Consider the following 51789-nt stretch of genomic DNA (forward strand, 5'->3'; position numbering starts at 1 on the left):
GCAAGACGCTCGGCGGGGATACCCCAGCCGAGCGTCTACGTGATCTACTCACCGTCTGAAACCAAGCGGTGTTGCGACGACCCCTTGAACCTAAGAGTTCGCTCTCCGGGGCCTTTCGCGTTCTCCGGGGACGGCAGCGGGCGCGCGACCGGCTCGGGTGAGCCGGTCGCGCGGGTGGCCGGGGCCGGACGGGAGCGGCGGTGGCTCAGGCGCGGCGGCGCAGGCGGCGGGCGAGAAGGACCGCGGCGGCGCCGAGGGTGGAGAGGACCGCGGCGGCGACGACCTGGGCCAGGTCGGTTCCGGCTCCGGTGGCGGCGAGTTCGCCGACGACCGGCGCGGCCGGGTCGGCGGCCGGGACCGTGGCGGGAGCGGGGGCGGGGGCGGCCGCGGTGGGCTGGGCCGCGGCCACCGGCTCGGCCGGCACCTTCGCCACCGGCTCGGCGGCCGCCGGCTTGGCGGGCACCTTGGCCGGCACCTTGGCAGCCGGGGCGGCGGTCGGCCGGACGGGCGCCCCGGTCGGTGCGACGACCTTCACAGTGCTGCCGCTGCCGCAGAGGGTCGTCCCCTGGAACGGCACGGAGCCCTCGTTGACGAAGAGGCACGGGCTGATCCTGCTCGCGCCCAGCGGCGTGTTCGCGTCGTACGACACACGGACCCGGGTCACCAGGGTCTTTCCGGCACCGATGGTGGAGTCGCGGCCCCGCAGGTAGACACCGGTCAGGTCGCCGGCGGTGCCGCCGGTCACCTTCCTCGGCGTGGTCCAGGTCCCGTCCGCCTCGCGGACCTGCACCGTGGCGTGGGCGTCACTGAACAGCACGTTGCCGAGGTTGACGTAGCCGGACGGCGTGGGGTTCGCGAGGACGGCGTCGAACTCGACCGGCGCGCCGCCGGCGACCGCCGTGGCGGGCACCGAGGCGAGTGAGGTCCGGATCGACTCGACCTTGATCGTCTTGACCTGCTCGGCCAGCGCCACGTCCGATCCCGGCAGGGTCACGGCGGAACGCAGGGCCATGGCGCGGAATCCGCCGTTGGTGGCCCCCCGGTGCGGCAGGCCCATGGGCGCGCCGATCCGCATGCTCAGCTTGACCGTCCGGCCGGCCGGGACGGTGATGCCGCGTACCGTGCCGTCGTAGGTGGCCGTGTCGGTCCCGGTGCGGAACTCCAGCGGCACCGACTTCCACGCGCCGTTCGCCGGGTCCTTGTAGCCGATCGTGACCGCGTCCGACGGCGTCCCCTGCTCACTGGTGGTCGTCAGGGAGAGCGCGTAGGTGGCGGCCTCGGCGCCGGTGTTGGTGATCGTCTCGGTGAAGGCGACCGGCTGACCGGCGAACCCGACCGAGGCCGGCGCCTGGACCGCGAGCTTCACGCCCGGCGCGGTCCCGGCGAAGGCGCTCTGCGACGGGAGTGCGAGCGAGCCGCTGAGCGCGACGACCCCGAGGGCGGCGGCAGCGGTGACGGTGCGGCGCGAACGGCGGACACGGGTGGTGCCGGACATGGTTCCCCCTGGAACTTCTGGTTGCGGGCACGCCGAACGTCGGATCGGCGGCGCCGTCGGTGACTGGGTGGGTGGATCGGGTGAGCGGCTGAGGCGGCCCGTGACCCACCGGGTCACGGGCGGCGGATCCCCCCGCCTTCGGAAAGTGCTCGCTTCCGTGCCTCTCACTTGACCAGACGCGCATCCCTCGCCGGGGTTGCGGGTGGGTTCGAAGAAATTCCGGACCGCCTTCGCGCACCGGCCCCCGCCCGTCCGCGGCCCTCCCCGGTGCCGGTCGGGCCGCCACCCGCCCCGGGGACCGGCCCGACCGGCACCGGGGAGGCAAACAACCGGCAACTCCGGGCGGACCGGAAGCTTCCGGTCAGCGCGGCCGGTGGCGCGCCGCCGCAGTCCAGGCCCCTCCGTGCCGCCCGCGGGACCGGCAATATTGCCGACCTCGCTTCCTGGCCGCCCCCCTCCGCCCCTGCCTTCACTTGCACCGCACGAGGCCCGGGGCTCCTTCCCGGGCCCGGAGTCGCGGAGGAGGCAGAGCGGCATGGCACAGCAGAGGCTGTTGTCGAAGGTCGGGTTCTCGGGGCTTTCCGCCCGCAGCGGTCCACTGGCCTTCGGGCTCACCAACCTGCTGCGCGCGGTCATCGTGGACGACGACCCGTCCCATCTGAACCTGACCTCGGTGCTGCCCGTCCCGGACGGCACCGGGCTCGGCGAGGTCGAGGCGGCGGTCGGCGTGTTGCTGGAGCGGCACGAGTCGCTGCGCACGACCTACCGGATCGCGCCGGGCATCGGCCCGGACACCGTCCAGGTGGTGGCCGGCGAGGGATCGCTGGACCTCCTGCTGGTGGAGGCCGACGGCGATCCGGCCGAGACCGGGATCGTCCTGGGCCGCGAGCTGCGGACCGGCGGTTTCGACCTGGAGGCCGACCTGCCGGTGCGGCTGGCGGTGGTGCTCTCCGGCGGAGCCCCCGCGCTGCTGGTCTGCGTGGTCTGCCACACCGCCATGGACGCCACCAGCTGGGAGATCCTGGTCGAGGAGTGGGCCGCCCTGATGGACGGCCGCGAGCTGCCGGCCGCGGCCGCGCTGCAGCCGATCGACGTGGTGGCCCTGGAGGAGCGGCCCAGCGTGCGCCGGCTGACCGAGTCCTCGCTGTCCTACTGGGACGCCCGGATGCGCGCCGTGCCGCAGGCCGCCTTCGCCCTCCCCGGTCTGACCGACCCGGCGGAGAAGGACTGGCACCACACCGGGCTGCGGATCGTCTCGGAGCGGGCCGCCGAGCACCTCGGCCGGATCGCCGAACGCACCGGGGTCTCCCGCTCGGTCATCACCCTCGCGGCCTTCGGCGCGCTGGTCGCGCGACGGGTGGCCGAACCGGACTGCGCGATCACCTCGCTCTCCGCCAACCGGGTGGTCAAGGAGCTGCGCGGCTACTTCGGGACCCTCGCCCAGGACGCGATGCTACTGCTCGACACCGCCGCGCCCGAGACCTTCGACCAGCTGGCCCGGGAGTGCCGGGCCGAGGCGATGCGGGCCTACCGGGCCAGCTGGTTCGACCCGATCCGGGCCTGGGAGGTGATCAACGGGGTCGGGGCGCAGCGCGGCATCTCCTTCGCCCGTGACCTGGTCTTCAACGACATGAGCGCGCTCGGAAAGGGAGCCGCCGCCTCGGCCGGGCGACGGTTCCCCTCGGTGCGCACGCCCGGCGAGGGGAAGGACCGGGGCGAGTACGACGAGACGCTCGACCTGCGGCTCGACCCGCTGCCGGCCGAGCTGGTGCCGAGCCGGCTGGTGCTGATCGCCCACCGCCTGGAGGACCGGCTGGACCTCGGGCTCTGGGCCGACCCGCAGGTGCTCACGGCCGGACAGGCGGCCGAGTTCGGGCGCTCGTTCGTCCGGCTGCTGGCCGCGGCGGCCGATGGTGACCTGGCACTGGACCGGCTGCCCGGGCTGACCGCGCTGACGCCGGTGCGGCGCGGCGCGGACTGGGTGCGCAGCGACCGTTGCTGGGTGGACCTGGTGGCCGTGCGCAGGCTGGCCGCCGACGTGCTGGGCGACCGGCCGCACCTCGTGCTCGCCGAGCCGGACGAGCGGCTCGGCCACCGGCTCGTCTGCCACCTGGCCGCGCCGGTGGCCCGCCCCGCGACCGGCGACGCGGCCGACGACAGGACCGACGACGCGACCGACGACGCCGACCTGGCCGGGGTGCACCGGCGGATGCTCGACCTGCTGCCGGGCCGGCCGAGCGCCATCACCCCGCAGTGGTACATCGCGCACACCGGGCCGGCGCCGGACGCCCCCGGAGCCGACGCGGCCGACGCCTGGCGGGCGCTGCCCGTGCTGACCGAGGGGCCGGGCCGGTGAGCAGCGTCGAGGAGGCCCCCGCCGCCACCCCCACCGAGCGACGTGCGGACCGTAGTGCGGACCGGAGCAAGGACCTCCCGCCCGGCACGTCCCCGGTCCCGCCCTCGCGGGGGCCGTCCCCGAGCCGGCTCTGGAGCCGCGACTTCCGGCTGTTCTTCACCGCCCGCACGGTGGCCATGCTGGGCGACGCGATGCTGCCGGTGGCCCTCTCGGTGGGCATCCTGGACGCGGGGTACGGCCCGAGCGGGGTCGGTTACGCACTCGGTTCCTGGACCGCCGCGCTGGCCCTGTGCATGCTCTTCGGCGGCGCGCTCGCCGACCGGCTGACCCCGCGCCGCCTGATGGTCTGGGCCGACGGCGTGCGCCTGGTGGTGCAGAGCGTGGTCGCGCTCGGCTTCCTGCTGGGCACGCCCTCGCTCTGGCAGATCATCGCGGCGCAGGTGGTGAGCGGCGTGGCGACGGCGATGTTCCAGCCGGGCGTGGCGTCGATGGTGCCGGCGGTGTCGACGGACGTCCAGCGGGCCAACGGTTCGCTGCGGGTCGCCGAGGCACTGGCCGCGCTGTTCGGCCCGGCCCTGGCCGGTGCCATGGTCGCCGCGCTCTCGCCCGGGGCGGTCTTCGCGGTGTACGCGGCGACGTACGGCATCAGCGGCTGGTGCCTGCTCGCCCTGCGGGTGAAGCTCGTGCCGCAGGCTGCCGAAGGCGGCTCGCTGCTGCGTCAGCTGGCCGACGGATGGCGCGAGTTCCGGGCCCGTACCTGGCTCTGGGGCGTGATCTCGCTGTACACCGTCTACGGCTTCACGGTCGCCGGGGTGTCGCTGGCACTCGGCGGAGTGATGATCATCGAGGAGCACGGGGCGACCGCCTACGGCGCCGCGATGGCGGCCTTCGGCGGCGGCTGCGCGGTGGGCGGCGCGATCGCGATGAAGGCCCGCCCGCAACGGCCGCTGCTGGCGGGCGCCGCGGCGCTGACGCTCTTCACCGTCTACCCGTTGGCACCGGCCCTCGGCCTGCCGCCGTGGGCGGTCGCCGCCGGGTGGGCCGCGGCCGGCGTGGGCTGCGCGTTCTGGGGCGTGATCTGGGCGACGACCGTCCAGACCCAGGTCCCGACCGCGCTGCTGAACCGGATGTACGCCTACGACGTCACCGGCTCACTGGCCGCGATGGCGCTCGGCCGCACGTTCGCCGGACCGCTGGCCGAGCGGCTGGGCGGGCAGCACGTCCTGATCGGGGCCACCGTCCTGGCCCTGGGCTGCTGCGTCGCGCTGCCGGCGGTACCGGCGATCCGCGGGCTGCGGGCCGTCACGGCGGCCGCCGACCCGTCGCCCGCCGCGTGAGCGCGGGCCCGCCGAACGACCCCGTACGAGCACCGGGCCGCCCCTGCGGGCCCGCCGAACGACCCGCGTGAGCACCGGCCCGCCCCTGCGGGCGCGGGCCCGCACACCCACCCGACCGAACGAGTCACCGAACGAGTCTCCGAGGGGGACCAACCGATGAGTACAGGCGAGACGCGGTTCCAGGGAATCGCGATCACGGAGCTGGCCGAGCGGTTCGGCACTCCGCTCTTCGTCTACGACGGCGAGGTGCTCGAAAGCACCTTCCAGGGCCTCCGGGCCGTCCTGCCCGACGAGGTCGACGTCTTCTTCTCCCTGAAGGCGAACCCGAACATCAGCGTCTGCGCCCTGCTCCGGTCGCTGGGCGCGGGGGCGGAGGTCTCCTCGCACGTCGAGCTGGTCACCGCGCTGCGGGCGGGCGTCGCGCCGGAGGACGTGATCTTCCTCGGGCCCGGCAAGGACGCCGCCGAACTGGCCGCGTGCGTCGAGGCCGGCATCCACGCGGTGGTGTGCGAGTCGGTGGAGGAGCTGCTGCAGCTGGACGAGCTGGTGGCGGCGGCCGGCACCGGCCCGTGCCGCGCGATGCTGCGGATCAACCCGGACTTCGCCACCAAGGGCTCCGGCCTCGCGATGGGCGGCAAGCCGCGCCAGTTCGGCATCGACCTGGACGTCCTGCGGGCGGCCCACCCGGCCCTGGCGGGCCTTCGGCACGTCGAACTCGCGGGCCTGCACGCCTATATGGGCACCCGTTTCCTCGACCACGCGGACGTCGTGCACAACACCCGCGAGATCCTCGCCGAGGCCGAGCGGCTGTCGGAGGAACTCGGCGTCCCGCTGGGGACGGTGGACTTCGGCGGCGGCCTGGGTGTGCCGTACTTCGACAACGAGAAGGAGCTGGACCTGGCCGAGCTGGGTGCCGGCCTGCGCGAGGTGGTGGCCCCGTTCGCGGCGCGGCACCCGGACTGCCGGCTGATCATGGAACTCGGCCGCTACCTCACCGCCTGGGCCGGCACCTACGTCGTCCGGGCCCGCTACGTGAAGCAGTCGAAGGGCGAGTGGTTCGTGGTGGCCGACGGCGGCACCAACCACCACATGGCGGCGGTCGGCGTGGGCAGCTTCGTGAAGCGCAACTTCCCGATCCGCCACCTCGGGCGGCCCGCCGAGGCCGCGGTGCGCGCCTACTCCGTGACCGGACCGCTCTGCACGCCGAACGACGTCATCGCGAAGAAGGTCGAACTGCCCGAGGTGGCCCCCGGCGACCTGCTCGGGGTCGAACGCTCCGGCGCGTACGGACCGACGGCCTCACCGGGGCTGTTCCTCAGCCACGGCTACCCGGCCGAGGTCCTGGTGCACCGGGGGACGGCCCATCTGGTCCGGGAGCGGGACACCCTGGCCGATCTGCTGGCCAAGCAGCGGCTGGTGGACCCGGTCACCGGGGCGGAGGTCGGGCCGTGAGCGGCGCGCCCCTGATCGGCATCGACGTCCTGGAACTCGGCGAGCTCGACCGGCTCTGCGAGCGGCCGTGGTTCCTGCGGCACTGCTTCGCCGAGGAGGAGCTGGTCCGCGCGGGGCAGCTCGGGGCGGGCCGGCGCCGGGAGTTCCTGGCCGGCCGGTTCGCCGCCAAGGAGGCCGTCCTGAAGGTGCTCGGCACCGGGCTGCTGCGCGGCATCGCACCGCGCGAGATCGCCGTCGGCCAGGACCCGACGGGCCGGCCGGCACTGCGGCTGCACGGCCGGGCCGCCGCCCGGGCCGCCGAACTGGGCCTGGCCGGTGCCGCCGTGTCCATCGCCCACAAGCGCCGGGCGGTGACCGCCGTGGCGGTCGGGCGGCTCGACCCGCCCGCCCCGCCGGCCGCCGCCCCCGCGCCACCGGCCGCCGGCCCCGTCACCCCGGCCGGCCCGGCCACCCGCTCGGACCGCGCCGAACGCCCCGCCCGCTCCGCCCGCCCCGACCTCGCCGACCCTGAGGAACTCCGCATGGACCGACCACCCGCCACCCCACCGCACGCGGCGCAGCCCCACCCCGCGCCGGAGACCACCACCGAGGCGAACCCGGCCCGGCCGGACGAACCGCCGGTCGTCGCCCGGCTGCGGCTGCGGCTCGGCCAGGAGGACGCCCACTACGGCGGCGGCCTGGTGCCCGGCGCCCGCCTGCTGGGCCTGTTCGGCGACCTGATCACCGAGATCACCATCCGCACCGACGGCGACGAGGGGCTGCTCTCCGAGTACTCCGCCGTCCGGTTCACCGCGCCCTGCCGCCCGGGCGACTACCTGGAGCTGACCGCCCGGCTGGTCCGCCGGACCCGGCTGCGACGGGTGGTCGAGTTCGAGGCGTACAAGGTGATCGCCGCCCGGCCGGAGCGGTCGTCCTCGGCCGCCGAGGTGCTGGCCGAACCCCTGCTCGTCTGCACCGCCACGGCGACCGCCGTGGTGCCCCCGCCGGCCCGCGCCCGCCGGACCGCCCGCACCGGGCCCGCCGGGGCCGTCGCGAGCGCCGATCTCGCCACGTCCACCATCTCTGTCGGGAGTTCACGATGACCGGACCGGAGCCGTCGCCGCCGTCCCTGCTGCACGAGCTGCTCGACCGGGCGGCCGACCGCTGGCCCGACCGCCCCGCGCTGTCGCGGGACGACCTGACCCTGGACTACCGCGCGTTCGCGGCGGCCAGTGTGCGGGTGGCCCGGTGGCTGCGGGAGACCGGGGTCGGCCGGGGCGACCGCGTCGTGGTGGCGGCGCCGTCCGGGCCCGCCCTCGCGGTGCTCGTCTTCGCGGCCTCCCGGGTCGGCGCGGCCTACACCCTGCTGCACGAGCAGGTGCACGGCACGCCGCTGGCCCACGTCCTCGCCGACTGCGAGCCGCGGCTGCTGATCACCGAGGACGCGGTCGACCGGGCCGACGCCGACGCGCGCTCGATCGCCGCCCTGCCCCTGTCGGCCCTGACCGACGCCGCCTTCCCGGCCGTCCCGGCCGACCCCGCCGAGCCGCTGCCCGACCCCGGCGTGCTGGCGGTCGATCCGGTCAGCCTGATCTACACCTCCGGCACCACCGCCCTGCCGAAGGCCGTGGTCAGCACCCACCAGCAGGTGCTGTTCGCGGCCCGGGCCATCCAGTCCGTGCTCGGCTACCGCGCGAAGGACGTCGTCTACTGCCCGCTGCCGCTGTCCTTCGACTACGGCCTCTACCAGGTGCACCTGGCCGTGCTGAGCGGCGCCCACCTGTGGCTCGGCCGGCCGAACGAGGCGGGGCCGCTGCTGCTGCGCCGGCTGGCCGACACCGGCGCGACCGTCCTGCCCGGCGTCCCCTCGGCCGCCGAGGGCCTGGCCTGGCTGCTGCCCCGGTCGGCGCGGAAGCTGCCGGCCCTGCGGCTGCTCACCAACACCGGGGCCGCCCTGTCGACGGAGACCATCGCCGCCCTGCGCGCGGTCCTGCCGGGCCTCAAGGTCCAGGTCATGTACGGCCTGACCGAGTGCAAGCGGGCCACGATCATGCCACCGGACGGCGATCTGGACCGGCCCGGCTCGTGCGGCCTGCCGCTGCCCGGCACGGAGGTCCTCGCCGTCGACGACGACGGCACCGTCCTGCCCCCCGGCGAGATCGGTCAGCTGGTGGTCCGCGGCCCGCACGTGATGGCCGGCTACTGGCGCCGTCCGGAGTTGAACGCCGAGCGGTTCCGGCACCGGGACGGCCTCTTCCCCGAACTCTGGACCGGCGACTACGGCCGGATCGACGAGGACGGCTTCGTCTACTTCAGCGGCCGCCGGGACGACCTCTACAAGGAGAACGGGTTCCGCCTCAGCGCGACCGAGGTGGAGGCCGCCGCCCACCGGGTGCCGGGCGTGGTCTCGGCCGCCGTCCTCCCGCCCTCGGGCCGCCGGCCGTCGGTGCTCGCCGTGGTCGGGCGGATCGAGGGGCCCGAGGTGCTGGAGCTGATGCGCGAGCAGATCGAGGTGTACAAGATCCCGCGCAGGTGCGTGGTGCTGGACGAGCTGCCGCTCAGCGCCAACGGCAAGGTCGACCGCCGCCGGCTCGCGGAGACCCTGGCCGAAGCCACCGTCTGACCCACCCCCGCCCAGCCGAACACCCAACCAACAGGACAAGGAACCGTCATGACTGACCGTCAGTACATCGTGAACGCCCTGGAGACCGCCCTCAGCGACGTGCTGGAGCGCGAGATCGCGGGCCTGGCCGACGACGTCCGCCTCTTCGACGACCTGCACCTGGACTCGACGACCATGCTGGAGCTCCTGATGGCCCTGGAGGACTCGATCGAGCTGGTCGTCGACCCGGAGACACTGGACATCGAGGACTTCGCCTCCGTCGGAACGTTCACCGACTTCGTCCTGGCCACCCGTGGTGAGCTTTCGGCGACCGCCTGACCTGCGGCGTTCCAGGTTGGTCTAGACCTGACATCGCGTAGGTCGGTATCTTCACCCCCGGGGCAGATCACTGTGGGGGTGGCCGCGTGTATGCCGATGACGTGACATCGGCGGGTACCGGGGATTCCGGCCGTCTTCTGCGCACCTTCCGGGAGTCCCGGGGGTGGACGCAGGAACGGCTGGCCGACGCCTCGGGAGTCAGCGTCCGCACCATCGGCAACCTGGAGAACGAACGGATCGGCCGGCCCCGGCAGAGTTCGGTCCTCGCGCTCTGCCGGGCGCTGCAACTCTCCCGCACCGAGGCCGACCGGGTGCTGCGCGAGCTGCGCCGCACCCGGCGCCCCGCCGCCGCCCCGGACCAGGCGCCGCCCCGGCGCGGCGGGCAGCCCCCGCACGATCCGGGCTGTCTGGCACCACCCGTCCACGGGACCGAACTGCTCGGCCGGGCCGACGATCTGCGCCGGCTCGGACACGTCCTGCAGCAGCACCGGGCGGCCACCCTCACCGGGCCGCCGGGCATCGGCAAGTCCCGCGTGGCCGCCGAGCACGCGCTGCGGGCGGAGGGCCCGGTCTGGTTCGTCGACCTCGCCCAGGACGACACCCGCGAGGTCCTGGCCGTGCTCACCGCCGACCTGCGCGGCGGCCGCACCCGGCCGCCCGCCCTCCTGGTGCTCGACAACGCCGACGACGCCCTCGACGCGGTGTCCCGGCTCGCGGCCTTCCTGCTGCGCTCGGCCGACAACCGCACCAGACTGCTCACCACCAGCCGCGAGCCGCTCGGCCTCGCCCTGGAGTCCAGCTGGCAGCTCGGCCCGATCACCGCCCCCCGGGGCCCGACCCGGCAGGGCGTCCTCGGCTCCCCCGCCGGCCGGCTGTTCGTCCAACGGGCCACCGAAGCGGCGCCGTTCTGGTCGCTCACCGAGGCCAACTGCGCCGCCGTGGCCCACCTCTGCACCGCACTGGACGGCCACCCGCTGGCCCTGGAGCTGGCCGCCAGCCAGCTGAGCGCGATGACCCTGGAGGACATCCTCTCCCGGATGGCCCACCAGTTGGACCTGTTGGAGCGCCGCCGCGCCCCGCAGCAGGGCCACCACCAGTCGCTCCGGCAGGCCCTGCAACGCAGTTGGATCCGGCTGCGGCCGATCGAGCAGCGGGTCTTCGCCGCCGTCTCGGTCTTCCGCGGCGGCTTCTCCCTGGAGGCCGCCGAACACCTCGTCGCCGGCACCGGCCGCGGCGCGGCGGGCGGGAGCGCGCTGGACACCGCCCGGGCGCTGCGCGACCTGGTCACCCAGTCCCTGGTCACCGTCCACCGGTACGACGACCAGCTGCGGTACCGGCTGATCGGCCCGCTCCGGGCGTTCGCGGTCGAGCGCAGTGTCGAGGCGGGACACCACTCCGCCCTGCGGCACCGGCACGCCGAGTACTTCTGCACCCTCGCCGAGCACCACGCCCGGCTGGTGGAGTCCGGCGTCGCCGTCCGGCTGCTGCCCTGCGACGAGGAGAACGTCCGCGCGGCCGCCCACCACGCCCGGGTCCTGGGGGACCTGGTGCTCTGGACCCGGATCATGCGGACCAGGCTCTGCTTCTCGGAGGCACTCGGCCGCCCCGGCCCGGAGGCCTGACCGCGCCCCGGCCCGGAGGCCTGACCCGCGCCCCGCCCGACCCGCGCCGCGACCGGCCACCCCGACGGTCACCGCCGGTCCGCCGCCACGCAACGGCCGCACCCGGCCGCGCCGGACGGACCCCGGTCAGCGCATCCAGTTCCGGTCGGTGGCGAGCACGCCGCCGTCCTGCCCGAGGAGCGTGATGGACCTGGCGTTGCCGCCCGCCTTCTTCGCCACTCCGAACCACCGGACCGGGGAGTCGCCGACACCGACCGGTACCGGCTCGGTGGTGCTGCCGTCGTCCCAGGTGACGACCACCCGGGCGACGTCCGGGGCCACGGCGGCCAGCAGCACCGGCGAGGCGTGCATCTCGCCACCCTTGAAGCCGAGCAGCGTGCCCTCCAGACCGGCGTCGCGGCCGGTCGACAGCGGACCGGGCGCACTCGGCACGGCACTCTCGTGCACCGAGTCGTCGACCTGCCGCCGCCCGTCCACCGTGAGGTAGAGGTTCACCAGGTCCCGGCCGGCCCGCCAGGAGCGGAGCACGTCGGCCTCGACCGGCTTCGGCAGCTGCGGGATGGCGGCGTGCCGCTCCGCCCACATCCGCTCGGCCTGCTGGAGGGCTTGCTCCTTGGTCCCGGCGGGCCAGAGCGCGGCCCAGGCCTGCCACTCCTTGCCGTCCGCGGTGCCCTTCCCGACCGCCACCCGGACGGGGGTGAACGGGTCCCGTCCGGCGGCCGTGGGCGTCGCCGTCGTCGCGGCGGTCGCGCTCCCGGACGGGCTCACGGACGCGCTCCCGGGCACGGCGGCCGGCAGCGCCGCGGCGGCCGGGGCCCCCGCCGTGTCCCGGCCGATCCCGCCCAGGGCCGTGCCGCCGCCGACCACCACCGCCAGCAGGACCGCCGCCGCCCCGGCCGTCGAGAGCCGCCGCCGCCGCAGCAGCCGCCGCCGGCCGCCCGTGACCAGCAGCTCGTACGGCGCCGGCCGCAGCTCGGCCGCCTCGGCCAGGTCGGTCAGCCCCCGCACGGCCGCCGCCTCCTCCTCGCTCAGGTGCTGTCCGTCCCCCATGCTCATCCCCTGCCTCCGATCGTCGTCATCCCGCTGAGTGAGGTGGCCGCCCGCAGCTTGGCCAGGCCCTTGGCCGACTGGCTCTTCACCGTGCCGACCGAGCAGCCCATCGCGGCCGCGGTCCGGGTCTCGCTGAGGTCCTCCCAATAGCGGAGCACCACCGCCTGCCGCTGCCTCGGCGGCAGCGTGCCCAGGGCGGCCAGCAGCGCGGCGCGCTCGTCCAGCCGCTCGAAGCCGTCCGGACCCTCCGGCCCGGCCCGCTCGGGCACGGCGGTGACCAGCTGCTCCGGCGGCCTGCGCCGGAACCGCCGGGCGTGCTCGTTGATCAGGATCCGGCGGACGTAGGCGTGCGGATCGTCCGCGGCGCGGACCCGGCCCCAGGCGACGTAGGCCCGTTCCAGGGCCTGCTGGACCAGGTCCTCCGCCGCGTGGCTGTCCCCCGCCAGCAGGTACGCCGTCCTCAGCAACCGCGTCCAGGCCCCGGCGATGAACGCGCGGAACTCCTCGTCCCGCTCGGTCTTCTGCGCTCCCATGAGCACCCCCTCACCCTCCAGAGCCCGCGCCGGCCCCGGACCGTTGCCCCGGCCGTCGGGGTTCCCCGGGGACGCCGCCCCGGACGGGGTTCGCACATCCTCGGCAGCGGCTGTGACACTGGAGGAGCTCGAAAACCGAGGTGCGCGCCGACGCATCTCCTTGCGAACCTAGAGGGATGCCCGCAGTGAGTTCTCCCGCAGTCCAGTCCGCCGACGCGTCCACGGAGGGCGGTGGCCCCGGTATCGGCGAGCTGGCCGCCCGTCTGCCCGAACTGACCCTGCGCGACCAGGTACGGATCGGACGCCGGCTGGAGGGCGCCCGGCGGGTCCGCAAGCCCGAGGCCCGGCAGAAGGTCGCCGCCGAGATCGCCGGGGACATCGAGCGCGCCGAGCTGCTGGTCGCGCGGCGCCGGGCCGCCGTCCCCGTGATCGACTATCCCGCCGAGCTTCCGGTCAGCCAGAAGAAGGACGAGATCCTCGCCGCGATCCGCGACCACCAGGTGGTGATCGTGGCGGGGGAGACCGGCTCCGGCAAGACCACCCAGATCCCCAAGATCTGTCTGGAGCTGGGCCGCGGGGTCCGCGGCCTGGTCGGGCACACCCAGCCCCGCCGGATCGCCGCCCGTACGGTGGCCGAGCGCGTCGCCGAGGAGTTGCGCACGCCGCTCGGCGAGGCGGTCGGCTGGAAGGTCCGGTTCACCGACCAGGTCGGCCCGGACACCCTGGTCAAGCTGATGACGGACGGCATCCTGCTCGCCGAGATCCAGACCGACCGCGAGCTGCGCCAGTACGACACCCTGATCATCGACGAGGCGCACGAGCGCAGCCTCAACATCGACTTCATCCTCGGGTACGTCAAGCAGCTGCTGCCCCGCCGCCCGGACCTCAAGGTCGTCATCACCTCGGCGACCATCGACCCCGAGCGTTTCGCCCACCACTTCGGCGACGCCCCGATCGTCGAGGTGTCCGGCCGCACCTACCCGGTCGAGGTCCGGTACCGGCCGATCGTCGAGGACGCCGAGGACCAGGACGGCGACAACGGGCCCAGCGACGCCGACCGGGACCGCGACCAGATCCAGGCGATCTGCGAGGCCGCCGAGGAGCTCCAGGCCGAGGGCCCCGGCGACATCCTGGTCTTCCTCTCCGGCGAGCGCGAGATCCGCGACACCGCCGACGCCCTCAACAAGCTGAAGCTGAGGTTCACCGAGGTCCTCCCGCTCTACGCCCGGCTGAGTTCGGCCGAGCAGCACAAGGTGTTCCAGCGCTCCAGCTCCCGCCGGATCGTGCTGGCGACCAACGTCGCCGAGACCAGCCTCACCGTCCCGGGCATCAAGTACGTGATCGACCCGGGCACCGCCCGGATCTCCCGCTACAGCCACCGGACCAAGGTGCAGCGGCTGCCGATCGAGGCGATCAGCCAGGCCAGCGCCAACCAGCGCAAGGGCCGCTGCGGCCGTACCTCGGACGGCATCTGCATCCGGCTGTACTCGGAGGAGGACTTCCTCTCCCGCCCCGAGTTCACCGACGCCGAGATCCTGCGCACCAACCTGGCCTCGGTCATCCTCCAGATGACCGCCGCCGGCCTCGGCGACATCGCCGCCTTCCCGTTCCTGGACCCGCCGGACTCCCGCAACATCAAGGACGGCGTCAACCTCCTGCACGAGCTCGGCGCGCTGGACCCGGAGGAGAAGGACGTCCGCAAGCGCCTCACCCCGCTCGGCCGGCAACTGGCCCAGCTCCCGGTGGACCCGCGGATGGCCCGGATGGTCCTGGAGGCCGACAAGAACGGCTGCGTCCGCGACGTCATGGTGATCGCCGCCGCGCTCTCCATCCAGGACCCGCGCGAGCGCCCCACCGAGAAGCGCCAGGCCGCCGACGACCGGCACCGCCGCTTCCAGTCCGAGACCTCCGACTTCCTCTCCTACCTGGCCATGTGGCGCTACGTACGGGAGCAGCAGAAGGAGCTCTCCTCCTCGGCCTTCCGCCGGATGTGCAAGGCCGAGTTCCTCAACTACCTGCGGATACGGGAGTGGCAGGACATCTACTCCCAGCTCCGCACGGTCGCCAAGCAGCTCGGCGTCACGATCGAGGAGCCCCATCCGGACGCCGAGCCGGACGCCGACCGGATCCACCAGTCGCTGCTGGCCGGGCTGCTCTCGCACCTCGGCCTCTACGACGTCGAGAAGCGCGAGTACGGCGGCGCCCGCGGGGCCCGGTTCGCGGTCTTCCCCGGCTCCGGCCTGTTCAAGAAGCCGCCGCGCTGGGTGATGTCCGCCGAGCTGGTCGAGACGTCCCGGCTCTGGGCCCGGATCAACGCGAAGATCGAGCCCGAGTGGGTGGAGCCGCTGGCCGGCCACCTGATCAAGCGCAGCTACAGCGAGCCGCACTGGGAGAAGAAGGCCGGCGCGGTGCTGGCCTACGAGAAGGTGACCCTCTACGGGATGCCGATCATCGCCCAGCGCAAGGTGAACTACGGCCGGATCGACGCGGAGCTCTGCCGCGAGCTGTTCATCCGCAACGCGCTGGTGGAGGGCGACTGGGAGACCCACCACCAGTTCTTCGCCGAGAACCGCAAGCTGCTCAGCGAGGTCGAGGAGCTGGAGAACCGGGCCCGCCGCCGGGACATCATGGTGGACGACCAGACCCTGTTCGACTTCTACGACAGCCGGCTGCCCGACGACATCGTCTCCACCCGGCACTTCGACTCCTGGTGGAAGAAGGCCCGGCACGACCAGCCGGACCTGCTCAACTTCGAGAAGTCGATGCTGATCAACGACTCGGCGGACGGCATCACCGAGGCGGACTACCCGGACTACTGGCAGCAGGGCAAGCTCCGCTTCAAGCTCACCTACCAGTTCGAGCCGGGCAGCGACGCGGACGGCGTGACCGTCCACATCCCGCTGCCGGTGCTCAACCAGGTCACCGCCGAGGGCTTCGACTGGCAGATCCCCGGCCTGCGCGAGGAGCTGGTCACCGCCTACATCCGGGCGCTGCCCAAGGCGATCCGCCGCAACTTCGTCCCGGCCCCGGACTTCGCCAGGGCCGCCCTGCGCCAGGTGAGGGACCGCCAGGAGCCCCTGCTGCCCACCCTGGAGCACATCCTCAAGCGGCTGACGGCGATCACCGTCCCGCCGGAGGCCTGGGACGACGAGCGGGTACCGGACCACCTCCGGGTCACCTTCCGGGTGGTGGACGGCCGCAAGAAGCTCGCCGAGTCCAAGGACCTGGAGGACCTCCGGCTCCGGCTGAAGCCCAAGCTCAAGGAGACGCTCTCCTCGGCGGCCTCGGGCCAGGGCATCGAGCAGTCCGGACTGACCGCCTGGCCGGCCTCGCTGCCGGTGCTCCAGCGCACCTTCGAGCAGCGCTCGCGCGGCCACTCGCTGCGCGCCTACCCGGCGCTGGTGGACGAGCGGGACGCGGTCGGGATCAAGCTCTTCGACACCCCGCAGGCGCAGGCCCAGGCGATGTGGGAGGGCACCCGGCGACTGCTGATGCTGACCACCAACTCGCCCGCCAAGTCGATCCAGGGCCGGCTGGGCAACCAGGCGAAGCTCGCGCTCTCGTACAACCCGCACGGCTCGATCCCGGCCCTGTTCGAGGACGTGGTGGCCTGCGCCACCGACCGGCTGATGACCGCGGCCGGCGGGCCGGCCTGGGACGAGGCGGCCTTCGGCAAGCTGCACGAGAAGGTCCGGTCCGACCTCTACGACCTCTCGGCGGACACCACGCTGAAGACCGCCACCGCGCTGATCGCCTTCCACAAGGCCTCGACCCGGCTGAAGGCGGTGAGCAGCCCGGTGCTGCTGACCGCGGTGAACGACATCCGGCTGCACCTGGCCTCGCTGGTGCACCCGGGCTTCGTCACCGAGACGGGCTGGCGGCGGCTGCCGGACCTCAAGCGCTACCTGCTGGCGGTGGACCGCCGGCTGGAGGCGCTGCCCAACCACCCGCAACGGGACGCCCAGCAGCTGCTGAAGGTGCAGCAGGTGCAGCAGGAGTACGGGGAGCTGCTGGCGGCCGTGCCGGCCGGGCAGCTGCCCTCCCCGGAGGTGCTGGCGATCCGCTGGATGATCGAGGAGCTGCGGGTCAGTTTCTTCGCCCAGTCGCTGGGGACGCCGACCCCCGTCTCGGAGAAGCGGATCATGAAGGCGATGGAGGCCGCCAGGGCCACGCTCTGAGCTGGGCGGGGGCCCTCGGGGTCCAGTTCGACCTGGGGGCCCACCATGGGCTAGAGTCTGTCTTGTTCGCAGCGCGGCAAGCGGGTGAACAAGGCAGAACAGTCTGGTCCTGTGGAGCAGTTGGTTAGCTCGCCACCCTGTCAAGGTGGAGGTCGCGGGTTCAAGTCCCGTCAGGATCGCCGTAGTCGAGAGGCCCGGAACCGTCTGGTTCCGGGCCTCTCGCGTTTGCCGGGACGCCTTTACCCCGGACTAGGTCTAGACCACAAGCGGTGACGCGCGTGATCGTCGTCACTTATGTTTCCCTGAGACCGGGCACATGGCACCCCCTCCGAGGGCGCGCCAATTTAATATGTAAAATTGCACAGCTATGAACTGTATATCCCCCCCGCCCCAGGAGCCTCAAATCGTTATCCGGAGTTCAACATTCCGGACGACCGGCATGATCTCCGGGAGCGACGGAGGGGGTACGGACGGGAGTGCGGACGGACATCCGTGCGGGCATGCAAAAGGGCTGCTTACCGGACCCGGCGGAGTCCGGTAAGCAGCCCCTTTGAAAGAGCCTTCGGCCTATCAGGCCTCGGTTCGCTGGGCGGGAATACCGGCCAGCAGAGCGCGCACCTCCGCCTCGCGGTAACGACGGTGCCCGCCAAGCGTGCGAATGGATGTCAGCTTGCCTGCCTTGGCCCAGCGGGTAACCGTCTTCGGGTCCACGCGGAACATGGTGGCGACCTCTGCCGGCGTCAGCAGGGGTTCAGCATCAGGGGTACGAGCGGTCATGAGCGGCCTCCTCGGGAGAACCGAACCAGGGCGGTTCTATCCTTCAAATTCTGCACCTTGGCCCGCGATGCCCGAAATGGCATAGACGGGCCGAGTCGGTTATAGGACGAACGGCTTGTCCTGGTGTCTACAACTACACCATCCGTCCAGCCCTATCGACCAAACCGCCAAAATTGACCCCTCACGGGTTCAAGGCTGACGGATGGCGATGGACCACCCCATAACGGGCAGTCACCTTATAGTGACATCCGGTTACGCGCGGACCAGACCTGCCGTTTTCCCGCAAAGCACGCATCGACTCCAGAACCACCCAAAAGTGGGCACGCTCACGTGAAGTTGGGCTGGTTGTCCCATTTTTGCACATAGGGGTTAGTTCGCGTCAACGGTGAGTAGTGTCACGTTCGGCAGGTATTGACCCGAACCAGGACCTTGGTCATACAGCTCGGGCCGTAGGACTCTTACAGTCTTACAAGTACCACCGACACCCCGCCCCACCAGCACTGACGCCCCGTCGGGCAGGCCCGCGACGACCCCGCCCCGGCGCCCCCGACGCCTCCCCCCGCAGCTCCCCTGCTTCTCCCCCGACGCCTCCCCCCGCAGCTCCCCCGCTTCTCCCCCGACGACCGGCCGCGCCCCTCCCCCGGGCTCAGTTCGCGTACCGCAGCGCCAGCACCCGCCGCCAGCGCACCGTCAGCTCCTCGTACACCCGCAGCGCCTCCGCCGCCTCGCCGGCCCGCAACGCGCGCAGGCCGTCCTCCAGCTCCCCCGCCGAACGGTCCGCCAACAGCCGCTCGGGCCCCATCAGGTGCACCAGCCCCCCGTAGTCCAGCTCCACCAGCGACCTCGGGTGGAACTCCTCCAGCCACCGTCCCACCAGCTCCGCCCCGCGCACCAGATCCCCCTCCGGCACGGCCTCGCGCAGGGCCCGGTAGGCCCGGGCCACCCGGCGGCGCGCCTGCGCCATCGGCGTCAGGTAGAACAGCGCCGCCTGCTCCCCCTTCTCCCCCCGGTCCGGCTCCCCGACACCACCGACACCACCGACGCCACCGGCCGCGCCCGCACCCGTCGCCGCCGGCCCGTCGCCGGCCTCCCCGGCCGGCACGAAGCAGCGGTCCTCCTCACCGAACGGCAGGAACCAGCGCACCGGCACCTCCCACCGGCTGGTCACGATCCACGGCCGGGCGTCCGGGTGCTCGGTCCGCCAGCGCTCCCGGTCCGCCTCCGCGGCCGCCCGGGTGGCCGGCGGCAGCGCGGTGTCCAGCAGCGCCACCGGCGCCGCCGCCCGCAGCTCGTCCAGCGCCTGCCAGGTGCGCAACCTGGTCGCCCAGGGGCAGATGTAGAGCACCCCGTCCACCGAGCGCACGAAGGCCCGCTCGCTCTCCCGCTCCGGCAGTGCCCGGGGGGTGCGGCCGACCAGCTCCGCCAGCGCCGCCCGCTGCTCCTCCAGCGCCGCCGCGGCCACCGGCCGGCCCGCCTCGGCCGCGTCCGGCCCGTGCGCCGCCGCGTAGGCCTGCCAGCGGACCCGCTCGGCCTCCGGGTAGGCGGCCAGCGGCTCGTAGACCCGCAGGTGGGCGGCGTAGGGCGGCAGTACGGAGGTGCGCACGACGGTCACGTTCTGCATCGTCGCACGCACCGGCCCCCGCCCGGGAGGGCTTCGGCCGGGAGCCGTTCGCGAACGCACTCCGCACGCCCCCGTCTCAGTACGCGGACAACCCGCGCAAGCTCGTACAAGAGGGCAGATCGGGGACGCCCGCGCGACTACGCTTCGCCTTAGGCGCCCGCACCACAGCAGCGGGCCTCAGATACTGGAGTCACCACAGTGACCGACGTACAGACCACGTCCGCCGCGTACCCCGCACCCGGAGTGCTCAGCAGGATCTTCCGTACCGAGCAGGACGGCGCCGCCCCCGGCGACGGCCACGAGCAGGTCGTCCTCTGCCACGACCGCGGCTCCGGCCTCAAGGCGATCATCGCCATCCACTCCACCGCCCTGGGTCCGGCCCTCGGCGGCACCCGCTTCTTCCCGTACGCCTCCGAGGAGGCGGCCCTGGAGGACGCGCTGAACCTGTCGCGCGGCATGTCGTACAAGAACGCGCTGGCCGGGCTCGACCTCGGTGGCGGCAAGGCCGTCATCATCGGCGACCCGAACAAGGACAAGAACGAGGCGATGCTGCGGGCCTACGGCCGCTTCGTCGAGTCCCTGCGCGGGCGCTACATCACCGCCTGCGACGTCGGCACCTACGTCCAGGACATGGACGTGATCGCCCGTGAGACCGAGTTCGTGACCGGGCGTTCGCCCGAGAACGGCGGCGCCGGCGACTCCTCCATCCTCACCGCCTTCGGCGTGTTCCAGGGCATGCGCGCCAGCGCCCAGGCCCGCTGGGGCCAGCCCACCCTGCGCGGCAAGCGGGTCGGCGTGGCCGGCGTCGGCAAGGTCGGCCACTACCTGGTCGGCCACCTGGTCGCGGACGGCGCCACCGTCGTCGTCACCGACGTCTCCGAGGCCGCCGTGAACCGCGTGCGCGCCGCCCACCCGGAGGTCGAGGTGGTGGCCGACAGCGCCGCCCTGCTCCAGAGCAAGCTGGACGTCTACGCCCCCTGCGCCCTCGGCGGCGCCCTCACCGACGCCACCGTGGGCACCCTCGGCGAGTTCGGCACCTCCGTCGTGTGCGGTGCGGCCAACAACCAGCTCGCCCACCCCGGCGTCGAGAAGGACCTCGCCGACCGCGGCATCCTCTACGCACCGGACTACCTGGTGAACTCCGGCGGCGTGATCCAGGTCGCCGACGAGATCGAGGGCTTCAACTTCGAGCGGGCCAAGAACAAGGCCACCCGGATCTTCGACACCACCCTGGAGATCTTCACCCGGGCGGCCTCCGACGGCGTCCCGCCCGCCGTCGCCGCCGACCGGCTCGCCGAGAAGCGGATGCGCGAGATCAGCGCGCTCCGCTCGGTGCTGCTGCCGGCCGCCCGCCGGGGCTGACCTCCGCGCGGCCAGGGGCCGCTCCCCGGTGCGTCGCGGACTCCGTGGCGCACCGGGGGGCGGCCCCTCCCCCGTCCGGCCCGTCGGCGGGCCGGGGTCCGCCTCCCGGCCCGTCGGCGGGGCAGCGGCCGGCTCGCCCCCCACGCATCACGATGTGGAACCGGATTCTCACTTCTGCGCCCGATCGGGTGATCCATCACCCCCCTTGGGGGGATAATCGATCCCGGAACAACGGACCTCACCTACCTCCGGACAGCGTGCAAACTGCCGCAAAACCTCCCGTGACCTGGGAAGACCTGGTCTTGGGTGCGGCCGGTGCGCGCCACGTCACACCGACGACGTACCGTCCAGCGGCAGAAACAGGTACCGTTAATGCTCCAAGGGACGGTTCTCCCCATTCGGGCAGGCCGCTCTTGATCATGAACACGTGTCAGACTCGGGGCCGTGAGCCCCATCGTTGAGGGGGTCGACCCATGGGGCGCGGCCGGGCCAAGGCCAAGCAGACGAAGGTCGCCCGCGAGCTGAAGTACAACAGCGGCGGGTTCGACGCCAATCGTCTGTCCAACGAGCTGGGCGTATCGCCCTCTACCGCCTCGATCGAGCCTGAGCCGATCGAGGAAGAAGAGGACGACGACCCCTACGCGGAATACGCGGCTCGGTACGCCGACGACGACGAGGACGATGACAGCACGTCGGGTACCGGGCCTTCGCAGGCCCGCCGCCGCGCGTAGTCACAGTCTGGCCTGACCGGCCCGAGCGCCCAGAGCGCCCGGGCCGGTTTTCGGCGTTCCCGGGGCGGGGTGGCGACAGCCGCCGGCCGGGTGCACCCGGTCACCCACCTCCCGGTCTCCGGTGCGCTCCCCCGGTACCGCCTCCGCCGACGTGGAACGGCCCCCTCCGGCGGTCTGCGCCGGAGGGGGCCGTTCACGTGGGCCGGTGACCTGCTCAGCCGGCCGTGAAGCCCTCGTAGGCGTTGTAGAGCGCCGCGCCGCCCTCGTGCTCGCCGGAGCGCTCGACGATGTCGCCGAGCACCCAGGACTCGACGCCGCGGTCCTCCAGGATCGACAGCACGACGTCCACCGAGTGCGGCGGGACGACCGCGACCATGCCGACGCCCATGTTCAGCGTCTTCTCGATCTCCAGGGTCGCCACCTTGCCGACCTCGGCGACGGTCTGGAAGACCGGCAGCGGGGTCCAGGTGCCGCGGTCCAGGCGGGCGTGCAGGCCCTCCGGGATGACCCGGGCCAGGTTGGCCGCCAGGCCGCCACCGGTGACGTGCGAGAAGGCGTGCACCTCGGTGGCCCGGGTGAGCGCCAGGCAGTCCAGCGAGTAGATCCGGGTCGGCTCCAGCAGCTCCTCGCCGAGCGTGCGGCCGAACTCCTCGACCTTGCGGTCCAGCTTCCAGCCGGCCTCGTTCAGCAGCACGTGGCGGACCAGCGAGTAGCCGTTGGAGTGCAGGCCGGAGGCGGCCATCGCGATCACCACGTCGCCCGCGCGGACGCGGTCGGCGCCCAGCAGGGCGTCCGCCTCGACCACGCCGGTGCCGGCGCCCGCGACGTCGTACTCGTCGGGGCCGAGCAGGCCCGGGTGCTCGGCCGTCTCGCCGCCGACGAGGGCGCAGCCGGCGAGCGCGCAACCCTCGGCGATGCCCTTGACGATCGCGGCGACCCGCTCCGGCACGACCTTGCCGACGCAGATGTAGTCGGTCATGAACAGCGGCTCGGCGCCGCAGACCACCAGGTCGTCCACGACCATGCCGACCAGGTCGTGGCCGATCGTGTCGTGCTTGTCCATGGCGGCGGCGATGGCGACCTTCGTCCCCACGCCGTCGGTGGCCGAGGCCAGCAGCGGCCGCTCGTAGCGCTTGAAGGCGGACGCGTCGAAGAGCCCGGCGAAACCGCCGATGCCGCCCACCACCTCGGGGCGGCTCGCCTTCCTCACCCACTGCTTCATGAGCTCGACGGCGCGGTCGCCCGCCTCGATGTCGACGCCGGCGGCGGCGTAGGTGGCGCCGTTCTGGTTCGTGGTCACTGCGGTGCGGCCCTTTCGGGTCAGTGGGGGTTGGAACAGCGGTGGGGTCCCGGGGTTCCGGGACCCCACCGTCGGGTCGTTACGGGCGGCGCAGGGCGTCGGCCGCGCCCGCTCCGCCGAGCAGGGACTGGACGCCGTCCAGGTCACTGCCGCTGGTCGGCTTGCCGCGGACCGCCGGCGGCTGCTGGCCGCCCTTGATCTCGGCCTCCAGCAGGAGCTTTCCGAGCAGCGCCGGGTCGGGCAGCTCCATCGGGTACTCACCGTCGAAGCAGGCCCGGCAGAGCCGGTCCTTCGGCTGCTTGGTGGCCTCGATCATGCCGTCGATCGAGATGTAGGAGAGCGAGTCGGCACCGAGCGTGCGGCCGATCTCCTCGATGGTCATGCCGTTGGCGATCAGCTCCGCGCGGGTCGCGAAGTCGATGCCGAAGAAGCACGGCCACTTCACCGGAGGCGACGAGATCCGGATGTGGACCTCGGCGGCGCCGGCCTCCCGGAGCATCTTCACCAGGGCGCGCTGGGTGTTGCCGCGGACGATCGAGTCGTCCACGACCACCAGGCGCTTGCCCTGGATGACCTCGCGCAGCGGGTTGAGCTTCAGCCGGATGCCGAGCTGGCGGATGGTCTGGCTGGGCTGGATGAAGGTGCGGCCCACGTAGGCGTTCTTCACCAGGCCCGAGCCGTACGGGATGCCGCTGGCCTCGGCGTAGCCGATCGCGGCCGGGGTGCCGGACTCCGGAGTCGCTATCACCAGGTCCGCGTCGACGGGTGCCTCGGCGGCCAGTCGGCGGCCCATCTCCACGCGGGAGAGGTGCACGTTGCGACCGGCGATGGAGGTGTCGGGGCGGGCCAGGTAGACGTACTCGAAGACGCAGCCCTTGGGCTTGGCCTCGGCGAAGCGGGAGGTCCGCATGCCGTTCTCGTCGATGGCGATGAGCTCGCCCGGCTCGACCTCACGGATGAAGGACGCGCCGCAGATGTCCAGGGCCGCCGTCTCGGAGGCGACGACCCAGCCGCGCTCCAGCCGGCCGAGCACCAGCGGGCGGATGCCCTGCGGGTCACGGGCGGCGTAGAGCGTGTGCTCGTCCATGAAGACCAGCGAGAACGCGCCCTTGACCTTGGGCAGGACCAGCTTGGCCGTCTCCTCGATGGAGAGGTCCGGGTGGCCTGCGAGCAGGGCGGTCACCAGGTCGGTGTCGTTGGTCGCGGCCGAGCGGCCCGAGCGGGAGACGTGCTCCTCCCCGGGCAGTTGGGCGACCATCTCCGCCAGTTCGGCGGTGTTCACCAGGTTTCCGTTGTGCCCGAGGGCCAGCGAACCGTGAACGGTCGCGCGGAAGGTCGGCTGGGCGTTCTCCCAGACCGAGGAACCGGTGGTCGAGTAGCGGGCGTGTCCGACGGCGATATGCCCGTGCAACGACCCCAGGGAGGCCTCGTCGAAGACCTGGGAGACGAGTCCCATGTCCTTGAAGACGAGAATCTGGGAGCCGTTGCTCACTGCGATGCCCGCGGATTCCTGACCGCGGTGCTGCAGGGCGTAAAGGCCGAAGAACGTGAGCTTGGCGACCTCCTCGCCGGGAGCCCAGACACCGAAGACGCCGCAAGCGTCCTGGGGGCCTTTCTCACCGGGAAGAAGATCGTGGTTGAGTCTTCCGTCACCACGTGGCACGCCTTCGAGTCTAGGGCAGTTGGCACAGGCTTCCGGAACCGGGGAGGCCGGGATTGTTGGGCGATCACTCGGCAACGCGCGTAGACAAAACCCCTTACCGGTGGCGCATTTCGGCGTGTCGAAATTCGACGGAGGGGCGCTTGGCCTTGTGGTTCGCGCCTGTTGACGCATTCCGCATGCAGACGACCCCGGGGTGAACGGCGGGCAACGTGAGCCTGCTCACCCGAGGGGTCGACGGGGCCGCGGACGGGGTCCTGACGGCGCGCGAGGGACTCGGCGGGGCGTGGGCCGGTCCCGGATCCGATGTGGACCCGCGTCCGGACCCGCGTCCAGACCCGCGTTCGGCGCCGCGTTCGGCGCCGGGGGGCGCGCTCCCGCTCGCTCAGCCGGCCGGGAGCAAGAGCGCCCAGGCCCCCGGGTGAACCGTCCAGGTCCGGACCCGGACCGGACCCACCGGGTGACCGTCCGCCTCGTAGCCGAACCCGCGCCCGGTCACCGAGACGCTCGCCGCCCGGGCGCGCACCAGTGCGCCGGGCGCGCGGACCACGATCTCCATCACTCCCGCGCCGACCGCGTCCCCGCCCGGCAGGGTCACCTCGACCACCCGGACCGGCTCGTGGACGTCCGCGAGCAGCCGGCCGTCCGCCTCGACCCGGAGCCGGGCGCCGTGCTCACCCTTGGCGGGTTCGATCGTGAGTGAGGTCGCCTGCTCGGCCGCAGCCAGTTTCGCCCATAGCGAACGCCAGCCACCCGTTCGGCTCACCGTCCGACGGGCTCCGCCGCCGGAGATCCGGACCCCGCCGAGCGCCACTCCACCACCGTCGTCCACCAGCAGGTCCAGCTTGCGCGGCACACCCGCGAGCACCGCCCGCGCGGCCGGCACCGGCTCGCCCGGCACGCCGAGCGCGCGGGCCGCCACCAGCTCGTCCGACCGGCCCACCGGAACCATGCCCACCGGGTCCGCTCCCAGCTCACGCTGGCGGTGGAGGGCTTGGAGGACCCGCTGCATCGCCACGTCGGAACCGATCACCACCGGTCGCCGCCGCCCCCGGTGCGAAAGCACCCGGTCGAGTTCGGAAGGACTCTCCGGATAGGCCACCTTGGCGTCCGCCCCTCCGCACAGGACGTCCCTCGCGATCCGCACCGACTCGCCGTCGGTCTGCCGGGCCGCCGGGTCGAGGAGCAGGAGGAGCGGTTCGGGACCGCCGGTTGCGGGCGTGGACAGGGACGACACGACCGGTCCTTCCTCAGGTAATCTCTCGGTGCAAGAGCCCCTTGCGCTATTGCGCCAGGGGCTTCGTCTATCTCGGGGCAGACTGCGGCTTTCGCAGGATGCCCCAACCGGAAGGGGTGTACGCCTGTGCCGGCACTCGTGCTCGTTGGCGCTCAGTGGGGGGACGAGGGCAAGGGGAAGGCGACCGACCTCCTCGGTGGCTCCGTCGACTACGTCGTTCGCTACCAGGGCGGCAACAACGCCGGTCACACGGTGGTCATCGGCGACCAGAAGTATGCCCTGCACCTGCTCCCTTCCGGCATCCTCAGCCCGAATGTGACGCCGGTGATCGGCAACGGCGTCGTGATCGACCCGGGCGTGCTGCTCTCCGAGCTCAGCGGGCTGAACGAGCGCGGCATCGACACCTCCAAGCTGCTGATCTCGGGCAACGCCCACCTGATCACGCCGTACCACCGCACCCTGGACAAGGTCACCGAGCGCTTCCTCGGCAAGCGCCGGATCGGCACCACCGGCCGCGGCATCGGCCCGACCTACGCGGACAAGATCAACCGTGTCGGCATCCGGGTCCAGGACCTCTTCGACGAGTCGATCCTGCAGCAGAAGATCGAAGCGGCGCTGCACGACAAGAACCAGCTGCTGGTCAAGCTGTACAACCGCCGCGCCATCCCCGCCGAGCTGGTCCTGGAGGAGTACCTCGGCTACGCGGACAAGATCAAGCCGTTCCTGGCCGACACCACCCTGGTGCTCGACGAGGCGCTGAAGGCCAACAAGGTCGTCCTGCTGGAGGGCGGCCAGGGCACCCTGCTGGACGTCGACCACGGCACGTACCCCTTCGTGACCTCGTCGAACCCGACCGCCGGCGGTGCCTGCACCGGCGCCGGCATCGGCCCGACCAAGATCGACCGGGTCATCGGCATCCTGAAGGCGTACACCACCCGCGTCGGCTCGGGCCCGTTCCCGACCGAGCTGCTGGACGCCGACGGCGAGGCGCTGCGGCGGATCGGCGGCGAGCGCGGTGTGACCACCGGCCGCGACCGGCGCTGCGGCTGGTTCGACGCCGTGATCGCGCGCTACGCGACCCGGGTCAACGGCCTGACGGACTTCTTCCTCACCAAGCTGGACGTGCTGACCGGCTGGGAGCAGATCCCGGTCTGCGTCGCGTACGAGATCGACGGCAAGCGCGTCGAGGAGCTCCCGTACAACCAGTCCGACTTCCACCACGCCAAGCCGATCTACGAGACGCTGCCGGGCTGGACCGAGGACCTCAGCAAGGCCCAGACCTTCGCCGACCTGCCGAAGAACGCGCAGGCCTACGTGAAGGCGCTGGAGGAGATGTCGGGCGCGCCGATCTCCGCGATCGGCGTCGGCCCCGGCCGGTACGAGACGATCCAGATCAACTCGTTCGTCTGAGCCTGACCGGGTGAGACCGAGAGGCCCTGTGGGACGTCGCGTCCCGCAGGGCCTTCTCCTTGCCCTTGGGCTTCTGCACTAGTTCAATCAGATCTTGCATCTAGTACAGAGTCGGGCTACTTTTCGGATCATGACTGCGAAGCTGCCCGCCCCCGTCACCCTGACCGGCCGCCACGTCCGCCTGGAGCCGCTGCGCCGGGACCACCTGGCCGACCTCTGGGCCGCCGTCGGCCCCGACCCTGAGGTCTGGCGCTGGATCCCGTTCACCGCCCCGGCGACGGAGGAGGAACTGGGCGAGATCCTCGACATCCGGCTGGCCGAGGTCGAGGCCGGGAACGCCGTGAAGTTCGCCGTGATCGACCTCGCGAGCGGGCGGGCCGTCGGGATCACCGGGTTCTACGCCTTCGACGCCGCCGACGAACTCGTCGAGATCGGTGGCACCTGGTACGCCCGGTCGGCCTGGCGGACGGCCGTCAACACCGAGGCCAAGCTGCTGCTGCTCGTCCACGCCTTCGAGGAACTGGGCATGGGCCGGGTGTTCTGGAAGACCGACGCCCTCAACGACCGCTCCCGCAACGCGATCCTGCGCCTCGGCGCGTCCTTCGAGGGCATCCACCGGCGCGAGAAGCTCCGCGCCACCGGGGTCTGGCGCGACAGCGCCTACTTCTCGATGCTGGCGGACGAGTGGCCGGCGGCCAAGTCCCGCCTGGCGGAGCGCCTTTCGCGCGGCTGACGACCCGCGACGAGCTGGGCGACGACGCCGACGAAGAGCGCCGAGAGCAGCAGGACGGCGAGCAGGACGGCGCCCATCAGCCGCCGACCGCGATCGTGGCCCACACCGCTTTGCCGTACGGCCCGATGCGTTCCACCCCCCACTCGTCGGCGAGCACGTCGACCAGGTCGAGCCCGCGGCCGCTCGTCCGGGAGTGGTTCGGCACCGGGCGGACGAGGGGCGCGAGCGAGGCGTCCGCGACCGCGATGTGGAGCCTGCCGCGGCGGAGTTCGAGCACCACGGTGGGCGGGCCGTCGCCGTGGAGCAGGGCATTGGTGACCAGCTCGGAGAGGATCAGGCAGGGGGGCGTCGGGGTCGAGATCGAGGGCCTGGAGGGTGTCCCGCAGGAGGCGGCGGAGCGCCCCGACGATCCCGGGAAGGGCCGGCGGGAAGAGGTCGAGCCTGAAGTCGGACGCCGGATCGGCGTCCAGCGGGCGCAGGAGAGGGAGCAACATCGACTGTCTCCAGTCCAGTTGAGGTGAGGGTGTTCATGGAAGCCCGGGCCCCGTGGCTTGCCCCCGCCGACGATGAGGCGAGGGCAGGCGTCGGCAGCCTGCACGCCCATCCGGGGTGCGCTTCGGGAGAACTGATTGGCCATCAGGACTTGGCCATGACGCTCAACATAGAAGCCAGGGTCCATCGATGCTACAAAATATGGAGCCATTCACCCGATCGTGCGATCACGGCCTGGCCTTCCCCATCGAGGTGGACCACCCGATGCCATGGCGGCAGACTGCACCGAGGACCTACTGAGGGAAGGAATGCATGCCACCCCGCTTGTCGCCGACCGTGCGCCAGCAACGACTTGGCCTTGAGCTGCGCAAGATGCGCGAGTACGCCGGGATGACGCCACGAGCCATGGCAGCAGAGTTGGGCACGGACGCGCCCAAGGTCTCGCAGATGGAGAACGGCAAGTCCGGGATCAGCGCCGACCGCCTGCGCACCTGGGCGGCAGCCGCCAAGTGCACCAATACTGCTCTGATCGACGGGCTCACGCTGATGGCGCGGGACCGCGGGAAGAAGTGGTGGGACAACTTCCGCGAACAGATCCCCACCGGCTTCCTTGACATTGCCGAGATGGAACATCATGCGACGTCGTTGTTCGTCCTGAACACCACCTTCATTCCCGGGCTTCTACAGACCACCGGATACGCGGCCGGCGTGTTCGCTCGGATTCGCCCGGCACTTCCTCGCCACGCCACAGACATTCGGGTCGCGTTCCGAGTCCAGCGCCAGAGCCTGCTCACCGACAGCGACAAGCCGTATGTCGCCTTCGTCCACGAGGCCAGTCTGCGGATGCAGTTCGGTGGGCCGGCCGTGCTGCGAGAGCAACTCGCCAGCCTGCTGGAACACTCCGAGCGCCCTGGAATCAGCATCCGCGTGATCCCCTTCGAGATGGACACCTTCCCGGGCGCCGGGGAGAACCTCTACCTCGCGTGCGGCGCGATCCCGGAGCTGGACACGGTCCAGTACGACCTTGCGCAGGGGCCTCAGTTCGTCCACTCCGGTGCCGAGCTGCACACCTACCGCGAGATCATCACGGAGGCCGATTCCAGCGCGCTCAGCCCACAGAAATCTCGCGATTTCATTCACCGCACAATGCATGACCTGAAGGGGTAGCGAGACATGAGCAGCTGGCAGAAGTCCTCCTACAGCGGGGAATCCAACGAGTGCATCGAGGTGCGCACTGCCGAGGGCATGGTCGAGCTGCGCGAATCGGAGACCTACGACGTCATCATCCGCACCACTCCCCGCAAGTGGGTCGCCTTCCTCCTCGGGGTGAAGGCCGGCGAGTTCGACCACTTCGGCAGCTAGCGGAATCGATCCGGCGGCCCCTCGCAGGCCGCGAGGGGCCGCCGGACAAACCCACCGATCTGAAGGTCTGGAGAGCATGAACAACTGGCAGAAGGCCTCACTCAGCGGCGAAGCCGACGAGTCCCTCGAAGTCCGCATCGTCGACGACATGGTCGAGATCCGTGACCCCGACACCGGCGACATCATCGTCCGCACCACCCCCAAGAAGTGGGAGGCCTTCCTCCTCGGGGTGAAGGCCGGCGAGTTCGACCACTTCGTCGCCTGAGCGCACCGCTCCGGTGGCCCCTTGCGCCACGCAAGGGGCCACCGGGACTACCAGCGACCAATCCCCGAGAGACAGGGTCAGTCCGACCCTCCCTGTGACTGGCATACGCCCTTCGGAGGAGCAGTGGATTCCAGTATTCCGGCGAGGGCTGCGGCAGTGGGCCGAACCTCGGCCGACGCGAGCAGGACCGTACGGAGCACCTCCTGAAACGCCGGCCAGAGATCACTTGAAGCAAGTGGAATCCCACCAGTGGCGATGGCCGTACGCAGGACATCCGGACCGGACTCCTGCGGGTTGATTCCGGCCGTGGCGTAGTCAAGCGGCCACCCGCCCGTGATGCAGGTCCACAAGGTCCCGGCGAGTGCGTAGACCTCAGCAGCCTCGGTTGGCTTCACCGGCCGCACCCCGGCCTGAATCGAGGCGGCCAGCTCGGGGGCGACCAAGTGCGTCATGCCACCCATGAATGCCGGGTGCTGCTCGAAGCCAGGATGCCAGGCCCATGACAGATCGAGTAGTCGAACACCCTGGTCCGTGTGGACGGCGTGGGCAGGCTGGAGGTCGCAGTGGACCCATCCGGCAGCGTGCAGTTCGGCAACAGCGCGGCAGAGTCCGACAGCTCCACGGAGGGCTCGGCCGTGCCCGACTCCGCTCTCCCGCACGGGTGCGAACAACCCCCAGGTGGACGGCCCTCGAAGCCAGGGAGTCACGTACCAGCCCCCGCCCTCGAACCGCCCGGAAGTGACGCTGTAGCCGGGGAGCCGGTCGAGCACGGATGCCTCGCGGGCGGTGATCTCCTCGCCTTCGCCGTACCCCGCCTTGACAGCGTAGACGCCGTACACGGCAACGGCCTTCCACACGGTGGAACCCCGCCGTTCAGTGACAGGCGTGACATCGATGAAGGGCCCGGTGGTCTTCTCGATCTGGGCGCGGATGCGGTCGATCAACGGCTCTCCTGAAGGGAGGCGGCCCATGCCTTGATGACGGGCCAGTACGTGGCTGCTGCGGTGGCACTGGTCGGCTTACCGATGACGGGCAGGAGAACGTCACGGCCGTCGTCGCGGGCAGTGGCAATCGTGGCGGCCAAGTCCGGCGTGCCGTCGAGGAAGTGAGGGTCCCGGGGCCGCACGGCCGGACGCAGTGAGAGGAAGGTGACGGGCGGAACGGGAAGCGGATCACCCTTCCGGCCAGTGTCCTCCTCCCCCTTCCAGAACTTGCCCACCATCAGTCCGGCCGGAGCATAGAGATTCTTCAGCGCCCAGTGGGGCCAATCGATTTCAGGACGGCCGACACCGAGGACGACCACGTTCTCGCAGACGAGATGTCCCCGGGGCCACGGGGACAGAGCCCGGACGAATTCGGCGGCCTGAACGGCGGCAGCGAAGACGGCGCCCTCGATGTCCGCCGGCTCGGCTTCGGGCTTCACGGTGTAGGTGGTCCAGCCGGTGAGGTCGTTCCTCAGGGACGGACCGAGGTAGGGACAGAAGGACACCGTTTCGTCCACGTAGGCGTCGCAGCCCTCGGGGGGCTCGATGGTGCGGGACCTGGTGATGCGCAGAGCCCCGGCCAGGGACCGGGGCTCCGTGCGCGCGGGGAAGGTCACCGAGCCGTGGGGTTGGCCTTGGTGGAGGTCGGGGCCGCCTCGGGACTGCAGTTCCAGGACGCCCGGACCTCCCCCGTCGAACGGTAGTGGGCCAGCGACTCGCTGTTCACCGCACCACTGGCGTCGGTGAACCAGATCTCCGGCAGCGGCCCGTAGGCATCCTCGTAGGCGGACACCCACGAGACGAGACCCTCACCACGGCCCTCGACGTGAATCAGGGCGCGGCCGGCGTGCGCGATGGTGAACTCCTCGTGGGCGGTGGCGTCGTCAATGAGGCTGTGCCACGCCGAGTCGATCGCATCGGAGAACATCTCGGGGGCGGTGGAGCCGGCGGCCAGGCGGCGACCGGTGATGAGGAAGAACCTGCCCAGCTCGGCCAATTCGGTCGTCATGGGGCTCATGGCGGTGCTCCTTCCGTGGTGGCGGATGATGTGGCGCGACGGCCTCCCCAGGAGGATCCGCCGGATCAACCACCACGAAGTTACGGAGCAACTCGACGCGTCCTCAAGAAAGTTGCGAATAGTTGCGTGGCTTCACCCAAGCGCGTCAATCGCCGCCGTGACGGCCGCGCGCGCCTCCTGACCGTACACAGCGAGACCTTGAAGCTCGGCGAAGGTCTGGATGTACTCACGGACTTCGGACAGAGCGGTGATCCTCACGCGGGCGGTCACCAGTTCGACTTCGACCAGTCGGTCATCAAGCACATGGAACGTCTCCACCGGCCACAGCGCACGCCGGGCGGTGAAGGGGATGATGCCGAGGCTCACCCGGGGCAGCGCCATGACCGAGAGCAGGTGCCCGAGTTGGCCGGCCATCGCGGATGCCTCAGCGATGCGGTAGCGCAGAACGGATTCCTCGACCAGGCAGGCGATGCGGTGATTTCCCTCGTACATCGGCCGAGTGCTCTGCATCCGCTGCGCGACAGCCTGTTCGAGGTCGTCGACCGAATTGGCATCGTTGGCGAACCGGGAGAGGATCGCGGCGGCATATCGATGGGTCTGGAGCATCCCAGGGACTACGTCGGAGGAGTAGAAACGCAGAATCCGCGATTTCCTGTAGGCCTGGGTGTAGGTCTCTTGGAGCTGCCGGAGTCCAGCGCGTTGAAGGCGTTTCCACTCCATGTACATCGACGAGACCGACCGAGAGGCCGCAATCAGTTCGGGGATCTGGTTCTCGGCCCCGCAGGCGGTGCACCAGGCCCGAATGTCGGAGTCGGACGGAGCGACTTCGGCCTTCTGCAGGCGCGACGTCTTCGCCGGGTGCCAGCCGCACCGGGCAGACAGCTCACGCCCGGTGAGTCCGGCATCCTTCCGCATGTGCTGAAGCCGATCGGCCAGTGCCTGTCGGGCAGCCTGTGCGGCAGAGAGCGGTGACGTGGGCATGAGCTGTCCGCCGGACGGTACGAGGGCTCAGACGGTGTACTGGTCGTGCGGGACGGCGCGCTCCCACACCGTCTCGAACGCGGTGGAGACCAGCTTCACCGTGGCCGGATCCTCGGTGCACTCATGGCCGATCCAGTCGCCGTCACCGGTGAACCAGTGGAAGAGGACCAGACGGTCGTCGATCAGCCAGAGGTCGTTGCCCGGCAAGGCGATATCGGAAGCAAGACGCCGGGGCAACCAGCGGACGTGTTCACCGGCGGCGATGTTCACCGGGGTCAGTGCGTGCTCCCACCTGATGTAGTCGGTCACCGGTTCGGATACGATCCTCGCTCGGCGCATCACCACACCGCGGCCAACGGTCTCCCGCACGAGCGGCACCCAGTCGGCCCAACCGTCCGATTCCGGGTTCAGATCGACTTTCCCCGAGCGCACGAACTCCTCGAACTCCTCGGCTTCGTCGGCGACGCCATAGGCATCACGCATCTCCAGGTGCACGGCCGTCCGTCGTGCCCCCTTCAGCAGGGCGGAAAAGTCCGGCACGTTCTGCGTCATCGCACGCCTTCCTCAAGGTCGGGATCATTCGCATGGGGATACGAACGATGGCTTCGTGGTCGGGGATACCCCGCTCGTGGCCGGGTACCCAATCGGACCCACAGATCCGGGCTTCGAGTTCGGGGGCCGCCTTCCACCCCTGGATGACAATCTCGTGCGTCTCGTCCTCGATCCACACCGTCGGCGAGCCTCCCGACTTGCTTTCAGGATCGATCCCGGCGAAGTCCAGCCCCATGATGATCTCCTGCGTCCAACCCGTTGCGGGTAGTTGCGGCTCACACCGTGTCGCCTGGTTCGCCGGAGCGTCAAGGGCGCGTTGGAGCAGGCGCTCTCTGCAGCTTGAGCCCCTGCCCGGACTTCCTAGAGCTCGTAGCCTCGCCGCACAGGAAGTCGGACCGGCCGACTTCCTGTGCGGCGAGGACGGCGTCGGGCGCGAGTGCCGTGCCCGTCCCCGGTGGGCGGCACCGGCCGTCCACCGGGGAGGCGACCCGCTACATCCGGTCCGGGGCCTGGATGCCGAGCAGGTCCAGGCCCCGGGCCAGGGTCCGCGCGGTCAGCCGGCACAGGGCCAGCCGGTTCGCCCGCGCGGCGGCGGTCTCCGCCTTGAGGACCGGGCAGGCGCCGTAGAAGTCCGTGAAGGCCTTCGCCAGCGAGAACAGGTACCCGCAGAGCCGGTGCGGCTCCAGCTCCTGGGCCACTTCGCGCACGGTGGCGTCGAACCCGTCCAGCAGCAGGATCAGCGCACGCTCCGCGGGGTGCAGCGGCAGCGTGGTGTCGACCGGCCGCTCCAGGGCCTCCGCCGGAGCCTTGCGCAGGATGCTCCGGACCCGGGCGTGCGCGTACTGCAGGTAGACGCCGGTGTCGCCCTGGAGCGAGACCATCCGGGCGATGTCGAAGACGTAGTTCTTCGCCCGGGAGGTCGACAGGTCGGCGTACTTGACCGCGCCGATGCCGGCTGCCCGGATCACCTCCTCCATCGCCTCGCCGGTCAGGTCGTGCGGCTTGTCGGCCAACGCCTCCCGCGCCCCCTCGACCGCCGCGTCCAGCAGCTCCGCGAGCCGCACCGTGCCGCCGGAACGGGTCTTGAACGGGGTGCCGCCGGGGCCCATCACCGTCCCGAACGGCACGTGGACGGCCTCGACCTCGTCGGTGAGCCAGCCGGCCCGCCGGGCGGTGGCGAAGACCATCCGGAAGTGCAGGGACTGCCGGGCGTCGACGACGTACAGGATCCGGTCCGCCCGGAGCGTCCGGATCCGGTGGCGCAGGGTGGCCAGGTCGGTGGCCGCGTAGCCGTAGCCGCCGTCCTTCTTGCGGACGATCAGCGGCACCCGCTCGCCGTCCGGGCCGGTGACGTCGTCGAAGAACACGCAGAGCGCGCCGTCGCTGTCGACCGCGATGCCGGCCTCGACCAGCTCCCCGACGAGCTCGTCCAGGAACGGGTTGTACGTCGACTCGCCCACGGAGTCCCGCTCCGTGAGCAGGACCCCGAGCCGGTCGTAGAGCTGCTGGAACGCCCGGCCGGACACCGCGACCAGCTCCCGCCACACCGCCAGCGTGGCCTCGTCGCCGCCCTGCAGGGCCACCACCCGCCGCCGGGCCCGCTCGACGAACTCCGGGTCGGCGTCGAACTTCTGCCGCGCCGCCCGGTACAGACCGTCGAGCACCGAGACCTGCGCGCCGGCGGCGGCGTCCGGGTCGCCGCCGCGCCACCGTGCCTCGGGGTGTTCGTCGATGTACTGGATCAGCATGCCGAACTGGGTCCCCCAGTCGCCCAGGTGGTTCTGCCGTACGACCTCGCCGCCGAGGAACGTGAGGACCCGGACCAGCGCGTCACCGATCACGGTCGTCCGCAGGTGGCCGACGTGCATCTCCTTGGCGATGTTCGGCGCCGAGTAGTCGATGACGGTGCGGGTGCCGGCCAGCGGGAGGCCGACGCCCAGCCGCTCGCCCGCCAGCCGGGCCTCGACCTGCGCCCAGAGCCGCGAGTCCGCCACCGTGAGGTTGAGGAACCCGGGGCCGGACAGCGTCGCCGAGATCGCCCCTCCGTCGAGCTCGCCCAGGAGCTGCCGCGCGAGGGCCTGCGGCGGGAGCCCGGCCCGCTTGGCCAGCGACAGGGCGGCGTTCGACTGGAAGTCGGCGTGCTCGGAGGGTCGGACGAGAGGGTCTCGCTCGGACAGCTCGGGCGGCAGGACGCGGGCCATGGCGGCCGACACGGCGTGCTCAGCAAGGCCGATCACTGCGATTACCTCGGTCACGGGGATTCCCTTTCCGGCGTGAAACGGCTGCCTCACCGCCAATGGGCCTGAATGGTAGGGCCGCGGACCGATCGTTCACCTCTGATTTAGCGGCCGCGGCCGGGCAGCGGCGGCCCTCCCGGCCCTCTCGGCCGGCCCCGTGGCGCGCGCCCCCGTGGCCCGCGCCCCCGCCGAGGCCGGGACCAGGCCGAGGACGGGAGGGCCGGGCGTCGTACGGCTGCGCGCCACCGGGCCGCCGGGCGGCTCGCGGGCGGCCGGCGCGACGCCCCGCCGGAGGCGGTCGCCCCGGGCGCGGTCGCCCGGGCCGGATACTGGGAGCACGAGGCCCGCCCCCGGCCCCGCCCGGGGTACCGAACCCGCGCGACCACCCGGCCCGGACGGCGGCGGTCGGCGCGGACGGCGGTCGGCCGGACCGGGCCGCGCCGACCGACCGACCGACCGACCGACCGACCGAGACGAGCCGTACGTGCCGACCGCACCCGTGATCCGCAGTGCCACCCCCGGCTCCTTCGCGTGGAGCGTGTTCCACGAACGCCACCCGGAGCTCGTCCGGCAGGTGCTGGACGCGCTGCCGTACGGGCCCGCCCAGCGGGCCGCGCTGCGGCAGCTGCTGACGGAGAGCACCACGGGCGTCCTGGAGCCGCCGGGCGAGGGCGTGCACGACCGGGAGCGGTGGCTGGTCTGGGGCGAGGGCCTGTGGGGCCGGCCCTGGGGCGAGGCGCCGTTCCTGTGGGCGGAGAACTGGTTCTACCACCGGCTGCTCGACGCCACCGGGTACTTCCGGCCCGGGGCCTGGCAGGGCATCGACCCGTTCGGCCCGTTCAAGGCCGCCGAGTTGGCGGGCCCGGCGGTGGACGGCGAACTGGCGGCGCTGGAGCCGCTCGGTGACCTGCCCCGGCGGCAGCGCGAGGAGGCGCTGGTGGCCTCCGCCCTGTGGGGGAACCGCGCCGACCTCAGCTTCGGGATGACCTCGACGGGCGGCGGCGCCGACACCGATCCGGTCGTTGACGACAGCGCACTGCTCCGGGCCGAACTGGAGCGGGCCCGGGGCGGGCGGATCTGCGTCGTCGCGGACAACGCCGGCCGGGAGTTGCTGCCGGACCTGGTGCTGATCGACCACCTGCTCGCCGACGGCCCGGCGGCCGAGGTGGTGCTGTACGTGAAGCCCCGGCCGTACTTCGTCTCGGACGCGACCGGGGCCGATCTGCTCGCCACGGTCGAACGCCTGCGGACGGCTCCCTCGCCCCGCGCGGCGGCGGTCGGCCGACGGCTGTGGCAGGCCCTCGGCACGGGCCGGCTCGCCGTCCGGGCCCCCGCGTTCCTCTGTGCGCCGCTGACGTTCCACGAGCTGCCCGCCGGGCTCCGGGCGGAGTTCGCCGGTGCGGCGCTGACGATCTTCAAGGGGGACCTCAACTACCGCCGTCTGGTGGGCGACCGGCGCTGGCCGCCGACCACCCCGTTCGCGGAGGCGGTGGAGTACTTCCCGTCGTCCGTCGCGGCGTTGCGGACGCTCAAGTCGGACGTGGTCGTGGGCGTCGAGCCGGCGGTCGTCGCCCGGCTCGACGCCTCCGGGGCCGCGTGGCGCACCAGCGGGCGGTACGCGGTGGTCCAGGTCCACCGGCGGCCGCCGGAGCGGTGAGCGCGAGGCGCCCCGGAGACCGCCCGACCGCCCGACCGGCCGACCAGCCGCCGGGCCAGCCGTCCGACCGGCGAAATGGGCAGGAAGCGGCCGCCCCGGCTTCGATACACTGCGCACGCCCACAGTGGACCTTCGCTCTGTGTGGCAGCCCGGAGTCCGGCCGCGCGTGCCGGGGCTCCGTTGCGGCCCCCAGACCCTGCGCCTGTCACGGCACTCCGGGCTGGGGTGCGTGCGGGAGAAATTGGAGCATCCGAGGATGGCTCGGCACCTGATCACCAGCGCCCTTCCGTACATCAACGGGATCAAGCACCTGGGCAACATGGTCGGGTCCATGCTCCCGGCGGACGTCTACTCCCGCTATCTGCGGCAGCGTGGGCACGAGGTGCTGTACATCTGCGCCACCGACGAGCACGGGACGCCGGCCGAACTGGCCGCCCAGGAGGCCGGGCTGCCGGTCGCGGAGTTCTGCGCGCAGGCGCACGACCAGCAGAAGGCCGTCTACGACGGGTTCCGGCTGTCGTTCGACCACTTCGGGCGCAGCTCGTCGCGGCAGAACCGGGAGATCACCCAGGAGATCGCCCGCGAGCTGCACGCCAACGGGTTCATCGAGGAGCGGGCGATCCGCCAGGTGTACTCGGTCACCGACGGTCGGTTCCTGCCCGACCGGTACATCGTCGGCACCTGCCCGCACTGCGGCTACGACAAGGCCCGCGGCGACCAGTGCGAGAACTGCACCCGGGTGCTCGACCCGACGGACCTGCTGGAGCCGCGCTCGGCGATCAGCGGCAGCTCCGACCTGGAGGTGCGCGAGACGAAGCACCTCTTCCTCCTCCAGTCGAAGCTGACCGAGCAGGTCGAGACCTGGGTCGAGGCGCACGGCGACCAGTGGCCCGTCCTCGCCTCCTCGATCGCCCGCAAGTGGCTGACCGAAGGACTGCAGGACCGCGCCATCACCCGTGACCTGGAGTGGGGCGTCCCGGTGCCGGCCGATGTGTGGCCGGAGCTGGCGGCCGCGGGCAAGGTCTTCTACGTCTGGTTCGACGCCCCGATCGAGTACATCGGCGCGACCAAGGAGTGGGCGGACGCGGCGGCCGACGGCGAGGTCCGGGACTGGAAGTCCTGGTGGTACGAGGCCGACGAGACCGTCCGGTACACGGAGTTCATGGCCAAGGACAACGTCCCGTTCCACACGGTGATGTTCCCGGCCACCCTCCTCGGCTCGCGCAAGCCCTGGAAGAAGGTCGACTACGTCAAGGCCTTCAACTGGCTGACGTACTACGGCGGCAAGTTCTCGACCAGCCAGAAGCGGGGCATCTTCACCGATGTCGCGCTGGAGCTGCTGCCGGCCGACTACTGGCGCTACTTCCTGATGGCGCACGCCCCCGAGTCGGACGACTCCAGCTTCACCTGGGACCTCTTCGCCTCCGTCGTCAACAAGGACCTCGCCGACACCCTCGGCAACTTCGTCAACCGCGTGCTCACCTTCAGCCGCAAGCGGTTCGGCGACGACGTCCCCGCCGGTCACGCGGCGGGCGAGGCGGAGGAGCGGCTGGGCGCGCAGATCGCCGAGCTGCTGGCCGAGTACGAGGCCCAGCTGGAGGCGCTGAACTTCCGCAAGGCGGCGCAGGCCCTGCGCACGCTGTGGAGCGCGGGGAACGCCTACCTGGACGAGAAGGCGCCCTGGCTCCAGGTGAAGACCGACCCCGAGGCCGCCGCACTGACCCTGCGGACGGCGATGAACCTGATCCACCTGTACGCGGTGGTCTCCGAGCCGTTCATCCCGGCCGCGGCGCAGGCCATGCGTGAGGCGTTCGCGCTCGCCGACGACGCCCCGGCCCGGACCCGCGCCTGGGTGGGTGCCGAGGAGGCGCGCACGCTGGACTTCGTCCCGGCGGGCACCGCGTTCACCGTCCCGCCGGTGCTCTTCGCCAAGATCACGGACGAGGACCTGGCCGGCTGGACCACCCGCTTCGGCGGCGGCGAGCAGGCCTGACGGCGGGCCGCACCGGTCCGCGCACGGACCCGACGGCGCGACCCCGCCGCCTCCGCCCGGCAGCGGGGCCGCGCCGTACCGGTGTGCGGGCCACCGGGCGGAGCCGGGCGGGCGGTCAGGGGGTGTGCCGCCCCGGGCCGGTGGTCTCGGCGGCCACCCAGGCCAGGTAGTCGGCGCTGCCCGCCACCACCGGGACGGCGATGATCTCGGGCGTGTCGTAGTCGTGCTCCTCGGCGAGGAAGGCCGCCAGCCGGGCGGCCAGCTCGGCGCGGGTCTTGAGGTCGACGCGCCACTCGGCGCCCTCCCGCACCTCGCCGTCCCACCAGTAGACCGACCGGACGGGGTGGATCTGCGCGCACGCGGCCAGTCGGGCGCGCACCGCGGTGACGGCGAGGGCGCGCGCCTTGTCCTCGGTGTCGTGGGTCGTGGTCACCACGACGACGTCAGGGGTGGAAGCTGCCATGGCGCGACCGTACCGCCGGACCGGCGTCGCGCTGTCACGCTGTCACGCCGAGCGGGACGGCGGACCGCCCGGCCTCCGCCGCACGGGGTGCCGGCGTGACGGGCACGGGAGCGGCGTTCAGGCGAGGCTGCCGCGGGCCGCGGTGAGGACGGTGGCGATGTCGGGGGCGTCGCCGGCGGCCTCGTCGAGGCTCGCGCCGAGCGTCTCCCGGTAGGTGGTCCGGGCCTCCTCCTGGCGGGCGCGGCCGGTGGCGGTGATGACGGTGTAGACGCCGCGCTTGTCGTCCGGGCAGGAGTCCCGGTAGGTGAAGTCGGCGGCGTGCAGGCGGGCGACCAGGCGGGTGACCGAGCTCTGGTTGAGGCCGAGCCCGGCGGCGAGGTCCTGCATCCGCAGCTCCCCCTTGGGCGCTTCGGCGAGGAGGCCGAGGGCGCGGTACTCGGAGAGCCCGAGGCCGTGCCGGCGCTGGAGGGCGGTGGCCAGGCGGCTCTCGATGTGCGTGTGCAGAGCGGTCAGCCGGCTCCACATCCGGGCGTCCGCGTCGTCGCCGGTGGGACTGGGTCGGGTGGACATGGGCTGCTCCCTGGCCGGGCGGGGGTGGTTGACACAGATTACTTGTACATGCATGCTCTTGCCCAGCGAATCTACTTGCACATACATACAACAACCATGACCCCGGGGGTTCTCATGGCCTGGATCCACCTGCTCATCGCCTCGGTCTTCGAGGTCGTCTTCGCCCTCGCCACCAACGCGTCCCACGGCTTCACCGTGCTGGGGCCCTCACTGCTCAGCGCCGCGGCCGCCGGCGGCGGGATCTTCTTCCTCAGCCTGGCCCTGAGGACCCTCGACGTCGGCGTCGGCTACACCGTGTGGACCGGGATCGGCTCGGTCGGCACCGTCCTCCTCGGCTCCCTGATCTTCCACGAGTCGATGAACGCCGGAAAGGCGGTCGCCTTCGTGCTGATCATCGGCGGGGTGCTCGGCCTCAAGCTCGCCGACCGGTTCGGCGGCCCGCGGCCGACCTCGGCCTGAACCGCCCCGCCCGGTCCCGCGGTTCGCCGCACCCGCCCGTCCCACCCTCTCACCACTCCCACCCCCTCCCACCCACAGGAGCAGTCCGTCATGGCCTGGGTCTTCCTCGCGATCGCCGTCGTCTTCGAAATCGCCTTCGCCCTCGGCACCAACGCCACCCGGGGCTTCACCAGGCTCTGGCCGTCCGTCTTCACCCTGGTCGCCGCCGCGGCCGGCGTCTTCACCCTGAGCCAGGCGCTCAAGACCCTCGACGTCAGCGTCGGGTACACGATCTGGACCGGGCTCGGCTCGATCGGCACCGTGATCTTCGGCGCGGTGCTCTACAAGGAGCGGATCACCCTCCCCAAGCTGCTCTCCTTCGCCTCGATCATCGCCGGCGCGATCACCCTGAAGCTCGCCGCCGGAATCTGAACCGGCGCCGTCACCACCGGGTTTCACCCGTTCGTGGCATCGCCCCGGTCGCGTGCCATCCGCGAGACTGGCGCTTCCCGACCGACCCGAGGGAGGCGGCGATGGACGCCGAGGACGAGCCGCTGGAGCAGTGGTACGCCGAGCGGGAGGGCCGCCGGCGGGCACCCGGGACGCGGGACGCGATCACCCTGGCGCCCGGGCCGCGCCGCGGGTCGCACGTCTTCCGGGACGTGCCGCGCCTGGTCGTCGAGTGGGACGGCTTCGAGTGGCAGCCGGTCGCGGTGGCCGAGAGCTACGCGCACGCGTACCCGCTGATCGTCCGGTCCGGGCCGCCCGACGCGTCGCCCGCACCGGTCACGGGCGACGCCGCCCCGGCGGGCGACGCGGCGGCCGGGCCCCGGCCCCCCGGGGCGACGTTCCCCCAGGCGGACACCCCGGTGGCCCTGTTCCGGAAGGGCACCGGGCGCCACCGCAGGCCGGACCGGTGAGCACGGGGTCTCGACGGCCGGGGCCGGCCCCCGGCCGCCGCGTCACTACGGTGCCCGCGTCACTCGGTGCCGGCCGCCCGGGCGGTGTGGACGGTGGTGGCGGTGAGGTAGAAGGCGTCCGGCCGGTTGAGGATGCCGGTGGGAGCGGCGGGATCGAGCAGCGCGTCCAGGGTCGCGCGGTCGGCGGCGTCGAGGCCCTCACCGATCCGCCCGCGCTGCCGGCTCAGCAGCGTGTGCAGATAGCCGCGAGCCGTCGGGTCGAGCGGCGCCGGCAGGTCGGTGAGGAAGGTCCGCGTGCCGCTGGGGACGAGGCCGGCCCCGGCCAGCAACGCGGGCCAGTCCTCCACCGTGGCCACGGTGTCGGGGAGTTCGGCCCGCATCTCGGCGAAGGTCTCCTCCTGGGCGGCGTCCAGTCGGGCCTGGAGGCCCGGCCGGCCGAGACCGATGTCCCGGGGGAGGAAGCGCAACGGCAGTCCGCGCTCGGCCACGGCCAGCAGGCCGCCCGGGCGCAGGGAGCCGGCCAACGCGGTCAACGCCGCCTGCTGGTCACCGAGGTGGTGGACGGTGTTGGCGGACCAGATCAGGTCCGCGGCGCCGAGCGTGCCGAAGTCGCCCGGCAGCTCGGCCTGGCGGGTGGTGAGGCGGCCGGCCGAACGGGCCCCGGCCCGCTCCAACAGGGCCGGGGACTGGTCGACCGCGACCACCTCGGCGTCCGGGAAGACCTCGGCCAGCAGCCCCGCGATCACGCCCGGCCCGCTGCCGACGTCCAGGACCCGCCGGACGCCGCCGTGCGCGGCACCGCCGTCCAGCAGCCCGCTCAGCCAGTGGGCGGCCTGGGTGACGGCGGGGGCGCGCAGTTCGGCCTCGCGCTCCAGCAGGGTGGCGAGGGCGTCCCAGTCGAAGTCACCGCCGGCCCCGTGGTCGTGCCCGTGCCCGTGCTGGTGCCCCTGGTCTTGGCTGGGGCCGTGGCCAGGGCCGTGGCCGTGCTCCGGTCCGTGGCCGTGCTCCGGTCCGTGGCCGGGCGCGGCGTGGTGCGGTCGGTTCATGACGTACTCCGTTCCGGTGGAGGAGGGTTCACGACGGTGGGGTTCCCGCGCTCCGCGGCCGCGGCGGCCGGCCCCGGCGATCACCTCCGGCGCCAGGCTGCGACAGCGGTCGCCTCACCGGCAAGCCCTGTTGCCGGTTCCGCAAAAGGGACCTCGCCCGACCACCGACGCCACCGGGTCGCCGACGCTTGCCCTGGAGCGCGCTCCAGCCCCTACTGTCGGTCGCCTCGGCACGGATCCCATCCCGAACAAGGAGGCTGAACCATGCGCTACCGCGTCCTCGGCGGCACCGGCATCGAGGTGAGCGCCTACTGCCTGGGCACCATGATGTTCGGCCCGGTCGGCAACCCCGACCACGACGACTGCGCCCGCATCATCCACACCGCCCTCGACCGGGGCATCAACTTCGTCGACACCGCGGACATGTACTCGGCGGGCGAGTCCGAGGAGATCGTCGGCGAGGCACTGCGGCGCCGCGGCGGCCGCGACGACGTCGTCCTCGCCACCAAGGTGCACTTCCCGATGGGCGAGGGCCGCAACCGGCGCGGCAACTCGCGGCGCTGGATCGTCCACGAGGTGGAGGAGAGCCTGCGCCGGCTGCGCACCGACTGGATCGACCTCTACCAGGTGCACCGGCCCGACCACACCACCGACATCGAGGAGACCCTCGCAGCGCTCGGCGACCTCGTCACGGCCGGCAAGATCCGCGCCTTCGGCTGCTCGACCTTCCCCGCCGAGGAGATCGTCGAGGCGTACCACGTCGCCGAACGCCGCGGCCTGCCCCGCTTCCGCACCGAGCAGCCCCCGTACTCGCTGCTCGCCCGCGGCATCGAGCGGGACGTGCTGCCGACCGCACGGCGGCTCGGCATGGGCGTGCTGACCTGGAGCCCGCTCGCCTCCGGCTTCCTCACCGGCCGCTACCGCAAGGGCCGCCCGATCGACCTCGGCACCGGCCGCGCCGCCCTCACCCCGGCCCGCTTCGATCCGGCGCTGCCGGTCAACGCGGCCAAGCTGGACGCCGTCGAGGAGCTGACCGCGCTCGCCGACGACCTCGGCCGCACCCTGCCCGAACTGGCCCTCGCCTTCCCGCTGGCGCACCCGGCCGTCACCTCGGTGATCATCGGCCCGCGCACCGGGGAGCAGCTGGCCGCGGCCCTCAAGGGCGCCGACCTCACCCTGGACGACGCCGCCCTCGACCGGATCGACGCCATCGTGCCGCCCGGGAGGAACGTCTACCACCCGGACGGCGTCTGGCAGCCGCCCGCCCTCACCGACCCGGCGCTGCGCCGCCGCCCCGCCACCGACCGCGCGGCGGGCTAGCTGCCCGCGCCCGGGGCCGGCGGGTCGGGCCGCCTCCGAACCGCCCGCGGGCCCGCGCCCCGCGTCGGCCGTGACCTCCGATCATCAGGGCAGGGGTCCCGCCGAGGGCCTAGCTCCGCAACAGGTCGACCACGCCGACCAGGTCCTCCGCTCCGGCCCCCTCCGCGAGCCGACGTGCCATCAGCGCGAAGTACGGGGCGAGCAGCTCCGGGCTGACGCCCTGCTCCTCGGCGGTGCGCAGGAAGGTGGGGGTGCCGGCGACCTGCATGGCGAGGTTGGAGACCACCCCCAGGGTGTAGTCACCGGCCTCCAACTGCGCGGCGCTCTGCTCCACCGAGCCGGCCATCGCCCGGAGCCAGGAGGTCAGCAGCGGCGCGAGGTCACTGGGGGCCACGGCCTCCTCGCCGATCAGCGCGAAGGCGTGCGCCACCCCGGCGAACATGCCGTACATGGCGCTCAGCAGCGCCACGTCGTACAGGGCGGCGAAGCCGGCGTCCTCGCCGACGAACCGGGTGCCGGCCGGGACGGCGAGGGTGTCGCGGTGCTGCTCGAACAGCTCGGACGAGCCGCTGTAGAAGACGTACGGACCGGCCGCCGAGACGCCGATCATCGGCGGGACGGCCATGATCCCGCCGTCCAGGTAGCGGGCACCGCGCTCACGGACCCAGGCGGCGCGGGCACGCGCGAGGCCGGGGGTGCTGGTGACGAGGTTGACGACGTCCCGGCCGGCCAGCTCGACACCCTCCAGCGCCTCCTCGACGGAGGCGTCGTCGAGCAGACAGACGACCACCAGCCGGCTGGCCGCGACCGCCTCGGCGGCGGTGCCGGCGACGGTGGCGCCCTGGGCGGCGAGCGGTTCGGCCCGGGCGGCGGTGCGGTTCCAGACGGTCAGCGGATGCCCGGCGGCGAGCCAGGTCCGCGCCAGCGCGGTGCCCATCGCACCGAGTCCGAGCAGGGTGACGGAGGTCTTCGACAGGGGGTCAACGATGTTCTGTGCCATGCTGATCAGGCTCTTCGCCGGGGCGGTCGGCGGACAAGTACGCACCTCGAAGTGGGTGGTTACCCTGAGGTGAGCGATGAGGTCGGGAGGGGTGGGGGATGGCGACGGTGCCGAGGCCGGGTGCGTACGTCTGCGGGATCGACGCGGCGATGGACGTGATCGGCGGCAAGTGGAAGGTGCTGATCCTCTGGGCGCTGGACGAGCGCCCGTACTGCCGCTTCGGCGAGCTGCGCCGCCTGGTGCCGGGGATCACCGAGAAGGTGCTCGCCGCCCATCTGCACGAACTGGAGGCCGACGGCATCGTGCACCGCGAGTCGTACGAGGAGGTGCCGCCGCGCGTCGAGTACTCACTGACGGCGGTCGGGGCGCAGCTCAACGCGGCGCTGGCACCGTTGGGGGCCTGGGGCCGCGAGCACGTCCTCGGCGGGGACGCGCACCCCGTCCGGGGGGCCGGGTGACGCGACGGCGCACGGGGGCGGCGCGCCGGGCCGACCCCGCGCCGACGGGCCGGGCGGCCCCGCGCCGGGCGGTCGCGGGCCGGGCGATCGCGAGTCAGGCCGTCGCGGGTCAGGCGATCGCGGCCGCCACGATCGCCGCCACCGCGACGTTGCAGCTGGCGGTGACCCAGACCGCCGGGTGCGGCTCCGGGTCGACCAGGATCACGCCGAGCTTGCCGGGCGTCAGGATGTCCACCGCCCAGAACGCGACGGCCATCAGCCCCAGGCCGAGCAGACCGAAGCAGGCCGTGGAGACGAGGCCCTTGCCGAAGTCCGCGTAGGTGTACATGATCGCGGTGAAGACGATCCCGCCGATACCGAGCAGCGCGGAGCTGAGCACCACGGCGGCGTTGCGGTTGCGCTCCACCCAGATCTGGTGACCGAGCCGGCCCGGCGTCAGCACGTCCACCAGACCGACGCCGAGGAGCAGCAGCACCACACCGACGGCGCCGAAGGCGGCCGCCGCACCGAGGCCGTACAGGATGTCGTTCATGGGTGTGTCCGTCCCCCGTGTCCGCTCACTGAATCCCGTCGGACCAGGCCGGGGCCACGTCCGACGGTCAAGGATCGGCAAAACATATCCCATCGCCCCCGTGGCCGAACAGGAATCCGGGGCCCCTCCCGTACTGTCCTGCCCCACGCGTACCATCGGGCGCCATGACGCCGTCGCAGCCACCCATCCCAGCCCCAGGGCCCGGCAGCCCGGGCCAGGACGCCCGGCGCCGTTCGGGCTTCGTCACCCTCGGCATGGTCGGCACCCTCGCCCTGGCCCTGTCCGGCTGCTCCTCCGGCAGCGGTGGCTCCACGCCGAGCCGCTGCGTCGACCCGTCGACGCTCAAGGTGCTGGACAGCCACGCGTGCGCGGGCGGCACCACGACGGCCGCCGCCGGCCGCTGGTACTACTGCGGCTCCGGCACCACCACCGCGCTCGGCGGCACCTTCGACAAGGCCGCCACCAAGCGCGGCGGTTTCGGCTGCCCGTCCGGCTCCAGCGGCTCGGGCGGGGGCTGACCACCGTGCGCCGCCGCACCATCGACCCGCGTCCCGACTGGCTGGCCACCGTCGAGGGCCAGGGCCTGATCTACGCCATGTGCTCCGACCCCTGCAACCAGGGCGGCCCGCACGCCTACTGGGACGAGAGCGCGTACTACGAGTTCTCGCTGCCCGAGGTGGAGGCGCTGGAGGAGGTCGTCGAGGAACTGCACGAGCTGTGCCTGGCCGCCGCCGACCACGTGGTCCGCACCGGCCGGTTCGCCGACTACGGGATCACCGACCCCCGGCTCGCGGCCACCGTCGCCGAGTCCTGGCGGCGGCGCGCCGAACAACCGGCCGTCTACGGGCGGTTCGACCTCGCCTACGACGGCACCGGTCCCGCCAAGCTGTTCGAGTACAACGCCGACACCCCGACCTCGCTGATCGAGGCGGCCGGCCCGCAGTGGTTCTGGATGGAGGAACGGTTCCCCGCCGCGGACCAGTGGAACTCGCTGCACGAGCGGCTGGTCGCCTCCTGGACCCGCCAGAAGCACCTGCTGCCGCCCGGCCCGGTGCACTTCGCCCACTCGCGCGGCGACACCGAGGGCGAGGACTGGATGACCACCCTCTACCTCCAGGAGTGCGCCGAGCAGGCCGGCCTCGAAACGGTCGGCATCGCCATGGAGGACATCGGCTGGGACGGCCTCTCCGGCCGCTTCGTCGACCTCGAACACCGCTTCATCCGCTCGGCGTTCAAGCTCTACCCGTGGGAGTGGCTGGCCGAGGACGAGTTCGGCGCCCAGCTGCTGGACGTCATCGACCACGGCGGCGGCACCGGCTCCACGCTGTGGATCGAGCCGGCCTGGAAGATGCTGCTCTCCAACAAGGCGCTGCTGGCGGTGCTCTGGGAGCTCAACCCCGGCCACCCCAACCTGCTGCCCGCCTACCTGGACGGCCCGCGCGAACTCGCCGACCCGGCCGGGCCCGGGTACGCGGCCAAGCCGCTGCTCGGCCGGGAGGGCGCCGGCATCCGGATCGTCGGGCCGGACGGCGGCGAGACCCGGCTCGCCGACTGGGCCGGCGACCCGGACCGCTACGGCGCCGAGGGCCACTGCTACCAGCAGTACCACCCGCTGCCCGACTTCGACGGCAACCGCCCGGTCCTCGGCACCTGGGTGATCGACGGCGAGGCGGCGGGCCTCGGCATCCGCGAGACGGACGACAGCCCGATCACCCACCAGGGCGCCCGCTTCCTGCCGCACATCATCGTCTGACCGGCGCGGGCCGGGGCCGGTCGGCCCGGCCCGCGCCTCCCACCCGGGGTCAGTCCTCCTCCGTCAGGTGGTCCACACAGGCCGCCACCGCCAGCAGGAGCCCCGCGTCGGCACCGTCGGCCACCTCCACGCCGTAGGTGTCACGGATCCGGAACCACTTGCGGGAGATCCGGGCGAGGTCGTCGCCGCGGTCGTTCTCGATCCGGTAGTCCTTGTCGATCAGGTTCCCGTGGATCTTCAGTTCGCCGCCACCGGCCAGCTCCACGAGGTACTTGTCGCGGAACGGCGTGAACAGCTTCTCCCGGACGGTCGCGACCACGTCGCCGTCGGCGTTCTCGATCTTCATCGCGTCCCGGACGGTGAACGCCTTCTCCTTCACCACCGCCACCACCCGGCCGCCGGCGTCCTTCAGCTCGAAGGTGTGGCGCAGCCGCAACACCTTCCCGTCCACCAGGAAGGCCTTGTGCCCCCGGTCGTCCTCGATCCAGTAGTCGTCACCGATCGTGAACAACTTCTCCCTGACCAGGTACCGCATACCGCCTCCTCCTGCGCGTGGACGTGCCGTCCATTCGACCCGATCGGTCTCCCCGCGCGAAGCACCGCCACACATCGGCGTTGAATGGCCCCGTGAACCCCTCCGACGACACCGCCGTCCCCACCGCCGTCATCCTGCGCACCGAACGCCTCGACCTGCTCCCGATCGGGCCCGAGCACGCCGAGGCGATGGCCGCCGCCCTCGCCGACCCGGCCCTCTACACCTTCACCGGCGGCAAGCAGCTCCCGCTCGCCGGCGTCCGGGGCGAGATCACCGTCTTGGACTTCTGGACGTTCTCGTAGAGATCTTGCCCCAGGGCCCGCATGTACCGGTCAGCCTCTCGGTGAGCCTCGGAGTTGATAAGTTCAATTAGCCACTCATGGTGTGTATCAACTCCGAGGAGAGCGACATTGGCCGGACGGGGCAGGCCCAGCCGCAGTACGGTCTACAACCGACTCACCGGCGCGCTGACGGAGCTGAACGAGCGCTTCGGCGGACTCCCCAGCCCCAGAGAGGCCCAGGAGATCTGGGACGACATCTGGCATCAGGAAGCACACCACTCCACCGCGCTTGAGGGCAACACACTGGTCCTGCGCGAGGTGCAAGCACTCCTGGATCAAGGACGGGCCGTCGGAGCGAAGCCGCTCAGCGAGTACAACGAGGTCCAGGGATATGCCGACGCCGCCCGCTGGGTGTACGGCCAGGCGCTGGAACCCGACGCCTGGCATGACGGGCGCCTCATCACCCTCGGCGAGATCCGCCATATCCACCACACAGCCATGACCCCGGTCTGGAACGTGGCGCCCCACCCGGAGGCAGGTGACCGCGAGGGCCCTGGCAGCTTCCGCGAACACGACATCGCCCCCTTCGCCGAGGGAATGACGCCGCCACGCTGGCCGCTGGTGCCGGCACAGGTCGAGCAGTGGGTTACCGAGGTCTGCGCCCTTGGCCAGCTGATCGAGAAGAGCGCGGATCTCGGGCGCCCGCTCCCCGAAGAACTGGCCCGCATCCACGACCACTTCGAGCGAATCCACCCGTTCCTCGACGGCAACGGTCGAACGGGCCGACTCGTCATGAACCTTGTCCTCGTCCGCCTCGGATATCCGCCGATCATCATCTTCAAGCGACAGCGGGACGCGTACCTGACCGCGCTGCGCAGAGCGGACGCAGGAGACTACGGCACCCTCGGCGAACTGATCGCCCGGGCCATGGAGGACAACCTCAACCGCTTCATCGTCCCCAACGTCGCCGGCCCCGCGAGGATGGTCCCGCTCGCCGCGCTCGTCGACCAGGAGCTCTCCCTCGCAGCGCTCCGACAGGCGGCCCAGCGTGGTCGCCTGAACGCCGCACAGGGCTCCGACGGAGTTTGGCGCTCCTCGCGCAAATCCGTCGCGGCCTACAAGGCCGCGAAACATCAACGGAGGCCCCGCTCCACAGCATGACGCCCGACACCGGAATGCGGACACCGGGTGTGCGGTTTGATGGGGGTATGGCATCTCGTGCACGTGTACGCGCCCCCGAGTTGGTCGGGGCAGGCGGTTGGCTGAACACCGGCGGCAGGGAACTCACGCTCGCCGACTTCCGGGGCAAGATCACCGTCTTGGACTTCTGGACGTTCTGCTGCATCAACTGTCTCCATGTCCTGGACGAACTCCGCGAGTTGGAGGAGAAGCACCGCGACACCGTGGTGATCGTCGGCGTCCACTCCCCCAAGTTCGTGCACGAGGCCGACCACCAGGCCGTGGTGGACGCCGTCGCCCGGTACGAGGTGCACCACCCGGTGCTGGACGACCCGGCGCTCGCCACCTGGAAGCAGTACGCGGTGCGGGCCTGGCCGACGCTGGTGGTGATCGACCCGGAGGGGTACGTGGTCGCCCAGCACGCCGGCGAGGGGCACGCGCACGCCATCGCCCGGCTGGTCGAGGAGCTGGAGGAGGAGCACGCGGCCAAGGGCACCCTGCGCCGCGGCGACGGCCCGTACGTGCCGCCCGAGCCCACCGCGGGGGATCTCAAGTTCCCCGGCAAGGCCGTGCGGCTGCCGAACGGCCACTTCCTGGTCGCCGACTCCGGCCACCACTCGCTGGTCGAGCTGGCCGAGGACGGCGAGAGCGTCGTCCGCCGGATCGGCGACGGCGTGCGCGGCCTGGTCGACGGCGCCGCCCCCCGGTTCAGCGAGCCGCAGGGGCTGGCCCTGCTCCCGGCGGGCTCGGCCTACGACGTGATCGTGGCCGACACCGTCAACCACGCGCTGCGCGGCGTCCGGCTGGCCGACGGCAGCGTCGAGACCCTGGCCGGTACCGGCCGGCAGTGGTGGCAGGGCTCCCCGACCGAGGGCCCGGCCCGCGAGGTGGACCTCTCCTCGCCGTGGGACGTCGCCTGGTTCGACGGCAAGGTCTGGATCGCCATGGCCGGTGTCCACCAGCTCTGGGCGTACGACCCGGCCACCGGCACCGTCGGCGTCGCGGCCGGCACCACCAACGAGGGCCTGGTCGACGGCCCCGTCGCCGAGGCCTGGTTCGCCCAGCCGTCCGGCCTTGCCGTCTCGGCGGACGGCGAGCTGCTCTGGGTGGCCGACTCGGAGACTTCGGCCCTGCGTTCGGTTTCACGTGAAACAAAGACGGTCCGGACGGCCGTGGGCACCGGCCTGTTCGACTTCGGTCACCGCGACGGCGCGGCCGGACAGGCGCTGCTCCAGCACCCGCTGGGCGTCACCGTGCTGCCCGACGGTTCGGTGGCCGTGAGCGACACCTACAACCACGCGCTGCGCCGGTTCGACCCGGCGAGCGGTGAGGTCACCACGCTCGCCACCGACCTGCGCGAGCCCTCCGGCGCGGTGCTGGTCGACGGCGACATCGTGGTGGTCGAGTCCGCCCGGCACCGGCTGACCCGGCTGCGGCTGCCGGAGGAGGCCGTCCGCGTCGAGTCGGTGGCGCACCGCACCCAGCGGGCCGCCACCGAGGTCGCCCCCGGTGCGTTGCGGCTGGACGTGGTCTTCTCGGCGCCCACCGGCCAGAAGCTGGACGAGCGCTACGGCCCGTCCACCCGGCTGCTGGTCAGCTCCACCCCGCCCGAGCTGCTGGTCTCCGGCGCGGGAGCGGACACCGCGCTCTCCCGCGAGCTGGTGCTCTCCGACCGGGTGACCGAGGGCGTGCTGCACGTCTCGGCGATGGCCGCCTCCTGCGACGACGACCCGGAGATCGAGTACCCGTCCTGCCACGTGCACCAGCAGGACTGGGGCGTGCCGGTGAAGCTGGCCGAGGACGGTGCCCGCCGGCTGCCGCTGGTGCTCGCCGGGATGGAGTAGCCGTCACCGGCCGGTGACGGCAGCGCGGATGGCCCCCCCCGGCCCCGGGGCGGCGGCCGCGGGGGGGGGTTTTCGAGGGGTGGGGGGGCGGGGCAAGCCGCCCAGGAAGCCCTTGACCGCCGAGCCACGCCGGGAG

General features: G+C 72.2%; 49 protein-coding genes and 1 tRNA gene. 28 read left to right on the top strand and 22 right to left on the bottom strand.

The window, feature by feature from the left end; all coding sequences use genetic code 11:
* Window positions 1–205 precede the first annotated feature (205 nt).
* Window positions 206–1495: a hypothetical protein gene (locus ACFXHB_RS12590; RefSeq protein WP_380574007.1), complete on the bottom strand. Its 1290-nt coding sequence runs from the start codon at window positions 1493–1495 to the stop codon at window positions 206–208.
* A gap of 535 nt (window positions 1496–2030) precedes the next feature.
* On the opposite strand from ACFXHB_RS12590, the gene ACFXHB_RS12595 reads away from it, so the two are divergent.
* From ACFXHB_RS12595 to ACFXHB_RS12625, 7 genes are all read left to right on the top strand, one after another.
* Window positions 2031–3851: a condensation domain-containing protein gene (locus ACFXHB_RS12595; RefSeq protein ID WP_380574008.1), complete on the top strand. Its 1821-nt coding sequence runs from the start codon at window positions 2031–2033 to the stop codon at window positions 3849–3851.
* Window positions 3848–5188, top strand: coding sequence for an MFS transporter (locus ACFXHB_RS12600; protein WP_380574009.1), 1341 nt, complete (start codon window positions 3848–3850; stop codon window positions 5186–5188). Before ACFXHB_RS12595 ends, ACFXHB_RS12600 begins: the two co-directional genes overlap by 4 nt.
* Before the next feature lie 156 nt (window positions 5189–5344).
* A complete protein-coding gene (locus tag ACFXHB_RS12605) occupies window positions 5345–6640 on the top strand; it encodes a type III PLP-dependent enzyme (protein ID WP_380574010.1) in 1296 nt (431 codons plus the stop codon).
* Window positions 6637–7722 carry a holo-ACP synthase gene (acpS, locus tag ACFXHB_RS12610; protein WP_380574011.1) on the top strand — a complete coding sequence of 362 codons (1086 nt, stop codon included), beginning with the start codon at window positions 6637–6639 and terminating at the stop codon, window positions 7720–7722. The genes ACFXHB_RS12605 and acpS overlap by 4 nt, the downstream gene beginning before the upstream one ends.
* A complete protein-coding gene (locus ACFXHB_RS12615; protein ID WP_380574012.1) occupies window positions 7719–9242 on the top strand; it encodes a class I adenylate-forming enzyme family protein in 1524 nt (507 codons plus the stop codon). The genes acpS and ACFXHB_RS12615 overlap by 4 nt, the downstream gene beginning before the upstream one ends.
* A 48-nt stretch (window positions 9243–9290) precedes the next feature.
* The gene (locus ACFXHB_RS12620) at window positions 9291–9560 is read left to right on the top strand and encodes a phosphopantetheine-binding protein (protein WP_380574014.1); all 270 of its coding nucleotides are present in this window, start codon (window positions 9291–9293) and stop codon (window positions 9558–9560) included.
* A 101-nt stretch (window positions 9561–9661) separates the two neighbouring features.
* Window positions 9662–11182 (top strand): ATP-binding protein, encoded by a 1521-nt coding sequence (locus tag ACFXHB_RS12625; RefSeq protein WP_380574016.1) that lies wholly within the window; start codon window positions 9662–9664, stop codon window positions 11180–11182.
* 126 nt (window positions 11183–11308) lie between these two features.
* Here the strand turns inward: ACFXHB_RS12625 and ACFXHB_RS12630 are convergent, their stop codons facing one another.
* A complete protein-coding gene (locus ACFXHB_RS12630; RefSeq protein ID WP_380574017.1) occupies window positions 11309–12238 on the bottom strand; it encodes a hypothetical protein in 930 nt (309 codons plus the stop codon).
* Window positions 12235–12765 carry a SigE family RNA polymerase sigma factor gene (locus tag ACFXHB_RS12635; RefSeq protein WP_380574019.1) on the bottom strand — a complete coding sequence of 177 codons (531 nt, stop codon included), beginning with the start codon at window positions 12763–12765 and terminating at the stop codon, window positions 12235–12237. The genes ACFXHB_RS12630 and ACFXHB_RS12635 overlap by 4 nt, the downstream gene beginning before the upstream one ends.
* Before the next feature lie 176 nt (window positions 12766–12941).
* On the opposite strand from ACFXHB_RS12635, the gene hrpA reads away from it, so the two are divergent.
* Entirely contained in the window at window positions 12942–16943 is a 4002-nt protein-coding gene (gene hrpA / locus ACFXHB_RS12640; RefSeq protein WP_380574020.1) for an ATP-dependent RNA helicase HrpA, read from the top strand.
* Window positions 16944–17048: 105 nt separating this feature from the next.
* Window positions 17049–17122, top strand: a tRNA-Asp gene (locus ACFXHB_RS12645).
* A gap of 391 nt (window positions 17123–17513) precedes the next feature.
* On the opposite strand, the gene bldC is transcribed toward ACFXHB_RS12645, so the two are convergent.
* The gene (bldC, locus tag ACFXHB_RS12650; RefSeq protein ID WP_014137253.1) at window positions 17514–17720 is read right to left on the bottom strand and encodes a developmental transcriptional regulator BldC; all 207 of its coding nucleotides are present in this window, start codon (window positions 17718–17720) and stop codon (window positions 17514–17516) included.
* A 646-nt stretch (window positions 17721–18366) separates the two neighbouring features.
* Entirely contained in the window at window positions 18367–19341 is a 975-nt protein-coding gene (locus ACFXHB_RS12655) for a hypothetical protein (protein WP_380574021.1), read from the bottom strand.
* A gap of 198 nt (window positions 19342–19539) precedes the next feature.
* Between ACFXHB_RS12655 and ACFXHB_RS12660 the strand changes: the two genes are divergently transcribed.
* Both ACFXHB_RS12660 and ACFXHB_RS12665 read left to right on the top strand, forming a co-directional pair.
* Entirely contained in the window at window positions 19540–20703 is a 1164-nt protein-coding gene (locus tag ACFXHB_RS12660; protein ID WP_380574022.1) for a Glu/Leu/Phe/Val dehydrogenase dimerization domain-containing protein, read from the top strand.
* Window positions 20704–21176: 473 nt separating this feature from the next.
* Window positions 21177–21434 carry a DUF3073 domain-containing protein gene (locus ACFXHB_RS12665; protein ID WP_329489015.1) on the top strand — a complete coding sequence of 86 codons (258 nt, stop codon included), beginning with the start codon at window positions 21177–21179 and terminating at the stop codon, window positions 21432–21434.
* Between the two features lie 214 nt (window positions 21435–21648).
* On the opposite strand, the gene purM is transcribed toward ACFXHB_RS12665, so the two are convergent.
* From purM to ACFXHB_RS12680, 3 genes are all read right to left on the bottom strand, one after another.
* Window positions 21649–22734, bottom strand: coding sequence for a phosphoribosylformylglycinamidine cyclo-ligase (purM, locus tag ACFXHB_RS12670; protein WP_380574023.1), 1086 nt, complete (start codon window positions 22732–22734; stop codon window positions 21649–21651).
* Window positions 22735–22813: 79 nt separating this feature from the next.
* Window positions 22814–24397, bottom strand: a complete 1584-nt coding sequence (gene purF / locus ACFXHB_RS12675; RefSeq protein ID WP_380574024.1) for an amidophosphoribosyltransferase — start codon at window positions 24395–24397, stop codon at window positions 22814–22816.
* Between the two features lie 382 nt (window positions 24398–24779).
* On the bottom strand, window positions 24780–25631 hold the full coding sequence (locus ACFXHB_RS12680; RefSeq protein WP_380574025.1) for a diacylglycerol kinase: 852 nt from the start codon (window positions 25629–25631) through the stop codon (window positions 24780–24782).
* Window positions 25632–25757: 126 nt separating this feature from the next.
* On the opposite strand from ACFXHB_RS12680, the gene ACFXHB_RS12685 reads away from it, so the two are divergent.
* Both ACFXHB_RS12685 and ACFXHB_RS12690 read left to right on the top strand, forming a co-directional pair.
* Window positions 25758–27041, top strand: a complete 1284-nt coding sequence (locus ACFXHB_RS12685) for an adenylosuccinate synthase (protein WP_359805533.1) — start codon at window positions 25758–25760, stop codon at window positions 27039–27041.
* Between the two features lie 130 nt (window positions 27042–27171).
* Window positions 27172–27774 carry a GNAT family N-acetyltransferase gene (locus ACFXHB_RS12690; RefSeq protein ID WP_380574026.1) on the top strand — a complete coding sequence of 201 codons (603 nt, stop codon included), beginning with the start codon at window positions 27172–27174 and terminating at the stop codon, window positions 27772–27774.
* Window positions 27775–27850: 76 nt separating this feature from the next.
* Here the strand turns inward: ACFXHB_RS12690 and ACFXHB_RS12695 are convergent, their stop codons facing one another.
* Window positions 27851–28054, bottom strand: coding sequence for an ATP-binding protein (locus ACFXHB_RS12695; RefSeq protein ID WP_380574028.1), 204 nt, complete (start codon window positions 28052–28054; stop codon window positions 27851–27853).
* A gap of 524 nt (window positions 28055–28578) precedes the next feature.
* On the opposite strand from ACFXHB_RS12695, the gene ACFXHB_RS12700 reads away from it, so the two are divergent.
* From ACFXHB_RS12700 to ACFXHB_RS12710, 3 genes are all read left to right on the top strand, one after another.
* Complete coding sequence (locus ACFXHB_RS12700) at window positions 28579–29433, top strand: helix-turn-helix domain-containing protein (protein ID WP_380574029.1); 855 nt, start codon at window positions 28579–28581, stop codon at window positions 29431–29433.
* A 6-nt stretch (window positions 29434–29439) separates the two neighbouring features.
* Window positions 29440–29628 (top strand): DUF397 domain-containing protein, encoded by a 189-nt coding sequence (locus ACFXHB_RS12705; protein WP_380574030.1) that lies wholly within the window; start codon window positions 29440–29442, stop codon window positions 29626–29628.
* 76 nt (window positions 29629–29704) lie between these two features.
* Window positions 29705–29893: a DUF397 domain-containing protein gene (locus ACFXHB_RS12710; protein ID WP_380574031.1), complete on the top strand. Its 189-nt coding sequence runs from the start codon at window positions 29705–29707 to the stop codon at window positions 29891–29893.
* Window positions 29894–29970: 77 nt separating this feature from the next.
* Here ACFXHB_RS12710 and ACFXHB_RS12715 read toward each other — a convergent pair whose 3' ends face one another.
* From ACFXHB_RS12715 to argS, 7 genes are all read right to left on the bottom strand, one after another.
* Window positions 29971–30837 carry a hypothetical protein gene (locus tag ACFXHB_RS12715; RefSeq protein WP_380574032.1) on the bottom strand — a complete coding sequence of 289 codons (867 nt, stop codon included), beginning with the start codon at window positions 30835–30837 and terminating at the stop codon, window positions 29971–29973.
* Window positions 30834–31394 (bottom strand): DUF6875 domain-containing protein, encoded by a 561-nt coding sequence (locus ACFXHB_RS12720; protein WP_380574033.1) that lies wholly within the window; start codon window positions 31392–31394, stop codon window positions 30834–30836. Before ACFXHB_RS12720 ends, ACFXHB_RS12715 begins: the two co-directional genes overlap by 4 nt.
* 95 nt (window positions 31395–31489) lie before the next feature.
* Window positions 31490–31894, bottom strand: coding sequence for a hypothetical protein (locus ACFXHB_RS12725; RefSeq protein WP_380574035.1), 405 nt, complete (start codon window positions 31892–31894; stop codon window positions 31490–31492).
* Between the two features lie 132 nt (window positions 31895–32026).
* On the bottom strand, window positions 32027–32875 hold the full coding sequence (locus ACFXHB_RS12730; RefSeq protein WP_380574036.1) for a helix-turn-helix domain-containing protein: 849 nt from the start codon (window positions 32873–32875) through the stop codon (window positions 32027–32029).
* 27 nt (window positions 32876–32902) lie between these two features.
* A complete protein-coding gene (locus ACFXHB_RS12735) occupies window positions 32903–33427 on the bottom strand; it encodes a DUF6879 family protein (protein WP_380574037.1) in 525 nt (174 codons plus the stop codon).
* Window positions 33351–33662, bottom strand: a complete 312-nt coding sequence (locus ACFXHB_RS12740; protein WP_380574038.1) for a hypothetical protein — start codon at window positions 33660–33662, stop codon at window positions 33351–33353. Before ACFXHB_RS12740 ends, ACFXHB_RS12735 begins: the two co-directional genes overlap by 77 nt.
* Before the next feature lie 256 nt (window positions 33663–33918).
* Window positions 33919–35682: an arginine--tRNA ligase gene (gene argS, locus ACFXHB_RS12745; protein ID WP_380574039.1), complete on the bottom strand. Its 1764-nt coding sequence runs from the start codon at window positions 35680–35682 to the stop codon at window positions 33919–33921.
* Between the two features lie 466 nt (window positions 35683–36148).
* Here argS and ACFXHB_RS12750 point away from each other — a divergent pair, with 466 nt between their 5' ends.
* The gene (locus ACFXHB_RS12750) at window positions 36149–37321 is read left to right on the top strand and encodes a damage-control phosphatase ARMT1 family protein (protein WP_380574041.1); all 1173 of its coding nucleotides are present in this window, start codon (window positions 36149–36151) and stop codon (window positions 37319–37321) included.
* A 256-nt stretch (window positions 37322–37577) separates the two neighbouring features.
* Window positions 37578–39314 carry a methionine--tRNA ligase gene (gene metG / locus ACFXHB_RS12755; protein ID WP_380574043.1) on the top strand — a complete coding sequence of 579 codons (1737 nt, stop codon included), beginning with the start codon at window positions 37578–37580 and terminating at the stop codon, window positions 39312–39314.
* A 115-nt stretch (window positions 39315–39429) separates the two neighbouring features.
* Here metG and cutA read toward each other — a convergent pair whose 3' ends face one another.
* Both cutA and ACFXHB_RS12765 read right to left on the bottom strand, forming a co-directional pair.
* Window positions 39430–39777, bottom strand: a complete 348-nt coding sequence (gene cutA / locus ACFXHB_RS12760; RefSeq protein ID WP_380574045.1) for a divalent-cation tolerance protein CutA — start codon at window positions 39775–39777, stop codon at window positions 39430–39432.
* A 117-nt stretch (window positions 39778–39894) separates the two neighbouring features.
* Window positions 39895–40347, bottom strand: coding sequence for a MarR family winged helix-turn-helix transcriptional regulator (locus ACFXHB_RS12765; RefSeq protein ID WP_380574046.1), 453 nt, complete (start codon window positions 40345–40347; stop codon window positions 39895–39897).
* Window positions 40348–40443: 96 nt separating this feature from the next.
* Between ACFXHB_RS12765 and ACFXHB_RS12770 the strand changes: the two genes are divergently transcribed.
* From ACFXHB_RS12770 to ACFXHB_RS12780, 3 genes are all read left to right on the top strand, one after another.
* On the top strand, window positions 40444–40806 hold the full coding sequence (locus tag ACFXHB_RS12770) for a DMT family transporter (RefSeq protein WP_380574047.1): 363 nt from the start codon (window positions 40444–40446) through the stop codon (window positions 40804–40806).
* A gap of 90 nt (window positions 40807–40896) precedes the next feature.
* Window positions 40897–41217: a DMT family transporter gene (locus tag ACFXHB_RS12775; protein WP_380574048.1), complete on the top strand. Its 321-nt coding sequence runs from the start codon at window positions 40897–40899 to the stop codon at window positions 41215–41217.
* Window positions 41218–41318: 101 nt separating this feature from the next.
* Window positions 41319–41705 carry a DUF6087 family protein gene (locus ACFXHB_RS12780; RefSeq protein WP_380574050.1) on the top strand — a complete coding sequence of 129 codons (387 nt, stop codon included), beginning with the start codon at window positions 41319–41321 and terminating at the stop codon, window positions 41703–41705.
* A 59-nt stretch (window positions 41706–41764) separates the two neighbouring features.
* Here the strand turns inward: ACFXHB_RS12780 and ACFXHB_RS12785 are convergent, their stop codons facing one another.
* Window positions 41765–42751 (bottom strand): class I SAM-dependent methyltransferase, encoded by a 987-nt coding sequence (locus ACFXHB_RS12785; RefSeq protein ID WP_380574051.1) that lies wholly within the window; start codon window positions 42749–42751, stop codon window positions 41765–41767.
* A 264-nt stretch (window positions 42752–43015) separates the two neighbouring features.
* On the opposite strand from ACFXHB_RS12785, the gene ACFXHB_RS12790 reads away from it, so the two are divergent.
* Complete coding sequence (locus ACFXHB_RS12790) at window positions 43016–44071, top strand: aldo/keto reductase (RefSeq protein ID WP_380574052.1); 1056 nt, start codon at window positions 43016–43018, stop codon at window positions 44069–44071.
* Window positions 44072–44180: 109 nt separating this feature from the next.
* On the opposite strand, the gene ACFXHB_RS12795 is transcribed toward ACFXHB_RS12790, so the two are convergent.
* On the bottom strand, window positions 44181–45071 hold the full coding sequence (locus ACFXHB_RS12795) for an NAD(P)-dependent oxidoreductase (RefSeq protein ID WP_380574053.1): 891 nt from the start codon (window positions 45069–45071) through the stop codon (window positions 44181–44183).
* Window positions 45072–45169: 98 nt separating this feature from the next.
* Here ACFXHB_RS12795 and ACFXHB_RS12800 point away from each other — a divergent pair, with 98 nt between their 5' ends.
* Window positions 45170–45529 carry a winged helix-turn-helix transcriptional regulator gene (locus ACFXHB_RS12800; protein ID WP_380574054.1) on the top strand — a complete coding sequence of 120 codons (360 nt, stop codon included), beginning with the start codon at window positions 45170–45172 and terminating at the stop codon, window positions 45527–45529.
* 109 nt (window positions 45530–45638) lie between these two features.
* Here the strand turns inward: ACFXHB_RS12800 and ACFXHB_RS12805 are convergent, their stop codons facing one another.
* Window positions 45639–46061, bottom strand: a complete 423-nt coding sequence (locus ACFXHB_RS12805; RefSeq protein ID WP_380574055.1) for a DUF350 domain-containing protein — start codon at window positions 46059–46061, stop codon at window positions 45639–45641.
* A 164-nt stretch (window positions 46062–46225) separates the two neighbouring features.
* On the opposite strand from ACFXHB_RS12805, the gene ACFXHB_RS12810 reads away from it, so the two are divergent.
* Both ACFXHB_RS12810 and ACFXHB_RS12815 read left to right on the top strand, forming a co-directional pair.
* Complete coding sequence (locus ACFXHB_RS12810) at window positions 46226–46579, top strand: hypothetical protein (RefSeq protein WP_380574056.1); 354 nt, start codon at window positions 46226–46228, stop codon at window positions 46577–46579.
* Window positions 46580–46584: 5 nt separating this feature from the next.
* On the top strand, window positions 46585–47814 hold the full coding sequence (locus tag ACFXHB_RS12815) for a glutathionylspermidine synthase family protein (RefSeq protein ID WP_380574057.1): 1230 nt from the start codon (window positions 46585–46587) through the stop codon (window positions 47812–47814).
* Between the two features lie 49 nt (window positions 47815–47863).
* Here the strand turns inward: ACFXHB_RS12815 and ACFXHB_RS12820 are convergent, their stop codons facing one another.
* Entirely contained in the window at window positions 47864–48349 is a 486-nt protein-coding gene (locus ACFXHB_RS12820) for an LURP-one-related/scramblase family protein (protein WP_380574058.1), read from the bottom strand.
* Window positions 48350–48441: 92 nt separating this feature from the next.
* Here ACFXHB_RS12820 and ACFXHB_RS12825 point away from each other — a divergent pair, with 92 nt between their 5' ends.
* From ACFXHB_RS12825 to ACFXHB_RS12835, 3 genes are all read left to right on the top strand, one after another.
* Window positions 48442–48651, top strand: coding sequence for a hypothetical protein (locus ACFXHB_RS12825; RefSeq protein WP_380574059.1), 210 nt, complete (start codon window positions 48442–48444; stop codon window positions 48649–48651).
* Window positions 48652–48759: 108 nt separating this feature from the next.
* Window positions 48760–49791, top strand: a complete 1032-nt coding sequence (locus tag ACFXHB_RS12830) for a Fic family protein (RefSeq protein ID WP_380574060.1) — start codon at window positions 48760–48762, stop codon at window positions 49789–49791.
* Window positions 49792–49838: 47 nt separating this feature from the next.
* On the top strand, window positions 49839–51653 hold the full coding sequence (locus tag ACFXHB_RS12835; protein WP_380574061.1) for an NHL domain-containing thioredoxin family protein: 1815 nt from the start codon (window positions 49839–49841) through the stop codon (window positions 51651–51653).
* Window positions 51654–51789 lie beyond the last annotated feature (136 nt).

It is taken from the genome of Kitasatospora sp. NPDC059327 (genome assembly GCF_042752535.1).
Classification (GTDB): Bacteria; Actinomycetota; Actinomycetes; order Streptomycetales; family Streptomycetaceae; genus Kitasatospora.

Bases quoted from the DNA above. Each gene is read 5' to 3' on its own strand.
- ACFXHB_RS12775 (WP_380574048.1), top strand. From the start codon at position 40,897: ATGGCCTGGGTCTTCCTCGCGATCGCCGTCGTCTTCGAAATCGCCTTC.
- ACFXHB_RS12785 (WP_380574051.1), bottom strand. From the start codon at position 42,751: ATGAACCGACCGCACCACGCCGCGCCCGGCCACGGACCGGAGCACGGC.
- ACFXHB_RS12700 (WP_380574029.1), top strand. From the start codon at position 28,579: ATGCCACCCCGCTTGTCGCCGACCGTGCGCCAGCAACGACTTGGCCTT.
- ACFXHB_RS12730 (WP_380574036.1), bottom strand. From the start codon at position 32,875: ATGCCCACGTCACCGCTCTCTGCCGCACAGGCTGCCCGACAGGCACTG.
- ACFXHB_RS12605 (WP_380574010.1), top strand. From the start codon at position 5,345: ATGAGTACAGGCGAGACGCGGTTCCAGGGAATCGCGATCACGGAGCTG.
- ACFXHB_RS12635 (WP_380574019.1), bottom strand. From the start codon at position 12,765: ATGGGAGCGCAGAAGACCGAGCGGGACGAGGAGTTCCGCGCGTTCATC.
- ACFXHB_RS12765 (WP_380574046.1), bottom strand. From the start codon at position 40,347: ATGTCCACCCGACCCAGTCCCACCGGCGACGACGCGGACGCCCGGATG.
- ACFXHB_RS12790 (WP_380574052.1), top strand. From the start codon at position 43,016: ATGCGCTACCGCGTCCTCGGCGGCACCGGCATCGAGGTGAGCGCCTAC.
- metG (WP_380574043.1), top strand. From the start codon at position 37,578: ATGGCTCGGCACCTGATCACCAGCGCCCTTCCGTACATCAACGGGATC.
- ACFXHB_RS12655 (WP_380574021.1), bottom strand. From the start codon at position 19,341: ATGCAGAACGTGACCGTCGTGCGCACCTCCGTACTGCCGCCCTACGCC.
- ACFXHB_RS12665 (WP_329489015.1), top strand. From the start codon at position 21,177: ATGGGGCGCGGCCGGGCCAAGGCCAAGCAGACGAAGGTCGCCCGCGAG.
- ACFXHB_RS12615 (WP_380574012.1), top strand. From the start codon at position 7,719: ATGACCGGACCGGAGCCGTCGCCGCCGTCCCTGCTGCACGAGCTGCTC.
- ACFXHB_RS12770 (WP_380574047.1), top strand. From the start codon at position 40,444: ATGACCCCGGGGGTTCTCATGGCCTGGATCCACCTGCTCATCGCCTCG.
- ACFXHB_RS12620 (WP_380574014.1), top strand. From the start codon at position 9,291: ATGACTGACCGTCAGTACATCGTGAACGCCCTGGAGACCGCCCTCAGC.
- ACFXHB_RS12590 (WP_380574007.1), bottom strand. From the start codon at position 1,495: ATGTCCGGCACCACCCGTGTCCGCCGTTCGCGCCGCACCGTCACCGCT.
- ACFXHB_RS12795 (WP_380574053.1), bottom strand. From the start codon at position 45,071: ATGGCACAGAACATCGTTGACCCCCTGTCGAAGACCTCCGTCACCCTG.
- bldC (WP_014137253.1), bottom strand. From the start codon at position 17,720: ATGACCGCTCGTACCCCTGATGCTGAACCCCTGCTGACGCCGGCAGAG.
- ACFXHB_RS12835 (WP_380574061.1), top strand. From the start codon at position 49,839: ATGGCATCTCGTGCACGTGTACGCGCCCCCGAGTTGGTCGGGGCAGGC.
- hrpA (WP_380574020.1), top strand. From the start codon at position 12,942: ATGCCCGCAGTGAGTTCTCCCGCAGTCCAGTCCGCCGACGCGTCCACG.
- ACFXHB_RS12630 (WP_380574017.1), bottom strand. From the start codon at position 12,238: ATGAGCATGGGGGACGGACAGCACCTGAGCGAGGAGGAGGCGGCGGCC.
- ACFXHB_RS12820 (WP_380574058.1), bottom strand. From the start codon at position 48,349: ATGCGGTACCTGGTCAGGGAGAAGTTGTTCACGATCGGTGACGACTAC.
- ACFXHB_RS12725 (WP_380574035.1), bottom strand. From the start codon at position 31,894: ATGAGCCCCATGACGACCGAATTGGCCGAGCTGGGCAGGTTCTTCCTC.
- ACFXHB_RS12740 (WP_380574038.1), bottom strand. From the start codon at position 33,662: ATGGGGCTGGACTTCGCCGGGATCGATCCTGAAAGCAAGTCGGGAGGC.
- ACFXHB_RS12595 (WP_380574008.1), top strand. From the start codon at position 2,031: ATGGCACAGCAGAGGCTGTTGTCGAAGGTCGGGTTCTCGGGGCTTTCC.
- ACFXHB_RS12810 (WP_380574056.1), top strand. From the start codon at position 46,226: ATGACGCCGTCGCAGCCACCCATCCCAGCCCCAGGGCCCGGCAGCCCG.
- ACFXHB_RS12690 (WP_380574026.1), top strand. From the start codon at position 27,172: ATGACTGCGAAGCTGCCCGCCCCCGTCACCCTGACCGGCCGCCACGTC.
- ACFXHB_RS12800 (WP_380574054.1), top strand. From the start codon at position 45,170: ATGGCGACGGTGCCGAGGCCGGGTGCGTACGTCTGCGGGATCGACGCG.
- ACFXHB_RS12735 (WP_380574037.1), bottom strand. From the start codon at position 33,427: ATGACGCAGAACGTGCCGGACTTTTCCGCCCTGCTGAAGGGGGCACGA.
- cutA (WP_380574045.1), bottom strand. From the start codon at position 39,777: ATGGCAGCTTCCACCCCTGACGTCGTCGTGGTGACCACGACCCACGAC.
- ACFXHB_RS12805 (WP_380574055.1), bottom strand. From the start codon at position 46,061: ATGAACGACATCCTGTACGGCCTCGGTGCGGCGGCCGCCTTCGGCGCC.
- ACFXHB_RS12710 (WP_380574031.1), top strand. From the start codon at position 29,705: ATGAACAACTGGCAGAAGGCCTCACTCAGCGGCGAAGCCGACGAGTCC.
- ACFXHB_RS12780 (WP_380574050.1), top strand. From the start codon at position 41,319: ATGGACGCCGAGGACGAGCCGCTGGAGCAGTGGTACGCCGAGCGGGAG.
- ACFXHB_RS12705 (WP_380574030.1), top strand. From the start codon at position 29,440: ATGAGCAGCTGGCAGAAGTCCTCCTACAGCGGGGAATCCAACGAGTGC.